General features: G+C 71.2%; 50 protein-coding genes and 1 pseudogene (1 of these 51 only partly in view). 19 read left to right on the top strand and 32 right to left on the bottom strand.

Annotated elements, in window-relative coordinates:
- Both ACBY01_RS08080 and ACBY01_RS08075 read left to right on the top strand, forming a co-directional pair.
- Nucleotides 1-713: the 3' portion of a peptidoglycan-binding protein gene (locus tag ACBY01_RS08080; RefSeq protein ID WP_416460293.1), read on the top strand. 58 nt of this gene lie to the left of the window's left edge; 713 of the gene's 771 nt are visible here — the last part of the coding sequence; its start codon lies off the left edge, out of view; the stop codon is at nucleotides 711-713.
- Nucleotides 714-961: 248 nt separating this feature from the next.
- Nucleotides 962-1,441, top strand: a complete 480-nt coding sequence (locus ACBY01_RS08075) for a hypothetical protein (protein WP_416460292.1) — start codon at nucleotides 962-964, stop codon at nucleotides 1,439-1,441.
- Nucleotides 1,442-1,444: 3 nt separating this feature from the next.
- Here the strand turns inward: ACBY01_RS08075 and ACBY01_RS08070 are convergent, their stop codons facing one another.
- A complete protein-coding gene (locus ACBY01_RS08070; RefSeq protein ID WP_416460291.1) occupies nucleotides 1,445-3,484 on the bottom strand; it encodes an MGH1-like glycoside hydrolase domain-containing protein in 2,040 nt (679 codons plus the stop codon).
- 73 nt (nucleotides 3,485-3,557) lie between these two features.
- Nucleotides 3,558-4,460 (bottom strand): 2-hydroxyacid dehydrogenase, encoded by a 903-nt coding sequence (locus tag ACBY01_RS08065; protein WP_416460290.1) that lies wholly within the window; start codon nucleotides 4,458-4,460, stop codon nucleotides 3,558-3,560.
- A gap of 98 nt (nucleotides 4,461-4,558) precedes the next feature.
- On the opposite strand from ACBY01_RS08065, the gene ruvB reads away from it, so the two are divergent.
- The 4 genes from ruvB to ACBY01_RS08045 all read left to right on the top strand — a co-directional run bounded on the left by ruvB (nucleotide 4,559) and on the right by ACBY01_RS08045 (nucleotide 10,542).
- Complete coding sequence (ruvB, locus tag ACBY01_RS08060; RefSeq protein ID WP_416460289.1) at nucleotides 4,559-5,581, top strand: Holliday junction branch migration DNA helicase RuvB; 1,023 nt, start codon at nucleotides 4,559-4,561, stop codon at nucleotides 5,579-5,581.
- Between the two features lie 51 nt (nucleotides 5,582-5,632).
- Nucleotides 5,633-6,394 carry a meso-2,3-butanediol dehydrogenase gene (gene budC, locus ACBY01_RS08055; RefSeq protein WP_416460288.1) on the top strand — a complete coding sequence of 254 codons (762 nt, stop codon included), beginning with the start codon at nucleotides 5,633-5,635 and terminating at the stop codon, nucleotides 6,392-6,394.
- Between the two features lie 51 nt (nucleotides 6,395-6,445).
- Nucleotides 6,446-7,033: a cysteine hydrolase family protein gene (locus tag ACBY01_RS08050; protein WP_416460287.1), complete on the top strand. Its 588-nt coding sequence runs from the start codon at nucleotides 6,446-6,448 to the stop codon at nucleotides 7,031-7,033.
- 377 nt (nucleotides 7,034-7,410) lie between these two features.
- Nucleotides 7,411-10,542: a TRCF domain-containing protein gene (locus tag ACBY01_RS08045; RefSeq protein WP_416460286.1), complete on the top strand. Its 3,132-nt coding sequence runs from the start codon at nucleotides 7,411-7,413 to the stop codon at nucleotides 10,540-10,542.
- Between the two features lie 183 nt (nucleotides 10,543-10,725).
- Here ACBY01_RS08045 and ACBY01_RS08040 read toward each other — a convergent pair whose 3' ends face one another.
- From ACBY01_RS08040 to ACBY01_RS08025, 4 genes are all read right to left on the bottom strand, one after another.
- Nucleotides 10,726-11,166: a DUF4126 domain-containing protein gene (locus tag ACBY01_RS08040; RefSeq protein WP_416460285.1), complete on the bottom strand. Its 441-nt coding sequence runs from the start codon at nucleotides 11,164-11,166 to the stop codon at nucleotides 10,726-10,728.
- A 58-nt stretch (nucleotides 11,167-11,224) separates the two neighbouring features.
- Complete coding sequence (gene uvsE / locus ACBY01_RS08035) at nucleotides 11,225-12,358, bottom strand: UV DNA damage repair endonuclease UvsE (RefSeq protein ID WP_416460284.1); 1,134 nt, start codon at nucleotides 12,356-12,358, stop codon at nucleotides 11,225-11,227.
- Between the two features lie 241 nt (nucleotides 12,359-12,599).
- Entirely contained in the window at nucleotides 12,600-12,884 is a 285-nt protein-coding gene (locus tag ACBY01_RS08030) for a hypothetical protein (protein WP_416460283.1), read from the bottom strand.
- Nucleotides 12,881-13,168: a 4a-hydroxytetrahydrobiopterin dehydratase gene (locus ACBY01_RS08025; RefSeq protein ID WP_416460282.1), complete on the bottom strand. Its 288-nt coding sequence runs from the start codon at nucleotides 13,166-13,168 to the stop codon at nucleotides 12,881-12,883. The genes ACBY01_RS08030 and ACBY01_RS08025 overlap by 4 nt, the downstream gene beginning before the upstream one ends.
- A gap of 49 nt (nucleotides 13,169-13,217) precedes the next feature.
- Here ACBY01_RS08025 and ACBY01_RS08020 point away from each other — a divergent pair, with 49 nt between their 5' ends.
- From ACBY01_RS08020 to ACBY01_RS08010, 3 genes are read left to right on the top strand one after another with little or no spacing between them, the layout of a single operon-like run.
- Nucleotides 13,218-13,628, top strand: coding sequence for a metallopeptidase family protein (locus ACBY01_RS08020; protein WP_416460281.1), 411 nt, complete (start codon nucleotides 13,218-13,220; stop codon nucleotides 13,626-13,628).
- Entirely contained in the window at nucleotides 13,625-14,209 is a 585-nt protein-coding gene (gene ccmA / locus ACBY01_RS08015) for a heme ABC exporter ATP-binding protein CcmA (protein ID WP_416460280.1), read from the top strand. The genes ACBY01_RS08020 and ccmA overlap by 4 nt, the downstream gene beginning before the upstream one ends.
- A complete protein-coding gene (locus ACBY01_RS08010; RefSeq protein WP_416460279.1) occupies nucleotides 14,206-14,841 on the top strand; it encodes a heme exporter protein CcmB in 636 nt (211 codons plus the stop codon). The genes ccmA and ACBY01_RS08010 overlap by 4 nt, the downstream gene beginning before the upstream one ends.
- Nucleotides 14,842-14,967: 126 nt before the next feature.
- Here the strand turns inward: ACBY01_RS08010 and ACBY01_RS08005 are convergent, their stop codons facing one another.
- The 3 genes from ACBY01_RS08005 to ACBY01_RS07995 all read right to left on the bottom strand — a co-directional run bounded on the left by ACBY01_RS08005 (nucleotide 14,968) and on the right by ACBY01_RS07995 (nucleotide 17,850).
- On the bottom strand, nucleotides 14,968-15,837 hold the full coding sequence (locus ACBY01_RS08005) for a class I SAM-dependent methyltransferase (RefSeq protein WP_416460278.1): 870 nt from the start codon (nucleotides 15,835-15,837) through the stop codon (nucleotides 14,968-14,970).
- A complete protein-coding gene (thrC, locus tag ACBY01_RS08000) occupies nucleotides 15,834-17,237 on the bottom strand; it encodes a threonine synthase (protein WP_416460277.1) in 1,404 nt (467 codons plus the stop codon). Before thrC ends, ACBY01_RS08005 begins: the two co-directional genes overlap by 4 nt.
- A gap of 130 nt (nucleotides 17,238-17,367) precedes the next feature.
- Nucleotides 17,368-17,850 (bottom strand): outer membrane protein assembly factor BamE, encoded by a 483-nt coding sequence (locus ACBY01_RS07995; RefSeq protein ID WP_416460276.1) that lies wholly within the window; start codon nucleotides 17,848-17,850, stop codon nucleotides 17,368-17,370.
- A 121-nt stretch (nucleotides 17,851-17,971) separates the two neighbouring features.
- Between ACBY01_RS07995 and ACBY01_RS07990 the strand changes: the two genes are divergently transcribed.
- The 5 genes from ACBY01_RS07990 (at nucleotide 17,972) to ACBY01_RS07970 (ending at nucleotide 22,540) form a co-directional block, all read left to right on the top strand.
- Nucleotides 17,972-18,481: a ubiquinol-cytochrome C chaperone family protein gene (locus ACBY01_RS07990; RefSeq protein WP_416460275.1), complete on the top strand. Its 510-nt coding sequence runs from the start codon at nucleotides 17,972-17,974 to the stop codon at nucleotides 18,479-18,481.
- Nucleotides 18,478-18,993, top strand: a complete 516-nt coding sequence (locus tag ACBY01_RS07985) for a YceD family protein (protein WP_416460274.1) — start codon at nucleotides 18,478-18,480, stop codon at nucleotides 18,991-18,993. Before ACBY01_RS07990 ends, ACBY01_RS07985 begins: the two co-directional genes overlap by 4 nt.
- 4 nt (nucleotides 18,994-18,997) lie before the next feature.
- Complete coding sequence (locus ACBY01_RS07980) at nucleotides 18,998-20,254, top strand: spinster family MFS transporter (protein WP_416460273.1); 1,257 nt, start codon at nucleotides 18,998-19,000, stop codon at nucleotides 20,252-20,254.
- A 70-nt stretch (nucleotides 20,255-20,324) separates the two neighbouring features.
- The gene (locus ACBY01_RS07975; RefSeq protein ID WP_416460272.1) at nucleotides 20,325-21,533 is read left to right on the top strand and encodes an acetyl-CoA C-acyltransferase; all 1,209 of its coding nucleotides are present in this window, start codon (nucleotides 20,325-20,327) and stop codon (nucleotides 21,531-21,533) included.
- Entirely contained in the window at nucleotides 21,530-22,540 is a 1,011-nt protein-coding gene (locus ACBY01_RS07970) for an SMP-30/gluconolactonase/LRE family protein (protein WP_416460271.1), read from the top strand. The genes ACBY01_RS07975 and ACBY01_RS07970 overlap by 4 nt, the downstream gene beginning before the upstream one ends.
- Nucleotides 22,541-22,673: 133 nt before the next feature.
- On the opposite strand, the gene ACBY01_RS07965 is transcribed toward ACBY01_RS07970, so the two are convergent.
- Nucleotides 22,674-23,453 (bottom strand): SDR family oxidoreductase, encoded by a 780-nt coding sequence (locus ACBY01_RS07965; protein WP_416460270.1) that lies wholly within the window; start codon nucleotides 23,451-23,453, stop codon nucleotides 22,674-22,676.
- A gap of 108 nt (nucleotides 23,454-23,561) precedes the next feature.
- On the opposite strand from ACBY01_RS07965, the gene ACBY01_RS07960 reads away from it, so the two are divergent.
- Complete coding sequence (locus ACBY01_RS07960) at nucleotides 23,562-25,718, top strand: histidine kinase dimerization/phosphoacceptor domain -containing protein (RefSeq protein WP_416460269.1); 2,157 nt, start codon at nucleotides 23,562-23,564, stop codon at nucleotides 25,716-25,718.
- A 202-nt stretch (nucleotides 25,719-25,920) separates the two neighbouring features.
- On the opposite strand, the gene ACBY01_RS07955 is transcribed toward ACBY01_RS07960, so the two are convergent.
- The 13 genes and pseudogenes from ACBY01_RS07955 to ACBY01_RS07895 all read right to left on the bottom strand — a co-directional run bounded on the left by ACBY01_RS07955 (nucleotide 25,921) and on the right by ACBY01_RS07895 (nucleotide 37,552).
- Nucleotides 25,921-27,315: a UdgX family uracil-DNA binding protein gene (locus tag ACBY01_RS07955; protein ID WP_416460268.1), complete on the bottom strand. Its 1,395-nt coding sequence runs from the start codon at nucleotides 27,313-27,315 to the stop codon at nucleotides 25,921-25,923.
- A 1-nt stretch (nucleotide 27,316) separates the two neighbouring features.
- Entirely contained in the window at nucleotides 27,317-27,802 is a 486-nt protein-coding gene (locus tag ACBY01_RS07950; RefSeq protein ID WP_416460267.1) for a hemerythrin domain-containing protein, read from the bottom strand.
- Nucleotides 27,803-27,872: 70 nt separating this feature from the next.
- Nucleotides 27,873-29,120: a putative DNA modification/repair radical SAM protein gene (locus ACBY01_RS07945; protein ID WP_416460266.1), complete on the bottom strand. Its 1,248-nt coding sequence runs from the start codon at nucleotides 29,118-29,120 to the stop codon at nucleotides 27,873-27,875.
- Nucleotides 29,121-29,166: 46 nt separating this feature from the next.
- Entirely contained in the window at nucleotides 29,167-30,642 is a 1,476-nt protein-coding gene (locus ACBY01_RS07940; RefSeq protein ID WP_416460265.1) for a hypothetical protein, read from the bottom strand.
- Between the two features lie 80 nt (nucleotides 30,643-30,722).
- Nucleotides 30,723-31,127, bottom strand: a complete 405-nt coding sequence (locus tag ACBY01_RS07935) for a hypothetical protein (protein WP_416460264.1) — start codon at nucleotides 31,125-31,127, stop codon at nucleotides 30,723-30,725.
- Between the two features lie 37 nt (nucleotides 31,128-31,164).
- A complete protein-coding gene (locus tag ACBY01_RS07930; protein WP_416460263.1) occupies nucleotides 31,165-31,701 on the bottom strand; it encodes a demethoxyubiquinone hydroxylase family protein in 537 nt (178 codons plus the stop codon).
- Nucleotides 31,698-32,180: a disulfide bond formation protein B gene (locus ACBY01_RS07925; protein ID WP_416460329.1), complete on the bottom strand. Its 483-nt coding sequence runs from the start codon at nucleotides 32,178-32,180 to the stop codon at nucleotides 31,698-31,700. Before ACBY01_RS07925 ends, ACBY01_RS07930 begins: the two co-directional genes overlap by 4 nt.
- Entirely contained in the window at nucleotides 32,177-33,514 is a 1,338-nt protein-coding gene (locus tag ACBY01_RS07920; RefSeq protein WP_416460262.1) for a S41 family peptidase, read from the bottom strand. The genes ACBY01_RS07925 and ACBY01_RS07920 overlap by 4 nt, the downstream gene beginning before the upstream one ends.
- 81 nt (nucleotides 33,515-33,595) lie before the next feature.
- Nucleotides 33,596-34,759 (bottom strand): murein hydrolase activator EnvC family protein, encoded by a 1,164-nt coding sequence (locus ACBY01_RS07915; RefSeq protein ID WP_416460261.1) that lies wholly within the window; start codon nucleotides 34,757-34,759, stop codon nucleotides 33,596-33,598.
- A complete protein-coding gene (locus tag ACBY01_RS07910) occupies nucleotides 34,759-35,181 on the bottom strand; it encodes a 23S rRNA (pseudouridine(1915)-N(3))-methyltransferase RlmH (protein WP_416460260.1) in 423 nt (140 codons plus the stop codon). Before ACBY01_RS07910 ends, ACBY01_RS07915 begins: the two co-directional genes overlap by 1 nt.
- Nucleotides 35,182-35,194: 13 nt before the next feature.
- The gene (gene rsfS, locus ACBY01_RS07905) at nucleotides 35,195-35,590 is read right to left on the bottom strand and encodes a ribosome silencing factor (RefSeq protein WP_416460259.1); all 396 of its coding nucleotides are present in this window, start codon (nucleotides 35,588-35,590) and stop codon (nucleotides 35,195-35,197) included.
- Between the two features lie 8 nt (nucleotides 35,591-35,598).
- Nucleotides 35,599-36,231: pseudogene (locus tag ACBY01_RS07900) on the bottom strand (nicotinate-nucleotide adenylyltransferase); the annotation flags it as partial.
- Nucleotides 36,232-36,283: 52 nt separating this feature from the next.
- A complete protein-coding gene (locus tag ACBY01_RS07895) occupies nucleotides 36,284-37,552 on the bottom strand; it encodes a glutamate-5-semialdehyde dehydrogenase (protein ID WP_416460258.1) in 1,269 nt (422 codons plus the stop codon).
- Between the two features lie 77 nt (nucleotides 37,553-37,629).
- Between ACBY01_RS07895 and ACBY01_RS07890 the strand changes: the two genes are divergently transcribed.
- Nucleotides 37,630-38,703 carry a DUF3667 domain-containing protein gene (locus tag ACBY01_RS07890; RefSeq protein ID WP_416460257.1) on the top strand — a complete coding sequence of 358 codons (1,074 nt, stop codon included), beginning with the start codon at nucleotides 37,630-37,632 and terminating at the stop codon, nucleotides 38,701-38,703.
- Between the two features lie 369 nt (nucleotides 38,704-39,072).
- Here ACBY01_RS07890 and ftsH read toward each other — a convergent pair whose 3' ends face one another.
- The 6 genes from ftsH to ACBY01_RS07860 form a co-directional block, all read right to left on the bottom strand.
- Nucleotides 39,073-41,037 carry an ATP-dependent zinc metalloprotease FtsH gene (ftsH, locus tag ACBY01_RS07885; protein ID WP_416460256.1) on the bottom strand — a complete coding sequence of 655 codons (1,965 nt, stop codon included), beginning with the start codon at nucleotides 41,035-41,037 and terminating at the stop codon, nucleotides 39,073-39,075.
- A gap of 68 nt (nucleotides 41,038-41,105) precedes the next feature.
- Nucleotides 41,106-42,161 carry a tRNA lysidine(34) synthetase TilS gene (gene tilS / locus ACBY01_RS07880; protein WP_416460255.1) on the bottom strand — a complete coding sequence of 352 codons (1,056 nt, stop codon included), beginning with the start codon at nucleotides 42,159-42,161 and terminating at the stop codon, nucleotides 41,106-41,108.
- Complete coding sequence (locus tag ACBY01_RS07875; protein ID WP_416460254.1) at nucleotides 42,124-43,065, bottom strand: hypothetical protein; 942 nt, start codon at nucleotides 43,063-43,065, stop codon at nucleotides 42,124-42,126. The genes tilS and ACBY01_RS07875 overlap by 38 nt, the downstream gene beginning before the upstream one ends.
- 149 nt (nucleotides 43,066-43,214) lie before the next feature.
- On the bottom strand, nucleotides 43,215-44,042 hold the full coding sequence (locus ACBY01_RS07870; protein ID WP_416460253.1) for a RodZ domain-containing protein: 828 nt from the start codon (nucleotides 44,040-44,042) through the stop codon (nucleotides 43,215-43,217).
- A gap of 113 nt (nucleotides 44,043-44,155) precedes the next feature.
- Nucleotides 44,156-46,432, bottom strand: a complete 2,277-nt coding sequence (gene ptsP, locus ACBY01_RS07865; RefSeq protein WP_416460328.1) for a phosphoenolpyruvate--protein phosphotransferase — start codon at nucleotides 46,430-46,432, stop codon at nucleotides 44,156-44,158.
- A gap of 67 nt (nucleotides 46,433-46,499) precedes the next feature.
- Nucleotides 46,500-47,063 carry a helix-turn-helix domain-containing protein gene (locus ACBY01_RS07860; protein WP_416460327.1) on the bottom strand — a complete coding sequence of 188 codons (564 nt, stop codon included), beginning with the start codon at nucleotides 47,061-47,063 and terminating at the stop codon, nucleotides 46,500-46,502.
- A 96-nt stretch (nucleotides 47,064-47,159) separates the two neighbouring features.
- Between ACBY01_RS07860 and ACBY01_RS07855 the strand changes: the two genes are divergently transcribed.
- Nucleotides 47,160-47,636 carry a DUF6456 domain-containing protein gene (locus ACBY01_RS07855; protein WP_416460252.1) on the top strand — a complete coding sequence of 159 codons (477 nt, stop codon included), beginning with the start codon at nucleotides 47,160-47,162 and terminating at the stop codon, nucleotides 47,634-47,636.
- Here ACBY01_RS07855 and ACBY01_RS07850 read toward each other — a convergent pair.
- Nucleotides 47,590-50,112, bottom strand: coding sequence for a DUF2339 domain-containing protein (locus tag ACBY01_RS07850; RefSeq protein WP_416460251.1), 2,523 nt, complete (start codon nucleotides 50,110-50,112; stop codon nucleotides 47,590-47,592). The two genes, ACBY01_RS07855 and ACBY01_RS07850, sit on opposite strands and share 47 nt — an antisense overlap.
- 107 nt (nucleotides 50,113-50,219) lie before the next feature.
- Between ACBY01_RS07850 and dapF the strand changes: the two genes are divergently transcribed.
- On the top strand, nucleotides 50,220-51,170 hold the full coding sequence (gene dapF / locus ACBY01_RS07845) for a diaminopimelate epimerase (protein WP_416460250.1): 951 nt from the start codon (nucleotides 50,220-50,222) through the stop codon (nucleotides 51,168-51,170).
- 278 nt (nucleotides 51,171-51,448) lie between these two features.
- Here the strand turns inward: dapF and ACBY01_RS07840 are convergent, their stop codons facing one another.
- Nucleotides 51,449-51,991, bottom strand: coding sequence for an MOSC domain-containing protein (locus ACBY01_RS07840; RefSeq protein WP_416460249.1), 543 nt, complete (start codon nucleotides 51,989-51,991; stop codon nucleotides 51,449-51,451).
- Between the two features lie 16 nt (nucleotides 51,992-52,007).
- Nucleotides 52,008-52,841 carry an acid phosphatase gene (locus ACBY01_RS07835; RefSeq protein WP_416460248.1) on the bottom strand — a complete coding sequence of 278 codons (834 nt, stop codon included), beginning with the start codon at nucleotides 52,839-52,841 and terminating at the stop codon, nucleotides 52,008-52,010.
- 243 nt (nucleotides 52,842-53,084) lie between these two features.
- Between ACBY01_RS07835 and ilvD the strand changes: the two genes are divergently transcribed.
- Nucleotides 53,085-54,935: a dihydroxy-acid dehydratase gene (gene ilvD, locus ACBY01_RS07830; RefSeq protein WP_416460247.1), complete on the top strand. Its 1,851-nt coding sequence runs from the start codon at nucleotides 53,085-53,087 to the stop codon at nucleotides 54,933-54,935.
- The last annotated feature ends 136 nt before the right edge of the window (nucleotides 54,936-55,071 follow it).

Raw genomic sequence — 55,071 nt, 5'->3', positions numbered from 1 at the left:
GCAACGTTCAGGAGCTCCTTCGGCGCGCGAACGCGAATCCTGGCCCGGTCGACGGGATCGCCGGACGGCGGACGGTCGCCGCGATCTTAGGTTACCAGCAGCGGTTCCTGACACGTCCCGACGGGCGCGTCGACGTCGGCGGCAAGACGCTGCACCGGTTGAATAGCGCAGCAATCCGGGCCACTATGCCGTCGAGGCCCTCTGCGCCGACACCGCGTGCCGCGACGCCGCCGCCTTCTCCGCCAGCGCGCGCGCCGGGCGTGCAGGAGACACGCACCGACTGGACCGGCGACAGTCAGCAATGGTCCCAGGAAAAGAAGCTCGCGAGCCTGGAACCGGGTTTCCGACAGAAGATTACCGCAGTCATACAGTCGCTGAAAGCGGAAGGCTATCGCCCGAAGATTGTGTTCGGCTGGCGATCGGTAGCAGTGCAGCAGCAACTGCTCCGCCGCGGCGTAACCACCGTCCGCTTCAGCTTCCACAACGCGCAGACGCCGCAGGGGATTCCGAATGCCTGGGCCGTGGACCTGATCGACGAGCGCTGGGCATGGAACGAACCCGATTGCCATGTCTTTTTTCGAGCACTGGGCAAGGCAGGCAAGGCACAGGGATTGGTATGGGGCGGGGATTGGAAAAGCTTCAAGGATTGGGCGCACCTCCAAGGTCGGCAAAATTCGGAACTCCGCGCCGTCAAGCGGGAGAGCGGTCTGTGACTGCGTTGCAGATCGTCGCGTCGCTTGCACTTGTGCTGAGCGCCAGCGCTGCAGTGGCGCAGCCGCCTGGCCGCGACTGGCTGATCCTGCAGAGCTCGGCCGATCCGTTAGCGCTGGTCGGCGAGCCAGCGGCCAAGCGTGCGCCCGGGACTCGGGTGATGGCGAGTAGCGACTGTCGCGAGATGCGGTCTGGCCTCTACGTTCTTGCGACGCGGCCCGGCAAAGGGGCACGGCCGGCAGGGGCATACGTGAAGCGCTGTACGCCAAAGCCGGACAGCCTAGCCGAGCGTGGCATCGCAGCGGTCGACCCCAGCTTCGCAACGATGCGCGGCACCCCGATCAACTTCGACGGGGAAGACGTTGTCAGTAAGATGCGCGAGGGATTGCTGCTGCGTCCCTATTTCATCTCCTCGCCCGAAGACCCGCGCGAGGGACTGCGCACGGCGGTCGACGACATCGCGGGCAAGCGCCGGCCGATCGAACGCGACTGCACCGGGCCGGAAGTGGCGCGCAGTCGGACCCATATCGCCGTCGCCTGCGCGATCGAGCAGGTCGCCGACCAGCACGTCTACCGCACGACGGTCTACCGGGCGAGCGACCTCGCACGCGTCAAGGCGATCCCGCGCTGCCGCCGGCCGCAGCTCGCCGCCGGTGCGGTCCGGTGCGCGATGCAGACGATCTCGGCCGACGGGCAGGTGACGACGGCGCCGCGCACCGTCGCGTTCTGACCGCTAGGACAGCTTCAGCTCGACCAGCCGCACCGGCTTGCCGGGCTGCGGGCGCATCCGCACGCGCATCGCCGTGGCGCGCAGGGGCGTCCAGCGCGCGTTGGTGATGCCGTTGGCGAGCGGCGCCTCCTGTTGCGCCGAGACCGTTCGCCAGCGGCCGTCGACCTGCGCCTCGATCGCAAAGCTTGCCGGCGCCGCGTGGCTGCCGTCCGCGAAGAAGGCGAGTTCGGCCGAGGACAGCGCGGTCGGCGTGCCGAAGTCGACCTGGAACCAGGGCGCGCGCTCGCCCGCCCGGCTGCTCCAGCCGTGGTCGTTCTCGGGAAAGAACACCACCCGGCCGTCGACGCCGTCGTGGATCCGCTCCGGCGCGCCGCTCGACGCGCTGGGCTTGGGGTAGTTGCCGCGCACCAGCTCGACCGCACGATCGACCTTTCGATCCCGCGGCGGCGCGGCGCGGCGGGCGATCGGCACCTCGATCTTTTCGGCCTTGTCGCTGCGCGCGACTTCCTGCCCGTCGACCAGCACTCGGAGGCCCTTACCCTGGCGATAATGGCTGCCGTCCGCATCGTAGCGGATCGTCACCAGCCGGCCGTGATAGGGCACGTCCTGCAGCTGGAACCACTGTAGCGTGTCCGCACCGGTGCCGGCGGGGACCAGCGGGTCGACCTCCAGCACGTCGTCCTCACGCGGGCGCAGCCCGACGAGGCCGGCGATCACCAGATCGTTGAAGCCGGAGTGGAAATAATGGTGGCTGCGCGCCAGCCCGACGATCGGCTTGCCGGTGTCGGGATCGTAATCCTCCTCCAGGTCGAGCCGGTCGCCCTGATAGTGGAGCTGCGCATATTGCCGCAGCAGCCGCAGATAATCGGCGCGGGTGACGACGTTCTGGCGCCGGTCGCGCAGCAGATTGGCCATGGCGGTGAGCGTCTGCGTCGTCTGGAAAGGCCAGACGGGCCCGTTCCACTGGCATTCGCGCGCGGTGCCCTCGTAGCGATACTGCTGCATATAATGCGGGTAGCTCGGCTCGACGGTGCGCATGCCGAACGGGCCGCCCAGCCCCTGTGGCGACAGCAGGTGCTTCCAGGCGGTGGCGAAGCGAGGATCGTCGCTCGGCAGGTCGAAGGTCCACGGCACATAGCCGGCGAGCTCTCGCCCGCGGATCGGCTCCCAGTATTTCACATGCTCGTTGGAGACCTTGTAGCGATCGGCGAAGTGGCCGAGCTTGGGTATCCACAGCGCTTCCTCGACGCGGGTGCGCAGCCGGTCGGCGCGCGCGTCGTAGTCGGCCGCCGTTTCGGCATCGCCCGCCAGCGCCGAAAGCCGCGCGATCGCACGGGCGTTGGCGTACATATAGGCGTTGATGGTCGGGCGGAACGCGTCGCCGCCGCGAAACCCGTCCTTGCCGCCCGATGCGTCGATCGACGAGATCGTGTATTCGGTCGCGTCGAGCAGCGGCTCGATGAAATACAGCCCCTTGGCGAAGTCGAAATGATCGTCCCACAGGCCATAGACGTGGCGCATCGTCGGCAGGTGGCGCAGCGCGTCGGCGCGATCGCCGTCGACCAGAAAGCGGGCATAGGTGGCGTCGGCGATCGCCTCGCTGAAATGCCGGTCGTTGCCGCCGTCCTGGTAGAGGAAGTCGACATAGTCGCCGGCGTAGCGGCGGTCGCGCAGCCAGCGGCCCTCGTAGAGGTGGAAGCCGGTGGCGTCGTTCAGGCTGGCATAGGGTTCGCGCTGCCAGCCCACGTCGTCCATGAACTCGGTGCTGATATAGCCCTTTTCGCCCAGGTCGCGCTGGTGCGCGCGGAACAGCTTCCAGCGATAGTAGTAGACCGCGTCTAGCTTGGGATCGGACGATTCGAACAGCGGCACGTTGTCGCGATACCAGGGCGCGTCGTTGCCGAACTGCTGGCGAAGCACCGTCTCGGCATCGATCCGCGGCGCGGCCGCCGCCTGCCGGGGCGGCTCCGCGGTGGCGCCGACGCTCAGCAAGGCGGTCGCCCCCAGCAGCGCCAGCATCCGCACCGTGCGCCCACGGCGCATTACTTCCGTCCGGTCGATCGCCAAGGCTTCCTCTCTCCTTTTGTCTGAGCAAAGCTTAGGCAAAAGGGCTGGTCTAGACCAGCGGCGTCGGCAGCGGCTGTCCCGCGAAATGCGCGTCGAGGTTGGCGAGCACCAGCGCGGCCATCGCCGCGCGACCGCTCTCGGTGGCGCTGCCCTGGTGCGGCGCGAGCACGACATGGTCCATGTGGCGCAGCGCGCGCGGCACGTCGGGCTCGGCCGCGAACACGTCCAGCCCGGCGCCGGCGATGGTGCCGCCGGCGAGCGCCGCGATCAGCGTGGCTTCGTCCACCAGGCTGCCGCGCGCGATGTTGACGAGCACCCCGTCGGCCCCGAGCGCCGCCAGCACGTCGGCATCGACGATGTGGTGCGTCGCCGCGCCGCCCGGCGCCGCCAGGATCAGCACGTCCGAGGCCGCCGCCAGCGCGGCGATGTCCGGAACGAACTGCCACGGCAGGTCCGGCTTCGCGCTGCGGGCGGTGTAGCGCAGCTCGGCGGCGAAGGGCTCGGCGCGGCGGGCGATCGCCTGGCCGATGCGGCCGAGCCCGAAGATGCCGATCCGCCGCCCGCTCGCTCGGCGGCCGAGCGGTACCCGCCAGCCGCCGTCGCGCACCATCCGGTCGTTGACCGCGATCCGCCGCTGCACCGCCAGCATCAGCGCGATCGCCTGGTCGGCGACGTCGTCGGTCAGCACGTCGGGCGTGGTGGTGACGCGGATGCCGCGGGCGCGGGCGGCGTCCAGGTCGATGCCGTCATGGCCGACGCCGTGCACGGCGATGATCTCCAGCCGGGGCAGCGCGTCCAGCATCTCGGCATCGATCAGACTCGCCCCGCCCGCCACCATCGCGCGGGTGTCGGCCGGGGGGGAGGCGCGATGGACGGTGAAGCGCCGTTCGAGTTCGGCGAGCAGCGGCGGCGCCACCGCGGTGACGAGCGACAGGGGCGGGCGATCGGTCATCGCGCAGTCCCGGCGCGGTGCGATGTGCCTCGACAGGGGGCGGTGTGCATCGGTACGGAACGAATCATGGACATCAACGATCCCCGCGCGGTCGGCCGGTGAGCGACGCCGACCGCATCCTGACGCCGGCGCGCCGCGGCGAGGACGTCGATGCCGCGCTGCGCCCGCGCTCGCTCGACGAGTTCGTCGGGCAGAAGGCGGCGCGCGAGAATCTGCGCGTGTTCATCGACGCGGCGAAGTCCCGCGGCGATGCCCTCGACCATGTGCTGTTCTTCGGGCCCCCTGGGCTCGGCAAGACCACGCTCGCGCAGATCGTCGCGCGCGAGATGGGGGTGGGGTTTCGCGCCACCTCCGGCCCGGTGATCGCCAAGTCGGGCGATCTCGCGGCGCTGCTCACCAACCTGGAGGACGGCGACGTCCTGTTCATCGACGAGATCCATCGCCTCAATCCCGCGGTCGAGGAAGTGCTCTACCCGGCGATGGAGGACCGCGCGCTCGACCTGATGATCGGTGAGGGGCCATCGGCGCGGTCGGTGCGGATCGACCTGCCGCGCTTCACGCTGGTCGGGGCGACCACGCGGCAGGGCCTGCTGACGACGCCGTTGCGCGACCGTTTCGGCATCCCGGTGCGGCTGCAGTTCTACACGGTCGACGAGCTGGAGCGGGTGGTGACGCGCGCCGCCGGGCTGCTCGACCTGCACGTCGCTTCCGACGGCGCGCGCGAGATCGCCCGGCGTGCGCGCGGCACCCCGCGGATCGCCGGCCGGCTGCTGCGGCGGGTGCGCGACTTCGCCAATGTCGCCGGGGCGGCGACGGTGGACGCGCGCACCGCGGACAGCGCGCTCAACCGGCTGGAAGTCGACAACCAGGGCCTTGACGCGATGGACCGGCGCTATCTGACGATGATCGCCGACGTGTACCGCGGCGGCCCGGTCGGTGTGGAGACGCTCGCCGCCGGCCTGTCCGAGCCGCGCGACACGATCGAGGAAGTGATCGAGCCCTATCTGATCCAGATCGGCATGGTCGCGCGCACCGCCCGCGGACGCTGCCTCAATTCCGCCGGGTGGAAGCATCTCGGGCTCGATCCGCCGACGAATACGCAAGAAGGGTTGTTCGACTGAACCAGGGCGCTGCCGGCCCGTTCTCCTGAAAACCGATCGGGAGATTTTGGCATGCAGCGTTTCGAAGGAAAGACCGTGCTCGTCACCGGCGCCGCCTCCGGCATGGGGGCGGCTGCGGCCCGGCGCTTCTCGGAGGAGGGCGCGAACGTCGCGCTGGCGGACCTGAGCGACCAGCTCGAGAAAACCGCCGCCGCGCTGCCCGAAGAGCGGACGCTGGCGCTCACCGTCGACGTGTCCGATTCCTCTGCGGTCGACCGGATGGTCGCCGACGTGGTGGCGCGGTTCGGCGGGCTGGACGTGCTGGTCAGCAACGCGGGGATCGCTTCGGAAGGCGCGCCCGAGGCGATCGACGACGACCAGTGGAACCGCGTGATCGCGACCGACCTGAGCAGCGTGTTCTTCTGCGCGCGCGCCGCGGTGCCGCATCTGGAAAAGCGCGGCGGGTCGATCGTCCACACCGCCTCGGTTTCCGGTATCGGCGGCGACTGGGGGCTGAGCCCGTATAATGCGGCCAAGGGCGGGGTGGTGAACCTCACCCGCGCGCTGGCGCTGGAGTTCGGCAAGCGCGGCGTGCGCGTCAACGCGGTCGCTCCCAGCCTCACCCGCACCGGCATGACCGAGGACATGCTGAAGGACGACCCGCTGGTCGCCAAGTTCGTCGAGCGAATCCCGCTCGGCCGGGTCTGCGAGCCCGAGGAAGTGGCGGCGGTGATGGCGTTCCTCGCCAGCCCGGATGCGAGCTTCATGACCGGCGCGATCGTCGCGGTCGACGGCGGCGTCTCCGCCTCCAACGGCCAGCCGCCGCAGGGTTGAGCGGAACCGGGGCGACGGCGGGCGCGCTGGAACGGCGACAGGAGAGAGGCGATGGCGGAGGCGGTGGAAGCACCCGGACGCACGGCGCTGCTGATCATCGATATGGTCAATGCGCTCGAGTTCGACGACGCGGCGCCGATGCGCGCAGCGGCGGAGGCGACCGTCGCGCCGATCCTGCGGCTGCGCGAGGCCGCCGATGTCGCGGGCGTGCCGGTCATCTACGTCAACGACAACGACGACCAGTGGCATTCGGAGCGCTCGCGGCTGATCGACCGGGTGGTGGACAGCGACGCGCCGGGGCGCGACCTCACCCGCCGTCTGCGCCCGCGCGAGAACGACTATTTCGTCATCAAGCCGCAGTTCTCGGGCTTCTACGCCACCAACCTGCCGGTGCTGCTGCCACGGCTGGGCGTGAGCCGGCTGGTGCTGACCGGGGTCGCCGCCGACATCTGCGTGCTGTTCACCGCCGCCGACGCGCACATGCGTCAATATGCGCTGTGGGTGCCCGAAGACGGCGTGGCGAGCAGCGATCCGCAGCGCACCGAATGGGCGCTGGAGATCATGCGCAACAGCATGGGCGCCGACACCCGGCCGACGGACGCGCGCAGTCTTCCCGACTGGATCGAAGACGCCGACTGAGCGCGTCCGTCGGCGGCGGCCGGAACCTGGTTGCGACGCGTCGGGCCACACCACCGCGCCCTTTGCACCTCGGCTTCGTCTTTCTCAGGCCTTCCGAAAGGCGCGGAACGCTCCCCTCCCGTCATCCTGACGAAAGTCAGGATCCATTGCCGCTCCGCTCGCGACTCGATCGTTGCGCAAATGGATGCTGACTTCCGTCAGGATGACGAGAATGGGGCGGGGGGCACGTCGTCAGCCGGGACTGCCTTGGTTGGAGGTTCGACGCGCGTATCTGGCGGAACGCGGGAGCGGTGCGGTCGTTTGGACCGGCACGCGCCGTCCGGCGCGCTGGAGTCCCCGATGCCCGACTTTTTCGCGCGCGCCGGTCGCGCCGCCTGATGCCGACTGTCGCACCCATGCCGCAGGGCGCGCTTGCCGCCGCCCTGGCCGAGGCGCTCGCTACCCAGGACCTGCTGTTCATCGCCGCCGACGAACAGCGCGCCGAGCGCATCGCGGCAGCACTCGCCGCGCTCGCGCCCGAGGCGGCGGTGGTGCATCTGCCGTCGAGCGATGCGATCCCCGGGGACGACGCACCGCCGTCCGCCGCCAACGTCGGCCGGCGCGTGGCGGCGCTGCGCCGGCTGCGTACCCTGGCAGAGGACGGCAAGCGCCCGCGGCTCGCCTGCATCACCACCGCCGAGGCGACGGTGCCGCTGCTGCCGCCGGTCGCGTCGTTCGATGCCGCCCCGCCGGCGCTGGCGGTGGGCGACGCGCTCGACCCGGAGGCGTTCCGCGCCGATGCCGAGGCGATCGGCTATTTCACCGACGACCGCGTCGACGAGCCCGGCGAGGTCGCGGTGCGCGGCGGCGTGGTCGACATCTTCCCCGCCGATGCGCCGCGGCCGATCCGGATCGAGGTCGCCGAGGGGCGGATCGCCGCGATCCGCTGCTACGATCCGGCGACGCAGCGCTCCGAGGAGACGCTGGACGCGATCGAGATCGGTCGCGCGATGGAGCCGCCGGTTGGGGAGGCGGGCGTGTCGCTGCTCGTCCATCTGCCGCCGGTCGCGGTCGCCACCGACCCCGGCGCCGACAAGCGCCGCACGCGCTTCGTCGCGCTCGCCGAAGACGGCGCCAAGCGGCGCCGCGCGCAGGCGGGCACCGTGCCCGACGCGGAGTGGAAGGCGCAGCTGGCGAAGGCTTCCAAGCTCGGCCTTCCCGAACCCGGCGACGCGCCGCCGCGCTTCGTCGAACAGCGCCAGCCCTCGCGCGGGTTCGGCCGCTTCGGCCGTGCCGCGCTGGAGGACGGTGCGCTGCTGGTCGTCGGCTCGCGCCGCGACCTGCGCTTCCTGGGCGCGCGCGTGAAGAAGCTGCTCAAGACCGAGCCCGCGGACGTCGCCAGCTGGCAGGCCGCGCGCAGGCTGAAACCGGGCCAGTTCGGCACGCTCGCCGCGCCGATCGAGCGCGGCTTCTCGGTCGAGGGGCTGGCGGTGGTCGCCGCCGGCGACCTGCTCGGCGGGCGCGCGGTCGCCGACGACAGTGCGGTCGCGGCCATCGACCCGCTGTTCGCGGGCGCGGGCGAGCTGCGCGTCGGTGACGTGGTGGTGCACGAGGATTTCGGCATCGGCACGGTGCTGGGGCTGGAGCCGCTGCCGGGCGACCAGGGTGGCGACGCGATCATGCTCGGCTATGCGCGCGAGGGCCGCCGGCTGGTACCGGTCGCCGAAGCCGACCGCATCTGGCGCTATGGCGCCGACGCCGATTCGGTGACGCTCGACTCGCTCGACGGGTCGAGCTGGGAAAAGCGCCGCGGCGCGATCGACGCGGCGGTGGCGGAAAGCGCCAAGGGCTTGGCCGCGCTCGCCGCCGAGCGCGACGCGCGCACCACCGACCCGATCGAGCCCGATCCGTCCGCCTACGAACGCTTCGCCGCCGGCTTCGCTTTCACCGAGACGCCCGACCAGGCGCGGGCGATCGCGGCGGTGCGCGACGATCTCGCCTCGGGCAAGCCGATGGACCGGCTGGTGATCGGCGACGTCGGCTACGGCAAGACCGAGGTGGCGCTGCGCGCGGCGGCGATGGTCGCGCTCGCCGGGCGGCAGGTGGCGATCGCCGCACCGACGACGGTGCTGGTGCGTCAGCACCTCGAAACCTTCCAGCAGCGGTTCGAAGGCAGCGGCATCACCGTCGCCGGGCTCTCCCGCCTGTCGAGCGATGCGGAAAAGAAGCAGGTCAAGGCTGGTCTCGCCGACGGATCGATCCAGGTGGTGATCGGCACCGGCGCGGTGGCGGGCGCGGGCGTCGAATACCGCGACCTGGCGCTGGTCGCGATCGACGAGGAGCAGCGCTTCGGCGCCGCCGACAAGGCGAAGCTGCGCGATCTGTGCGCGGGCCATGTGATGGCGCTGTCCGCCACGCCGATCCCGCGCACGCTGCAGACCGCGCTCGTCGGGCTGCAGCAGTTGTCGATCCTCGCCACCCCGCCCGCGCGCCGCCAGCCGATCCGCACCGCGATCGGCAGCTTCGATCCCGTCACCGTCCGCACCGCGCTGCTGCGCGAAAAGGGCCGCGGCGGGCAGAGCTTCGTGGTGGTGCCCCGCATCGAGGACATGGCGCCGCTGGAGGCGCAACTGAAGACACTCGTGCCCGAACTGCGGATCGTCGCCGCGCACGGCAAGATGCCGGCGGCCGAGATCGACGAGGCGATGGTCGCCTTTGCCAATGGTGCGGGCGACGTGCTGCTCGCGACCAACATCATCGAGGCTGGGCTCGACGTGCCGCGCGCCAACACGATGATCGTCCACCATGCCGACCGCTTCGGCCTCAGCCAGCTCCACCAGCTGCGCGGCCGCGTCGGGCGCGGCGGGCGGCGGGGGCAGGTGCTGCTGCTGACCGAGCCCGAGGCCGAGATCGCCGAGGCGACGCTCAAGCGCCTGCGGACGTTGCAGGCGTTCGACCGGCTGGGCGCGGGCTTCGCGATCTCCGCGCGCGACCTCGACATGCGCGGCGCCGGCGACCTGATGGGCGAGGCGCAGGCCGGGCACATGAAGCTGATCGGCGTCGACCTCTACCAGCATCTGCTCGGCCTCGCGCTGCGCTCGGCGCGTGGCGAGGAAGTCGCGGTGTGGACGCCCGAGCTCAACCTGGGGATCGAAGGACGGCTGCCGGAGGCGTGGATTCCGGAAGCGGAGGTGCGGCTGACGCTCTACGCCCGGCTCGCGCGGCTGGCGGACGAGGCGGCGCTCGACGGCTTCGAGGAGGAGCTGGAGGATCGTTTCGGCGAACTGCCGGAGGAAGCGCAGCGGCTGATGACGGTCGCGCGCATCCGCCAGCTGGCGCGGACCGCCGGCGTCGCCCGCGTCGACGCCGGGCCGGGGGGCATCGCGCTCACCCCCTACGGCAAGGCTAAGCTGAAGGCCGAAGCGCTGGAGGCGAAGGGCGACCGCTTTGTGCTGGCCGAGCGCATCGACGACCCCGCCGAACGCGCCGCGCGGGTGCAGGCGCTGCTTGCGGAGGTTGGGGACTGTTGAGGGAGATCCGTCGCGGCAATCTTGTACCCCGGCGCAGGCCGGGGTCCAGTTGGGAAACGGTCGAGGTGCGTTCGAGCCGAGGGGCCACCGAAGCTGGGCCCCGGCCTGCGCCGGGGTACGGCTACCCTTGGAACGGTCGCGCATAACCCAACGTGCTCCCACCTGCGCAGGAGCACGGCCATGTCAGCGCGTGATCGCCAGCCCGCTGCCGAGCACCAGTGCGTCCTCGACGAAGCCGCTCTTGTCCTGACCGAACCGGCGCAGCGCCCGCATGCGGAGCGTCCAGCCCACATAGGACGCGGCGATCGCCGTCGCTGCCGCCAGCACCGCCGCCGTCTTGCGCTCGTTGGTCGGTGCGAGGGCCGCGCCTGCAAAGGCTGCCGTCGCGGTGCGGGCGATCAGCCCCGGCACGACGATGCGATCGGGCGCGGTGCGCATCTTGTCGCCCGCCATTTCCGCCGCCGCCAGCGCGACCGCGCCCGAGGCGACCAGCGGGTTCGCGAGCAGCGCCCGGCCCGGCGCATCGGCGGGCAGGCGATCGCGGCGTGCGGCACCGGCGACGAGCGCCAGCGGGGTCATCGCGCGCTGGCCGGCGACGAGGCCGACGAGAAGGGAGCGAAGCATGGGAATCTCCTGAAGCTGTCGTGTCCCAACGGGCGAGGCGGCGCCGGTATCCGGCGTGTCAGCGGGCACCCTCGTCCACATCGGGCGTCTCCTCGGCATCGACGCCGTCGTCCATCGCCGCATCGTCCGCCGCGAGCTCGGCCGCGTCCTCGGCATGGATGCCGAAGCGCGCCGCCACGTCGGGGGCGTAGCGCAGCAGGTCGCCGCGCAGCTTCATCAGGGCGAGGTCCTTCGACTTGCCCTCCAGCATCACGTCGAACACCAGCCCCTCGGCCGTGCGCAGGAAGGTCGCGAACTCGAACGGGTTGGTGAAATCGGCATGGCCGGTCCACACCGGCGGGCGCAGCACCGTCTTCACGCGCGCGTTCGCCTTCACCGGCGCCTTGGTGACCTCGCCCTTCTTCGCCTTGCCGCGTTGGGAAGGCGCGATCTTCTGCTTCACCTCGCGCATCTCGGTACGCGGCGAGGAGAAGTGAATCTTCGGCCGCACGCCGTCGGGCCAAGTCGCCAGGAAGCGCTCCAGCGTCTCGCGCAGGTTCAGCCCTTCGGGGTTGAGGCACCAGAAATGCTGATAGTCGAAGATCAGCCGCACGCCGGTTCTCTCGTGGATCCACAGCACGTCCGCGGCCGAGAAGCGCAGGTCGTCGTTCTCCAGCACCAGCCGGCGGCGGACATGGTCCGGGGACTGTTCCCAGCCTTCAATCCAGCGGGCGCGCGCCGCCTCGCGATCGTCGTAAACGCCGCCGACATGGGTGATTACCACCGCCTCGTCGTCCAGCCCCATGCGGTCGAGCATTTCCGACTGGCTGGCGAGATCGTGGATGCTGCGGCGGGTGAGGTCGGCGTCGGGGCTGTTGAGCAGGATGTACTGCGACGGATGGAACGAGAGCCGCATGTCGAGCGACCGCGCCTTGGCACCGAAGGCGGCGAGCTCCGCATCGCTTTCGGCGACCATAGCGTGGAACTGCGGCATGTCGGGATGGGTGGCATAGGGCGCCAGCTCCGATGACAGCCGGTACATCGAAATGCCCTTGGCCGCGCAATAGTCGAGAATGCGGTCGACATGCTCCAGCGAGCATTTGAGATGCGGGTTCGACTGCCAGCGGCGAGTGTCGTTGCTCTTGAGCTCGGGCTGGCCCATCACCTTGACGGGGAAGCCCAGCCGCATCGGGCGGTCGGAAGGGTTCGGCATGCCCCCTCAACGGGCGGCAGCGCCGGAGGGTCCTGCATGCCGATGAAGAGGACGGGGATAGGGTCGAGACCGCAAACGGCAGAGTCCGCTACGCCCAGTAGCGGACGTTCGGCGGAACCTCGAGTAGGTGAGCAAGCTGCGGTCTGCCGTCTCCGCTCGAAGAGCGTTTGGCCAACCTACCCTGCCATCGCGGTCGGCCTTTCCGGCTGCTGCGATACGCGCGAGACGTGCCAAAGACGGCTTATGCGTTCTCCGAGCTTTGCCGGCGTCTCCTGATCCGCCACCATCCAAGAAGCAGCAAGGCATAAACCAAGATAGCAACGGCGATAGTGCCATAGGTTTGCGCCATCAGTGTGCTCTCGGGCACTGGGGGTAGATTGGGATTGCGGTCGCCGCCGAACAAACCAAAGGACACGGTCGCGACCAACCACCAATACACGGCGGTGAGGACGCTCTGCGTCAATGCGATCAGGAACGATTTCATGCGTTCCGCCCAGGCAAAACCGCGGCCAACGTCCAGCCTCATTCCACCAGCGCGTCGATCGCCTGGGCCATGTCGATGTCGCGGTACGACAGCCCGCCCGCATCGTGCGTGGTGAGGAGGATGTCGACCCGGTTCCACACGTTTGACCACTCCGGATGGTGGTCGGCCTTTTCCGCCAGCATCGCCACCTGGGTCATGAACGCGAACGCCTGGCTGAAATTATCGAAGGTGAAGCTGCGGGTGATCGCGTCGCGCCCGTCGTCGTGATCCCAGTCGGCCAGCCCGTCGAGCGCGTCGGCGCGCTCCGCCTCGTTCAACAGCTCCATCGCGACGCTCCTTGTGCCGTCTTGCCGCCACGGCCTATGGGACGAAGCCATGTCCGAGCAAGCGCCTTCGCAGTTCGCGCCCGACGCCGCCCGTATCGAGGCGCTGGCACGCGCGGCGCTCGCGCGCATTCCCGAGCCCTTCGCAGAGCATCTGAAGGACATCGTCCTGCTGGTCGAGGAATTCGCCGACGACGCGACGCTCGACGCGATGGGGATCGAGGATCCGTTCGCGCTGACGGGTCTCTACCACGGGCTGCCGGTCGGCGAGAAATCGGCCTGGGCCGGCGGCGCGATGCCCGACCGCATTCACCTCTATCGCCGCGCGCTGCTCGACGAATGGGTCGAGACCGGCGTCGGCCTCGACGCGCTGATCACCCATGTCGTGGTGCACGAGGTGGGGCACCACTTCGGCCTGTCCGACGCCGACATGCACGCGCTGGAGGACGCGGCGGGCGCGTGAGCACGGCGCGGCTCGTGCTGGACGGAATCGCCTGCCGCCGCGGCGGGCGGCTGCTGTTCGAGGGTTTCGACCTCGCGCTCGACGCCGGTGAGGCGGCGCTGGTGACCGGCCCCAACGGCGTCGGCAAGTCGAGCCTGATCCGCATCGCCGCCGGGCTGCTCGCCCCCGCCGCCGGCCGCGTCGAGGCGAACGGTGTGCGCGCACTGCTGGCCGAGGCGGCGGCGCTCGATCCCGAGCGGACGCTGGCGGCGGCGGTCGGCTTCTGGGCGATGCTCGACGACGCGCGGGCGCGGGTGCCGGTGGCGCTGGCCGCGGTCGGGCTCGACGCGCTGGCCGAGGTGCCGGTGCGGATGCTGTCGACCGGCCAGCGGCGGCGCGCGGCGCTGGCGCGAGTGGTGGCGGGCGGCGCCGGCATCTGGCTGCTCGACGAACCGGTCAACGGCCTCGACGCCGCCTCGACGGCGCTGCTCGAGACGCTGGTCGCCCGACACCGCGCGGACGGCGGCATCGTTCTCGTCGCAAGCCACGTGCCGGTCGCGCTCCCGGACGCGCGCGTGCTGCCGCTGGAGCCGGCGGCATGATCGCGATCGTGCTGCGCGAGCTGCGCCGCGCGTGGAGCGGCGGCGGTCTGATGCTGACGCTCGCCTTCTTCCTGCTCGTCGCGACGCTGTTTCCCTTTGCGATCGGCCCCGATGCCAAACTGCTCGCGCGGATCGGCGGCGGGGTGGTGTGGGCCTCCGCGCTGCTCGCCGCGCTGCTTCCCGTCGAGCGGCTGGTGCTGCCCGATCTCGAATCGGGGGTGATCGACCAGTTCGCGGTGCGCGGGCTGCCCGACGCCGGCATCGCCGCCGCCAAGATCGCCGGCCACTGGATCGGTTTCGGCCCCGCGGTAATGCTCGCCGCCGCGCTCAGCGCCGCGCTGCTGGAGATGCCGGCCGAGGTGCTGCTGCGGCTGGAACTGGGCCTGCTGCTCGGCACGCCCGGCCTGGCGGCGCTGGCGGTGTCGACCGCGGCGCTGGTGGCTGGGCTGCGCGGCGCCGGCGCGGTCGCCGGGCTGGTGATGCTCCCCTTCGCGTTGCCGCTGCTGGTGTTCGGCGCCGGCGCGCTGGAGGGCGGCGTCGGCGGCCTCAAGCTGGTCGCGGCGACCAGCCTGCTGCTGCTGGCGGGCGCGCCGTTCGTCGCCGGCGCGGCGCTGCGCTTCGCGCGGGAGTAGCGCTCCTCTCACTCCAACCCGTCACCCCAGCGAAGGCTGGGGTCTCCCGGTTGGGGCGGATCGGTGCCCCACTCCCTCCGTCCTTGCCGCACGAGATGCCAGCCTGCGCTGGCATGACGGTGGGTGCTATCGGCGCCACCGCGCGAAGATGGCGGTCGGGAGCGTCAGGCCGCGGGCTTCCTCGCGCACGCCGAGTTCGCCGCATTCGACGGTGCCGCCCAGGTCGGCCATCGTCTGGCGGAGCAACTCGCCGATCGCCAGCGCGGACATGCGCACGGCGTAGACGGTCAGGAACAGGAAGCGGGAGTTCTCGTCGAGCAGCTGGCGGCAGTCGGCAATCAGGGCGGGGAGGTGGTCCTCCAGCTTCCACACCTCGCCATTAGGGCCGCGGCCCCATTTGGGCGGATCGAGCAGGATGCCGTCGTATCGGCGGTTGCGGCGCACTTCGCGGGCGACGAACTTGGTCGCATCCTCGACCAGCCAGCGCACCGGCAGGTCGGTCATGCCAGACAGCGCCGCGTTGCCGCGCGCGGCCTCAACCGATTTCTTGGACGCGTCGACGTGCACCATGCGCGCGCCAGCCGAGGCCAGCGCGAGCGTGCCGACACCGGTGTAGCCGAACAGATTCAGGCACTCGGGATCGGGCGCGTCGGTCAGCTGCTCGCGCATCCAGCTCCACACCGGGGCCATGTCGGGGAAGAAGCCCAGGTGACGGAACGGCGTGTTCTGCGCGGTGAAGCGGACCTGGTCCCAGGCGAGCGGCCAGCCGTCGCGTGGCACCGGCCTGTCGAACTGCCAGCGGCCGCCGCCTTCCTCGTCGGAGCCGGGGACGAATTCGCCGTGGGCATCCCAGTCGGGCGACGCGGGCGCCCACATCGCCTGCGGTTCGGGGCGGACGAAGCGATAGGGACCGTAGCGTTCCAGCTTGCGACCGTGCCCCGAGTCCACCAGGCCATAATCGGCCCAGGGTTCGCCGATCAGGCTGACGAGCTTCACGCGCGCGCCACCGCACGCTCGGCGATATAGCCGGTGATGGCCTCGAAGGTGGCGGGGAGGCGGTCGCAGCGCTCCTCGCGCTCGAACAGGTCGCCGACGCGCGGCGGCAGCGGCGGGCGCTGGCCGGTGGCGCGCTCGACCGCATCGGGGAACTTGGCCGGATGGGCGGTGGCGAGCGTGACGACCGGCACGTCGGCGGGCAGGTCCGCCTCGCGCGCCGCCGCCAGGCCGATCGCGGTGTGCGGGTCGATCAGCTCGCCCGCGCGCTCGCAGGCCCAGCGCATCGCGCCCATCATGCCGTCGGCATCGATGCGCGCGCTGGCGAACAGCGCGGCGGCACCGTCGCGGTGCGCGTTGCTGAGCTGCATCGCGCGGCTGGTCTCGAACCCCTGCATCTGCAGCGCGAGCGCGGCGCCGTCGCGGCCGCCGAGATCGTGGAGCAGCCGCTCGAAGTTGGAGCTGACCTGGATGTCCATCGACGGCGTATCCGTCGCGGTGACGGTGCCGGTCGAATAGTCGCCCGTCGACAGCGCGCGGTGGAGGATGTCGTTGACGTTGGTCGCGACCACCAGCTTCGCGACCGGCAGCCCCATGCGCTGCGCGACATAGCCCGCGAACACGTCGCCGAAGTTGCCGGTGGGCACCGAGAAGGCGACCGGCCGCTCGGGCGCGCCCAGCCGCACCGCGGTGTAGAAATAATAGACCACCTGCGCCATCAGCCGGGCCCAGTTGATCGAGTTCACCGCCGACAGATGGAAGCGGCCGGCGAACTCGGGCGCGTTGAACATCGCCTTCACCAGTGCCTGCGCGTCGTCGAAGCTGCCGTCGATGGCGAGGTTGTGGACGTTGGGGGCGAGCACCGTCGTCATCTGCCGCCGCTGCACGTCGGAGACGCGGCCGTGCGGGTGGAGCATGAAGATGTCGACGCCGGCGCGGCCCGCCAGCGCGTCGATCGCCGCCGAACCGGTGTCGCCCGAGGTCGCGCCGATCACGGTCACATGCTCCGACCGGCCGCTCAGGAAGCGTTCGAACAGCAGCCCGAGCAGCTGGAGTGCTACGTCCTTGAACGCCAGCGTCGGGCCGTGGAACAGCTCCAGCAGCCAGTGGCGCTGGTCGAGCTGGACCAGCGGCGTCACCGCGGCATGGGCGAAGCGCGTGCCATAAGCCTGTTCGCAAAGGCTGCGCAGTTCGTCTTCGCTCAGGCTGTCGCCGACGAAGGGCAGCATCACCCGCACCGCCGTCTCGGCATAGGAGAGGCCGGCGAGGCCCGCGATCGCCTCGCGCGACAGCGTCGGCCACGCCTCCGGCACATAGAGGCCGCCGTCCGCGGCCAGCCCCGCCAGCGTCGCGCCCTCGAAATCGAGAGCCGGCGCGTTCCCCCTGGTGCTCACATAGCGCATGGGGCGGCGTTAGCCGCGCGACCGGGAGGGCACAAGCGCACGGCAGGCTTTTGCATCGCCGCCGTTTTCGCGGCCGCGTCCTCCGTCGTCTGGCAGCGTGCCGGACGACGGGAGAGAGCAGGTGCGTGCGTTACTGGTTCGGGTTGCCGCCGCCGCCCATGCCGGCAGCGCCCACCGTGCCGATGTTGCCGAACAGATCCTGGAAGAAGCTGCGCTCGCGGCCCAGCGTCGGCGTCTTCTTGCCCGACGGGCTGATCGAGGCGACCTGCTCGATGCCGGTGCGGTCGATCGACTGGACGGTGCCGTTCTGGTCGAACCGAACGCGCAGCGTGGTCTGCTCGACCGGGTTGGGGCGGTTGAACGCCAGGTTCCGGCTGTCGCGCGACACATAATACCATTCGGTATTGCCGGCGCCGAACTGGCCGGTGAAGGTCGGGTGGCCGAGCGTGCTCGCGACCGAATCGCGGGTGTCGACGCCCGGCTGCACGGCGTTCACCAGATCGGCATCGATCACATAGCCTTGGTGGGTGCGCACGCGGGCACAGCCTCCCAGGCTCAGCGCGGCCAGCGCCACGGCCGCAACGGCAACGCCGTGGTGCGCAAACAGCTTCATCGACTTCCTCCAGCAAACGCGCGCTCGGCGGCGATTGCATCGCGCGCCGATCGCCTCAATATGCGGGCCGGCGGTGCGCGACAAGGCCGCCCTCGGTTTGCCCCCCTTTTCGAAAGCCGTCATGCGTCTCCTCGACCTGTTCCGCACGCCCCCGCCCGATCCGCTCGCGCCGCTCTACGACGCCGTGGTGGCCCGCGCGCGCCGGCCGCACTGGTATGTCGAGGGGCAGGTGCCCGACACCACCGACGGCCGCTTCGACGTGCTGGCGTCGGTGCTGTCGATGGTGCTGCTGCGGCTGGAGGCGGCGCCGGAGGGCAGCGACCCCGCGGTGCGGCTGACCGAGCGCTTCGTCGAGGATATGGACGGCCAGCTGCGCCAGCAGGGAATCGGCGACATCGTCGTGGGCAAGCACATCGGCCGGATGATGGCGCTGCTCGGCGGCCGGCTCGGCGCCTATCGCGAGGGACTGGCGGAGGGGGCGCTGGAGCCCGCAGTGCTGCGCAACGTGTTCCGCGGCGAGGATCCCGGCGCCGCGCCGCTCGCCCATGTCGCCGGCGCGCTGGCGACGTTCCGCCGGGCGCTCGACGGCGTGCCGGTCGCCACCCTGCTTTCCGGAGACCTTCCCGAATGACCCCCGAATTCAGCCGCCTGCATCGCCTCGATCGCATCGGCACCGGCGAGTCGCAGGCAAGCGTCGAGGCGACGCCCGAGGAGCGCGCCGCGCTCGCCAGGCGCTTCCGCCTGCTCGGCGTCGATCGTCTGTCCGCCGAGTTCACGCTGCGCCGCGACGCCGTGGGCGTGGTCGCGCACGGTACCCTGGAGGGCGCGGTGGTGCAGGCCTGCGTCGCCACCGGCGAGCCGGTCCCCGCGACGATCGCCGAAGACTTCGCGCTGCGCTTCCTGCCCGAAGGAACGCCGGAAGGCGACGAGATCGAGCTGTCCGCCGAGGAATGCGACACGATGTTCTTCGACGGCGGCGCGATCGACCTGGGCGAGGCGGCCGCCGAGACGCTGGCGCTCGCGCTCGACCCGTTCCCGCGTGCGGCCGATGCCGACCGCATCCTGCGCGAGGCGGGGGTGGTGCAGGAGGACGAGGTGCAGCCCTTCTCGGCGTTCGCGGCGCTCAAGGACAAGCTGAAGTAGCGCGATGACCGCTCCCGCCGGCGCGGCCGCACCGCATCGCCGCCCCGGCGTGGTGCTGGCGATGCTGCTGCTCGTCTACAGCTTCAACTTCCTCGACCGGCAGATCCTGAGCATCCTGGCGATGCCGGTGAAGGCCGACCTGGACCTGTCCGACACCCAGCTCGGGCTGCTCGGCGGGCTCGCCTTCGCCGCGCTCTATTCGACGCTGGCGATCCCGCTCGCGATGGTTGCCGACCGCACCAGCCGCAGCTGGGTGATCGCGCTCAGCCTGGCGGTGTGGAGCGGCTTCACCGCGCTGTGCGGCACCGCCCAGGGGTTCGCGCAGCTGTTCCTCTATCGATTGGGGGTCGGCGTGGGGGAGGCGGGCGGCGTCGCGCCGTCCTACGCGCTGATCGCCGACCATTTCGCGCCCGACAAGCGCGCGCGGGCGCTGGCGATCTATTCGCTCGGCATCCCGCTCGGCTCGGCGGCGGGGGTGCTGCTCGGCGGCGCGGTCGCCGCGGCGGTCGAGTGGCGCACCGCCTTCGTCGTGATGGGGGTCGCCGGGCTGCTCACCGCGCCGCTGTTCCGCCTACTGGTGCGCGATCGTCCGCGCGACCGCGCCGCGCCGCGCACGCCGCTGCTGCCGGTGTTCGGGCTGCTCGCGCGCAAGCCGAGCTTTTGGCTGCTGTCGCTCGGCGGCGCCGCCGGGTCGACCGCGGGCTATGGCATCGCCTTCTGGCTGCCGAGCCTGATGATGCGCAGCTTCGGGCTCGGCCTGGCGGAGACGGGGCGCTTCGTCGGCGTGCTGCTGCTGACCGGCGGGATCGCGGGCATCCTGCTGGGCGGGGCGATCGCGGATCGCTGGGGGCGGCGGACGCGGCGCGCCTATGCGCTGGTGCCGGCCATCGCCTATGTCGCCGGCGTGCCGCTGCTCGCCGCCGGGATGCTGTCGGGAAGCTGGGCCGCGGCGCTCGCGTGGTTCCTGCTGCCCCAGGCGCTGGTCTATGCCTGGCCGGGGCCGCTGCTGACGGCGGTGCAGCAGCTGGTGCCCGGCGCCCAGCGCGCCACCGCCAGCGCCTGTTTCCTGCTGGTCAACAACCTGTTCGGGCTGGGGCTCGGCTCGTGGCTGGTCGGCGCGCTGTCGGAGGGGCTGGCGCCGCGGTTCGGCAGCGAATCGCTGCGCTATGCGCTGCTGCTCGGGCTCGGCTTCTACCTCGTCGCCGGCGCGCTGATGGCGGCGGCGGCGCGGGTGCTGCCGCGCGACTGGGTGGACGGCTGAAGACAGCGCGCGACGGGCGTCCTATAGCGAGGGTGAGCAGGCGTAGCAGCGCCGCCCCCGTCAGGAGAGTATGATGTCCGCCGCCGATCCCGCGTCCGATCCCACCGTGATCCTGTCCTACGCCCGCACGCCGATGGGCGGGTTCCAGGGCGCGCTCGCCGCCGTGCCCGCGACCCGGCTGGGCGCCGCCGCGATCCGCGCTGCGGTCGAGCGCGCCGGCATCGCGCCCGCGGACGTCGAGCGCGCCTATATGGGTTGCGTGCTGTCGGCCGGGCTCGGCCAAGCGCCGGCGCGGCAGGCGGCGCTCCACGCCGGGCTGCCCCAGTCGGTCGAGGCGACCACCGTCAACAAGATGTGCGGATCGGGGATGAAGGCGGCGATGATGGCCGCCGACACGCTCGCCGCCGGATCGTGCGACGTGATCGTCGCGGGCGGGATGGAGAGCATGTCCAACGCGCCGTACCTGATGACCAAGCACCGCGCCGGCGCGCGGATCGGCCACGACACCGTCTACGACCACATGATGCTCGACGGGCTGGAGGACGCCTACGAGCCCGGCCGCGCGATGGGCACCTTCGCCGAGGACAGCGCCCGCGAATACCAGTTCACCCGGCAGGCGCAGGACGACTTCGCGATCGAATCGCTCACCCGCGCGCAGGCGGCGCAGGCGTCGGGCGCGTTCGACCGCGAGATCGTTGCGGTCGAGGTGGTCGGCCGTAAGGGCAGCGTCACCGTCGACCGCGACGAGCAGCCGGCCAAGGGCGACGTCGCCCGCATCCCGACGCTCAAGGCCGCCTTCGCCAAGGAAGGCACGATCACCGCGGCCAATGCCTCCTCCATCTCGGACGGCGCGGCGGCGCTGGTGCTGACGCGCGCGTCGGTGGCGGAGGCGCGCGGGCTGACGCCGATTGCCCGCATCGTCGCCCACGCCGCCCACGCCCGCGCGCCGGCGCAGTTCACCACCGCCCCGGTGGCGGCGGTGCGCAGCGTGCTCGACCAGGCCGGCTGGTCGGTCGACGACGTCGACCTGTTCGAGATCAACGAGGCGTTCGCCTGCGTCGCGATGATCGCGATGCACGACCTGAAGATCGGCCACGACCGGGTGAACGTCCACGGCGGCGCGACGGCGCTGGGCCACCCGATCGGCGCTTCGGGCGCGCGCGTGCTCGCGACGCTGCTGTCCGCGCTCGAGCAGCGCGATGCCCGCCGCGGCGTCGCGACGCTGTGCATCGGCGGTGGCGAGGCGACGGCGATGGCGGTCGAGCGGATCGGCGCATGATCGCGCGGCGTGGCCTGTTGGGGGCGGGGCTCGCGCTGCCGCTCGGCGCGCGGGCGCTCGCCGCGGCGCCGACACCGGCCGCGGGGATCCGCCGCCTGTCGCCCAAGCTCGACGCGATTCTCGACGCCGACGCCGCGGTCGAGATGCTCGGCGGCGGCTACACCTGGACCGAGGGGCCACTGTGGGTGCCGCGCGGCGGCGGCATGCTGCTGTTCTCCGACGTGCCCAAGAACCGCATCTGGCGCTGGCGCCGCGACCGCGGCTTCGACCGGTTCCTCGAACCCTCGGGGCTCGCCGGGCCGATCCCGAAGTCGATCCGCGAAGCGGGCGCCAACGGGCTGACGCTCGACCGGCGCGGTCGGCTGCTGATGGCGGACAGCGGCAGCCGCACGGTCGCGCGGGTCGATTTCGCGACGCGCCGCAAGACGGTGGTGATCGACCGGTTCGCGGGCAAGCGGTTCAACAGCCCCAACGATCTGATCGTCGCGAGCGACGGCGCGCTCTACTTCACCGATCCGCCCTATGGTCTGGCGGGCGAGGGCGAGTCGCCGCTGCGCGAGCTCGACTTCTGCGGCGTCTACCGCCTGAGCGCCGGCGGTCGGCTCGACGTGCTCGACCGCAGCGTCACCCGCCCCAACGGCATCGCGCTCTCGCCCGACGAAGCGACGCTCTACGTTTCGGTCTCCGACACCGCCGGGCCGGTGTTGTTCGCCTATGCGCTCGACGCGCGTGGTTTTCCCACCGGGCGGCGGGTGCTGGTAGACTTCGCCGCCGATCACCGCGCCCGCGCCCCCGGTATGCCCGACGGCATGAAGGTCGCGCCCGAAGGGCATCTGTTCGCGAGCGGCCCCGGCGGCATCCACGTGCTGAGCCCGGAGGGTGAGCGGCTGGGCCTGATCCAGACCGGCGACATCGTCGCCAACTGCGCGATCGGCGAGGGCGGCGCGGCGCTGTACCTGACCTCCAACCACGCGATCGCGCGGGTGCCGCTCAAGCCGCGGAGATAGGTGCGGGCGTTCGGATACCGTGACGCGTACCCCGGCGGAGGCCGGGGCCCAGTTGCGGCGTCCAAGGATAGGGAGCGCGTATCCCAGCCACCTTCCCAACTGGGCCCCGGCCTTCGCCGGGGCACGACAAGTGTCAGAGAATCCCCGGGAAGCTCCCGCCGTCGATCAGCAGGCTCTGCCCGGTGATGTAGCCCGCCTGCGCCGAGCACAGGAAGGCGCAAGCCGCGCCGAACTCGGCCGGGGTGCCCAGTCGCTTCGCCGGAATCGACGCTTCGCGCTTGGCGCGCTCCTCGGCCTCGCTCGCGCCGGACTTCTCCGCCGCCTGCGCGACGATGCTGGCGATGCGATCGGTGTCAAACGATCCGGGCAGCAGGTTGTTGATCGTCACGTTGGCGTGCGCCACCGAGCGGGCGACCCCCGCCACCAGACCCGTGAGCCCGGCACGCGCGCCGCTCGACAGGTCGAGGCCGGGGAGCGGCATCTTCACCGACCCCGAGGTGATGTTGACGATCCGGCCGAAGCCGCGCTCGACCATGCCGGGCAGCAGCGCGTGGATCAGCAGCGTCGGGGTGACGAGGTTGCTCTCCAGCCCCGCGCGGATCTTGTCGGCGTCGAGCGCCTCGAACGGGCGCAGCGGCGGGCCGGCGTTGTTGTTGACCAGGATGTCCGCGTCCGGCGCCGCGGCGATCAGCGCGGCGCGGCCCTCGTCGGTGCCGACGTCGGCGACCACCGCGATCACCTCGACGTCGCTTCTCCGGCGGATCGCGTCGGCGGTCGCCTCCAGCTTCGCGGCGTCGCGGCCGTTGAGGACGATCCGCACGCCGGCGTGCGCCAGCGCCTCGGCGCAGCCGCGGCCGAGCCCGGCGCTCGACGCGCAAACGATCGCGGTCCGTCCGGCGATGCCAAGGTCCATGCCCGTTGCTCCTATAATGCTCCCGGGCCGTGGAGCGCGGGAGGCGGTATTTGCGTTCGGGCAGGGCATGCGTCATCCTGGGCGCCGAGGCAAAGGATTGCGTAACGCGTGACGACAGTTGAGAAAATCGAGGATGGCGCCCCGCTCGGACAGGACCTGACGGCCTGCGATCGTGAGCCCATTCACCTGTCCGGCGCGATCCAGCCGCACGGGTTGCTGCTGATCGTCGACTCGGCGACGCTGCGCACCGTCGCGGGTGCTGGCGACCTCGAAACGCGGCTCGCGCCCGACTGGCTCGACCGGCCGGTCGCGGAGCTGCTCGGCCAGGACATCGGCGCGCTGTTGCGCTCGGCGGACGTCGGCCCCGGCGGCACGCTGCGGCTAGCGCCGGTCGTGCTGGCCGAAGGCATGGTCGACGCGAGCCTGCACCGTTCCGGAGACATGCTGATCGTCGAGCTGGAGCCGGCGCCGGCGAACCCGCGCCCGGCGGGCGAAGTGCTCGTCGGTCTGGAGGCGGCGGCCGCCACCTTCGAGCGCGCGGCCGATCTGGTGCAGCTGTGCGAGCGTGCCGCGCTCGCCTTCCGCCGCCTCACCGGGTTCGACCGGGTGATGATCTACCGCTTCCTCGACGACGGCGCCGGAGTGGTGCTGGCCGAGGATCGCGCGCCGGGGCTGGAGACGTTCCTCAACCATCATTTCCCCGCGTCCGACATTCCGCGACAGGCGCGTGCGCTCTACGTGCGCAACCGCGTGCGGGTGATCCCCGACGCGGGCTATGTGCCGGCGCCGATCCGTCCCGATTCGGCGGGGCAGGCGGGGATCGACCTGTCCGACGTCGCGGTGCGCAGCGTGTCGCCGATCCACGTCCAGTATCTGCGCAACATGGGGGTGGAGGCCTCGGCCTCGATCTCGATCGTGCGGGACGGGGTGCTGTGGGGGCTGGTCGCCTGCCACCACAACAGCCCGCGCCGGATGGATTCGGAACTGCGCGCCGCCGCCCGGGCGCTCGCCGGCGGGCTCGCGCGCCAGATCCGCGCGCAGGAGGAGGCCGAGACCTATCGCGAGCGGCTGCGGCTGCACGCGGGGGAAGACCGCGTCGCGGGGCGGCTGGGCGGCGACCAGCCGGTCCGCGTCCAGCTGGCGACGTGCGGCCAGGAACTCGCGGAACTGCTCGACGCCGACGGCTTCGCGCTGGTGTGCGGCGATCACGTCACGCGCGAGGGGCGGTGCCCGGAGACGCGCGACCTGATGCGCCTCGCCGACTGGGTTCGCGGCCAGGGCGGCGGTCTGGTGGTCAGCCGCGAACTGGCCTCGGTGTTTCCGCCCGCCGAGCCCTATGCTGCGATCGGCAGCGGGTTGCTCGGCATGCCGATCGACGGGCTCGACTGCGTCGCGATGTGGTTTCGCGTCGAGGAGGTCGAGCGGGTCAACTGGGCGGGCAATCCGCACAAGGCGGTCGAGGCGGTGCCGGGTGCGGTGCTGTCGCCGCGCGCCTCGTTCGAATCCTGGTCTCAGATCGTGCGCGGCCGCTCGCGCCGCTGGACGCTGGAAGAGGTCAACGCCGCGCATCGCCTGCGCCAGGTCTTCCAGGAACTGCGCCAGAGCGCGCGGCTGCGCGAGCTCAACCGCCAGCTGTCGATCGCCAACCAGGATCAGGAAGCGCTGCTGCGGCAGAAGGACGTGCTGATGCACGAGGTCAACCACCGCGTGCAGAACAGCCTGCAGCTGGTGTCGGCCTTCCTCGGCATGCAGGCGCGCACCGTCGGCGACGCGGCGCTGACCGGCTATCTGACGGAGGCGCAGGCGCGGCTGTCCGCGGTGGCGCTGGTCCACCGGCGGCTTTATCGGGACGACCAGGTCGAGGCGGTCGAACTCAGCCGCTACCTCGACGAGCTGATGGCGGACATGCGCGCCTCGCTGGGGCCGGAATGGGGCGCGGTGCTGCGCGTCTATCTCGCGCCGGTGCTGGTGCCGACCAGCCGCGCGGTCGACATCGGCCTGATCGCGACCGAGCTCGTCATCAATGCCACCAAATACGCCTATCCGGGCGCGACCGGCCCGATCACCGTGACGCTGGAGCAGCATCGGGCCGAGCTGCGGCTGATCGTCGAGGACGACGGGCGCGGCAAGACCGGCGACGGTGCCGGCTTCGGCAGCCGGATGATGAACGCGCTGGTGGACCGGCTGGGCGGCGAACTGACCTCCGAGGACAATCACCCGGGGCTGCGCGTAATCCTCACCGCACCGATCGAGGAGCGGCGCTGACGCGTACCGACATTCATCGTGGGAGTCCCGCACTCCTCCTTCCTCCGTTCGCCTCGAGTAGCCGTCGAGCACGTCGAGACGGCGTATCGAGAGGTCGGCGTTCGCGGCTCTCTCGATACGGGCTCTCGACAAGCTCGATCCCTACTCGAGACGAACGGAGACTGTGCGAAGGTCGAGCCGATCTAGCGCGTCCGCCCCGCCGTCAGCCCAGCCGGGCGGCGGCGGTGCGCAGGTCCTCGACGAAGCGGCCGTATTCGTCCTCGGCCTTGGCCTTGTCGGGGATGCGCAGCAGGTAGCTGGGGTGGACGGTGATCCAGCCCTCGCCGCCGTCGGGCAAGGCGATGGCACGGCCGCGCTCGCGACCGATCGTGACGGTGCGGCCGAGCAGCGAGCGGGCGGCGGTGGCGCCGAGTGCGACCGTGACCTCCGGCTTCACCAGCGCGGTTTCCTGCTCGATCCACCAGCGGCAGGCGTCGATCTCCCCGGCATCGGGCTTGCTGTGGATGCGCCGCTTGCCGCGCGGCTCGAACTTGAAATGCTTGACCGCATTGGTGACGTAGACGGTCGAGCGATCGACGCCCGCCTGCGCCAGCGCGCGATCGAACACCTGGCCGGCCGGGCCGACGAACGGTTTGCCGGCCAGATCCTCCTGATCGCCGGGCTGCTCGCCGACGAACATCAGCCGCGCGTCGACCGGGCCTTCGCCGAAGACGGTCTGGGTCGCGGGCTTCCACAGGGGGCAGCGCTTGCAGCCCAGCGCCTCCTCGCGCAGCGCCTCCCATGCGGCCTGGATGTTGCCGCCGATCTGGGTGCGCGCCTTGTCGATCATGCCGGCCTCTCGTGCCTGCGCGCCCGCGATCAGCTGTCCGACCAGCGCCGTCTCGGGCATGTTCTTCCAATATTTGCGCGGCATTTCCTTCAACATCGCGCCCTTCTTGAGCCGCGCAGGGTTGAAGATGGAGGCGTAATAGGTCTTCCACACCTCCTCGATCGGATCGCCGTCGGGCGCATCGGCACGGGTGGCGCCGGGGCCTTCGGTCAGCGTCTCGCCGTCCCAGTGCAGCGACACTTCGGGCGTCAGGATCGACCAGCGCATGCTCGCGAAGCGGTTGACGAAGAACGCCGCGTTGGCGCGCACGATATGGTGCTCGGGCTCGAACCAGGCGACGTAGCGGCTGGTGCCGTCGTCCTCCGCCACCTCGCGGAAGCGCAGGAAGGCACGCATCTTGTGGATGTCGCGGCGGACTTCCTTGGCGAGCCCCTCCAGCTTGCGCACCAGCGGGTCGGCGCGATCCTCGATCAGCCGCGGCTGGGCGCGAAGCCGACACAGCAAGGTGTAGAGCAGCGCGAAGCGATCGGGCGCCGAGGCCATGATGACGTCGCGCGCGAGATCGAGGAACGCGCGCGGGACCGAGAAGCCCGGATTGGCGGCGGGCGCCGGCGGCGTCTCCGCCGCGCCCTGCGCGAACAGGTCGCCGACGCCGTCGCCTGCGCGCCACACCACCTGGTCGGGCGCCACCCCCTCGGCCGCGAGCCCGCGCGCGGCGTCGCGCCACGCGTCGAAATCGTCGGGAGCCGAAAGGGTGACGCCGCGCACGTTACTCGCGCTCGTCGCTGCCGGGCGGGTTGTTCTTGGCTTCCTTCAGCTCCTTGGGCTTGCGATCCTCATAGACGTCGGCGAGCTTTTCCTCGGTTACGTCGTCGAGCTCCTCGGCCGCGGCGGGGAACATCTCTTCCTCCTCCTCGTCGATGTGGTGCTCGTAGCGGCGACGCATGTGGAAGAACTTCTCCTTCCACTCATCCGAATCGAACTCCAGGTCCATCAGCTCGCCCAAGAGGTCGTCGACCTCCTTGTGCTCGGACACCGAATGGCGTGCGTCGTCGCGCAGCTCGGGCTCGCCGAGCATCGTCGCATAGAGCGACTCCTCCTCGGCCGCGGCGTGGCTCTGCAGCTCCAGCCGGAACTTCTCGAACAGCTTCTTGCGCTCGCCCTTGGCGGTGGCGAAGTCGCCGAGCTCGGCGAGCATCTTGCGCTGCTTGTCGTGGTCGCGTTTCAGGTCTTCGTAGATGCGGGCGTCCGCCATGCTGTTCCTCCCTAGGGTTCTGGAGGGGACAACCGGCGGCGGGCTGCGGCGTTTCACCCGCGAATCACTCTCACGCGGCGAACAGCTCCAGCTGCTGTTTCTTCGGTGCGACGAGCGGCTTCAATTCGGCGCGGTCGGTGAGCGCCACCGGCCGCCAGTCCTCGGCAATGAGGAACGGGCGCAGCTTCTTGATCGAGACGGTAAGCCGCGCGACGTCGTCGAGCCGCAGTCGTCGCCAGCGGCGCGCCGACAGGATCGCGTTGACCGCCTTCACGCCCAGGCCGGGCACGCGCAGCAGCGCCTCACGCGGGGCGCGGTTGACGTCGACGGGGAAGTGGTCGCGAAACTTGAGCGCCCAAGCGAGCTTGGGGTCGATGTCGAGCGGCAGCATGCCGGTCGCATCGTCGGCCGCGGCGCGCACTTCCTCGGGCTTGTAGTCGTAGAAGCGCATCAGCCAGTCGGACTGGTAGAGCCGGTGCTCGCGCATCAGCGGCGGGCGCTGGAGCGGCAGCACCGCCGACGCCTCGGGAATCGGGCTGAACGCGGAGTAGTAGACGCGGCGCAGCTCGAAGCGGTCGTAGAGGGTGGCGGCGCGGCCGACGATGTCGCGATCGGTGGCGGCGTCGGCGCCGACGATCATCTGGGTCGACTGGCCGGCGGGGGCGAAGCGCGGCGCGCTGCGGTAGCGCTTGCGGGCGTCGGTGCCGTCGACGATCGCGGAGCGCATCCCGTCCATCGCGCCTTCGATCTGCGTTTCCGACTTCTCCGGCGCCAGCCGCTTGAGCCCGCTCGCGGTGGGCAGCTCGACGTTGATCGAGACGCGATCGGCGTGGAGCCCGGCCTGGTGGATCAGCTCCGGATCGGCGTCGGGAATGGTTTTCAGGTGGATGTAGCCGCGGAAATCATGGTCTTCGCGCAAGGACCGCGCGACCTCGACCAGCTGCTCCATCGTGTAGTTGGACGAACGGATGATGCCCGAGGAGAGGAACAGCCCCTCGATATAATTGCGGCGGTAGAAGCTGAGCGTCAGCCGCACGACCTCCTCGGCGGTAAAGCGCGCGCGGCGCACGTTCGAGCTCTTGCGGTTGATGCAATAGTGGCAGTCGAAGATGCAGCTGTTGGTCAAGAGGATCTTGAGCAGCGAGATGCAGCGGCCGTCGGGCGCATAGGCGTGGCAGATGCCCATACCCTCGGTCGAGCCCAGCCCCTTGCCGTCGGCCGAGTTGCGCTTGGCGGTGCCCGACGAGGCGCAGGACGCGTCGTACTTCGCCGCATCGGCGAGAATCGCCAGCTTCTCCCGGGTATCCAGCTGCGCCATCTGTTCCATCTATGTTCGAATGCGAACCGATGCAACGCTTGGAAGTTCAGGCGGTTGCGGGGATCTCCGCGCGGGCATCGGCGCGCCACGCCAGCCAGCCGACCAGCCCCAGCAGCGGCAGCGCCACCAACGCCCAGATGCCCAACCCCTCCCACGGGGTAAAGCCCAGCCACTCGTCGGCGACGGTGCGCAGATAGCCGGGCGCAAACCGTTCGAGCAGCACCGCACGCCACAGCGCGAACTCGAAGGAGCTCGGCGCGGCGATCTCGGCCGAGGCGATCATCAGGTTGATCGCCATCGATAGCGCCAGCAGCTGCACCGAAAGCAAGCGCGCGACCGGCGTGCGCAGCGCCGACCAGAAGCCGGCGAGCCCCAGCCCCAGGAAGGCGAGCGCCGGCACCGCGTGGCGCGGCCCCGTCGAATTGCCGCCGTCCCAGTAGTAATAGGCGGCGTTGTAGAGGAAGGGCAGCACGCTCAGCACCGCGGCCAGCACCACCAGGCTGCGATGGCGCCGGTCGACGAACAGCCGGAGCAGGCCGAGCGGGGCGAGCAGGAGCACGGGGGAGACCCAGAGGATACCGCGATACGGCCCGAACACGATCTCCCGCAGCACCGCCGGCTTGGGATAGGTCAGGCCGAAGAAGCCCTGCTGCATGCCGTCGAAGCCGCTCACCCCCGAATAGCCCGACTGGAACGGCGAGCCGAAGACAAGGGCGTTGTAGGCGAACAGCGGCGCGACGGCGACGAGGGCGACGCCGACCGCGGCGAGCATCGCTGGCAGCCGCCGGGCCAGCGGCCAGCCGTGCATCCGCCACAGCGCCCACACGCCGATCGGCAGCGCCTCGAGCACCAGCGGCGGCTCGATGACCAGTCCCCAGCCGAGCGCCAGCCCGGCGAGCGCGGCATAGCGGGTCGCGCCGAGGCCGCCGGGGTCGCGCGTGCCGCGCCACACCGCCCAGACGGCGATCACCAGCATCGCCCCCGCCGCGGCATGGCCGAACAGCGTCGTCGCCCATCCCCAGGCGATCGACCCCAGCGCATAGCCGACCGCGCCGAACAGCCCGGCGCTATTGCTGCGGGTGACGCCACGGCCGAGATCGAACAGCAGCGCCGCCGCGATCGCCACCAGCAGCGCGGAGGTGAACACCGCCGCCAGCCGCTCGCGGATCTTGAGGAAGCGGTTGAAGCCGGGATCCTGAAAATCGAGCCGGTGGAACTCGGCGCGGTCGCCGCTGACCGCATCGGCGAGCAGGACGAACGGCACCGCCATCAGCGTCATGCCCGGTGCCTTGTCGGTGTAGTAATGCTCGCCGAACTGCGCGCGGTCGATCGTCAGCCCGGCATATTCGTCGATCGTCGCGTCGCCCTGCTCGGCGATCGACAGCGCCGCGTACATGCGGGTGGCGTTGTTGGGGTTGAACTCCCACGATCCGAACCAGCCGCAGGAGAACCACACCAGCGCGAACAGCAGCCAGGCGATCGGATCGCGAAGCAGTCCCGTCCGTCCGCTCTGCCCCGTCATGCCCTCGTCCATCCCGCTTCAAGCCGCGTCCGGCTACGACGCCCGCGGGCGCAAGGCAATGGCAGGCACGGCCGCGGCCCTCAGGGGACGGATGCCTCCGCTTCGGCCTGGCGGGCGCGGCGCTCGGCGCGCCAGCGGTTCGCCTCCTGCACGAAACAGCCCGATTGGCTGGCGGCACCGACGACGCCGCAGCTGCCGACGCCGGTCTGGCCCGCTTCCAGGGCCGACTGCTGGCGCACGGCCCAGCTCTGCTGGTCGGGCGACACCTCGGTGGTGCGCAGTTCCTTGGGGATGCGGAAGCGCTCTTCCTCGCCGCGGCGCACGCACACGACGATCTCCTCGCCGCTGCTGTTGGTCGGGCATTTGTCGTTGCCGTAGATCACCAGCACGCCGTTCTGCGCCGCGTTCTGGGCGACTGCGGGTGCGGACAGTCCCAGCACCGGCGCACCCAGGCCGATCACCGCCATCAGCATCCATTTCGCCATCGATCGTCTCCTGTTGCCACCGGTCAACGCGGCAACCTCATATGCGTTTCGAAATGCCGATCGCCAGCCGGCAGCCGAGCCGGATCGCGGCGGACAGCACCGGATAGCCGACCGCCTGTTCGGCCCCGTGCGCGAGGGCGGCTTCCTTGTGCTCCAGTTCCTCGGCCTGGAACTCGCGCACCGCGGCCGACAGCTCGGGCTCGTCGTCGCGCAGCTCGGCGAGCTGCTGGTCGTAATGCTTGTCGATCTCGGTCTCGACCGCGGCGGTGCAGGCCATCGCCGCCTCCGGGCCGATCGCGGCGGTGACGGCACCCAGCGCGAAGCCGGCGACGTTCCAGATCGGCTGGAGCAGGGTGGGGCGCACGCCGCGCTCGACGATCCGCGCGTCGAACCAGGCGCGGTGGCGCTCCTCCTGCTTGGCCATGCCGACGATCTCGCGTGCCAGCCGGGTGCGATCGCCCATCACCGCCAGCTGCCCGGCATAGATGCGCGTCGCGCCATATTCGCCCGCCTGATCCACCCGGATCATCTGGGGCACCGGCTCGCGCCGGTCGCCGGGCCGCCAGCGGCTCATGTTCGTTTTCCCACCATCACGAAGATCGCCAACGCGGCAGCGAGCGAAAAGATCGCATTGTATCCGGCGAGCGAGATCCCGGCGAGCGTCCATTGCGGCACGTCGCAGCGGATCACCGGCGCCTTCATGATCGTGTCGAGCATGTTGGCGCTGCCGCCAGAGAACGGCGTCGAGCAGCCGGTGATGCCCTGCCACCAGCCATATTCGACGCCGGCGTGGAAGACGCCGATCGCACCGCTGATCGCGATGGCGACCCCCGCCAGCACCACCAGCGCGACCCGCGCCGAGGTGCGGGGCACCAGGAAGCTCAGCACCGCCAGCGCGATCGCGGCATAGTGCGGCCAGCGCTGCCAGTGGCACATCTCGCACGGATAGAGCCCGCCGAAGAACTGCGAGCCGAGCGCGCCCGCCATCAGCGCCAGCGGCGCGAGCAGCGCGAGCCAGCGCGCCGCCTGGATGTTGCGGCTGCGCACGCTCAGCGCTTCCGCGCCGGCGAGGCGGTCGCCACCGCGCGCGGCGCCGGGCCGAGCCGGCCGAGCGTCTGCAGCGCGTAGTGGAGCTGGAAGTCCTCGATCCCGCGCTTCTTGAGCGCCTCGGCGCTTTCGGTGAAGCGGGGGTCGTCCTTGCCGTCGTCCTCCAGCACCGAATTGTCGACCTTGGCCTCGTTGATCAGGTGGCGGCGCAGGTCGGCCTCGCGGAACACCGGCCGGTCCTTGTAGTCGGGGTCGGAAATCTGCGGCACCTTCAGGTCCGGCTCGATCCCGCCTTCCTGCACCGATCGGCCCGACGGCGTGTAGTAGCGCGCGGTGGTGAGGCGCAGCGCCGTCTGCGGCCCGAGCGGCAGCAGCGTCTGCACCGATCCCTTGCCGAAGGTCCGCTCGCCCATCACGATCGCGCGGTGGTGGTCCTGGAGCGCGCCGGCGACGATCTCGGACGCGGAGGCGGTGCCCGAATCGACCAGCACGATCACCGGCAGCCCCTGCGCCAGATCGCCCTTCTCCGCATAATAGCGTTCGATGTCGGTCTTTTCGCGGCCGCGCTGCGAGACGATCTCGCCGTGGTCGAGGAACACGTCCGACACCTCGATCGCCTCGTTCAGCAGGCCGCCGCCGTTCTCGCGCAGGTCGACGACGTAGCCGAGCGGCTTGCGGCCCAGCGACTTGTCGATCGCGGCGATCGCGGCGCGCGTGTCGGCGCCGGTCTGGGCGGAGAAGGTGTTGATGTTGATGATGCCGATGCCGTCCTTCACCTCCCACTTCACGGGCTTTTGGACGATGATCTCGCGCGTCATCGTGGCGGTAATCGGCTTTTCCTGGCCCGGACGGACCAGCGTCAGCGTGACTTTGGTGTTGGCGGGGCCGCGCATCTGCGCGATCGCCTCGTCGAGCGAACCGCCGTAGATCAGCTTGCCGTCGATGTGGGTGATGAAGTCGCCCGCCTTGATGCCCGCGCGTGCCGCCGGCGTGTCCTCGGTCGGGGCGATCACCTTGATCGCGCCGTCGACCATCGTCACCGTCAGGCCCAGCCCGCCGTAGTTGCCCTCGGTCGCGATGCGCATGTTGTCGAAGTCGAGCGCGTCGACATAGGAGCTGTGCGGATCGAGGGCCGAGAGCATCCCCTGGATCGCACCCTTCACCAGCACCTTGTCGTCGACCTGGTCGACATAAGACGCTCGGACGCGGTTGTAGACGTCCATGAAGCTGTCGAGCTCGCGATAGCTGTCGCTGTCGGCCTGCGCCAAGGCGCCGTTGGCGATCGGCACGAGCGCCAGCGCGCCCACGATCGCGGTGGCCTGAAGAAGCGGGCGGACCATGCGGGGAACCTTATGAACGGACATGCTGCACCGGAATAGCGGCAAAGCGAGGCCGCGTAAAAGGAACTCTGAAGGCGTGCCTCAGCCGAGCATCGCCGCCAGGTCGATCGGCTCGCCGCGCCGGCGCAGCTCGACGGTGACGTGCGGCGCGTCGCCGCCCGGCGCCGTCCCGAGCGGGGCGCCGGTGGCGACGGTGACGCCGCGCCGTACGGCTGCGCGGTCGAGTCCGGTGATCAGCGTCGTCCAGCCGTCGCCGTGGTCGAGCAGCACGATCGTGCCGTAGCTGCGGAACCGCCGGGCGAGGAGCACGCGGCCGGCGAGCGGCGCCACCACCGCGGCGCCCGGCTTCACGGTCAGCGTCAGCCCGCGTGCGCGCACGCCCGCGTCGGAAATCTCGCCGAAGCCGGTCGCGACGCGGCCCGCCACCGGCAGCCGATAGGGCGAGCGGCGACGCCCCGGCGGGTCGGGCTCCGGGCGAAGCAGCGGCCCCGACAGCGAGGCGAGCTGGTCCTCGGTCGCGGCGGCGATCTGCGTCTGCTGCATCTGCTCGACGATGTCGCGCGCGCGTTCGCCGAGCGCGATGGCGCGGTCCGATTCGACCAGTGCGGTGCGGCCCAGCGTGCGCGAGCGCAGCCGCTCCGCCGCCTCCAGCCGCACCAGTTCGAGCCGCTCGCTCTCCAGCGCCTGGCGGCTCGCGGCGCGTGCCTGCACGGCAGCCCCGGCGTCGCGGCGGGTGCGATGCACCTCGGCCAGTTCGGTGCGCACCGCGGCGGTGCGGCGGTGGACCGCGGGAAGCACCGTCGCGAGCACCGCGCGGACGTGGACCGCGTCGGCGGTCGTGCCCGGCTGCGCCACCGCGGCCACGGCCGGGCGCCGGGCGAGCGACTGGAGCGCCGCCATCAGCCGCACGATCGGCCGGCGCCGCTCGGCCAGCTCCTGCTGGCGCTCGGCGAGCAGCCGTCCGACGACCGCGACCCGCGCCTCGGCGGCGCGATAGTCCGCTTCGGCCGCGGCGATGCGCGCGGCCATGCTGCGCCGGCGGACGGCCGCTCGGTCGGCAGCGGTGCTGGCGGCGGCGGCCTGCCGTTCGAGCGCGCGGGCGCGCTCGGCGGCGCGCGCGGCATCGGCTTTCGCAGTGCGCAGCCGGTCGCGCTGGACGTCGAGCGGGGAGGGGGCGGCGCCCACCGAGGCGGTGCCCGCGAGCAGGACGAGCAGCGCGGCCAAAGCTCGCGGGAACGCGCGCATCAGCCTTCGCGGTGGTAGGGGTGGTTGGCGAGGATGCTGGCGGCCCGCCACAATTGCTCGGCGAGCATCGCCCGCGCCATCATGTGCGGCCACGTCAGCCGGCCGAACGAGACCAGCAGGTCGGCCTCGGCACGGTCGGCGTCGTCGAAGCCGTCGGCAGCACCGATCAGGAAGCGCGCCTCGCGCACGCCGTCGTCGCGCCACCGCCCCAGGATCTGCGCGAAGTCGCGCGAGGGCAGGTCGCGGCCGGTCTCGTCGAGCATCACGATGCGGCTGCCGGGCTCCCGCGGCGGCACGCGGCCGCCCTTGTCGGGAAGCTCGGTGACTCGCGTCGGCCAGGTCACGCGCTTGAGATAGCGGTCGACCAGCTCGGCTTCGGGGCTGCGACCGATGCGCCCGCGTGCGACGATATGCAGCAGCACGGGCGCGAAAGGGTCAGGCGGTGGCGGCGGTGGCGGGTGCCGGGGGGGCGTCGCCGAACGCCCACATGCGCTCCAGATTGTAGAAGCTGCGCACCTCGGGACGGAACAGGTGGACGATCACGTCGCCCGCGTCGATCAGCACCCAGTCGGCGGTCGGCAGCCCCTCGACGCGCGGGCTCCGGCCGAACTCGGCCTTCACCTTCTCGGCGAGCTTGGTCGCCATCGACGCGACCTGACGGCTCGAGCGGCCGGAGGCGACGACCATATAGTCGGCGATGCTGGACTTGCCGGCGAGCGGGATCGACACGGTTTCGACCGCCTGGTCGTCGTCGAGCGAGCTGAGCACGAGGCGATGCAGGGCCTCGATCTCGTCGGTACCGCCTTCGCGTGCGGAAGAGGGGTTGGGCAACTTGTCTCCTAGCCTTTCGTGGCCGTGCGCGCAGGATCATGGTGCGGCTTGCTGTGCCGGTGCCAGGCGGGATCGGCGGCACGAATGCCGGTCGCCGACGTCGGATCGGGGCGGAAGCGCAGCAACACGAGTGCCGGCAGACTCCACTTCGTCCATCGTTTCGCCTGGCCTGCGGGCCGCGCATGGCGCCGCAGCCAGCCCATCGCGACACTTGCGCGGGCGCGCCGATCATACCCCGGACGCGCGATCACCGCAATCGGCATGGTGCGCGCGATTTCGCGCCACCCGCGCCAGCGGTGGAACTGCGCCAGATTGTCCGCTCCCATCACCCAGACGAAGCGATGGTCGGGGAAGCGCGCCTTGAGCTTGCGCAGCGTGTCGAGCGTGTAGCGCGTGCCCAGCCGGCGCTCGATGTCGGTCGCGCGGATCCGCGAGTGCCGCGCCATCCGCTCCGCCGAGGCGAGCCGCGCGGCGAAGGGCGCCATATCGGACGCATCGTCCTTCAGCGGGTTGCCGGGCGACACCAGCCACCACAGTTCGTCGAGCTCCAGCGCGCGGATCGCCTGGAGCGAGATGCCGCGATGGCCGCGATGCGCCGGGTTGAACGAGCCGCCGAGAAGACCGATGCGGGACATGGGCGGCCGATGCCAGCAACCGCCGCCGGCCGCAACGGGTGCGCGTCCGGCGCGCGCCTCAGGGCCGGGTCTGGCCGGTTCCCGTCACCGTCCACTTGTAGGTGGTGAGCCCCTCCAGCGCGACCGGCCCGCGTGCGTGCAGCCGCCCGGTCGAAATGCCGATCTCCGCACCCAGCCCGAACTCGCCGCCGTCGGCGAACTGGGTCGAGGCGTTCCACATCACGATCGCCGAATCGACCCCGGCGAGGAACCGCCGGGCGGTGGCGGCATCCTCGGTGACGATCGCGTCGGTGTGGCCCGAACTGTGCCGGGCGATGTGCGCCATCGCCCCGTCGACGCCGTCGACCAGCCGCACCGACAGGATCGCGTCGAGATATTCGGTGTCCCAGTCGGCGTCGTCAGCGGGCCGGACTCGCGCGTCGATCGCCTGCACCTCGCCGTCGCCGCGGAGCTCGCAGCCGGCGTCGGCGAGCGCGGCGAGCAGCGGCGCGGGGTCGGCGAAGCCGCGGTCGACCAGCAGCGTCTCGGTCGCCCCACAGATGCCGGTGCGGCGCAGCTTGGCGTTGACCACCAGGCTGCGCGCCATCGCCGGATCGGCGGCGGCATCGACATAGCTGTGGTTGATGCCGTCCAGATGCGCGAGCACCGGCACCCGCGCCTCCGCCTGGACACGCGCGACCAGGCTCTTGCCGCCACGCGGCACGACCATGTCGATCAGCCCTTCGGCGGTCAGCATCGCGCCCACCGCCGCGCGATCGGTGGTGGGGACCAGCTGCACCGCGTCGGCCGGCGCGCCGCCCTCCGCCAGTCCGCGCAGCATCGCCGCGTGGAGCGCGCGGTTGCTCTCGATCGCCTCGGACCCGCCGCGCAGGATCGCCGCATTCCCTGCCATCACGCACAGCGCGCCCGCATCGGCGGTGACGTTGGGGCGGCTTTCGTAGACGATGCCGATCACGCCGATCGGCACGCGCACGCGGCGCAGTTCCAGCCCGTTGGGGCGGCGATCCTGCGACAGCGTCTCGCCGACCGGATCGGGCAGCGCGGCGATCGCCTCCACCCCCGCCGCGGTCGCCGCGATCCGCGCCTCGTCGAGCCGCAACCGGTCGAGCAGCGCCGCGCTCAGCCCGCGCTCCTGCTCCCGCGCCATGTCCTGCGCGTTCGCCGCCAGGATCGCGGGGGCGTCGGCACGGATCGCGGCGGCGGCGGCGCGCAGCGCGGCGGCCTTGGTCGCGGTCGGCAGCGCGGCGAGCTGTCGCGCGGCGGCGCGGGCGCGCGTCCCCATCGCGCGGATGGTGGCGACGGCGTCCTCGGGCGGCTGGGCGTTCATGTCGCCTGCCTAGCATGGCCGATCGCGCCTCCCAAAGCCTCTCGACAGCCGGAACGAAGCTGATAGCGTCTCGGGTCATGGGGGACGTGGAGGCAGGGGGCGGCATCGCCACGGGGGCAGTGTTCGCGCGCGCGGTGGCGCCGGGGTCTGGCGGAGGACACGGACCGCACGGTTCTCCGTCGGGCGAGGCGGCGCTGTGCCTCAACTGCGGGACGGCGCTGGTCGGGCCGCACTGCCACCGCTGCGGCCAGGCCGGGCACATCCACCGGACGCTCCACTCGGTGGGCCACGACCTGCTGCACGGCGTGTTCCATTTCGAAGGCCGGATCTGGCACACGCTGCCGATGCTGGTCGCACGGCCGGGCGAGCTCACCCGCCGCTATATCGAGGGCGAGCGGGCGCGGTTCGTGTCGCCGCTGGCGCTGTTCCTCTTCACCATGTTCCTGATGTTCGCGGTGTTCGGCTGGGCCGGGGTCGGCAACTGGATGCACGAGGAGCAGGTCCCGGACCGCATCCTCAAGCTCGATCCGCAGGACGCCGCACGCGGCCGCGCGCGCCTTGCCGAGATCGACCGTGCGATCGCCGACGGCGGCGCGACCGGCCCGGGATTGCGCGCGCTGCAGATCGAACGTTTCGCGGTCGAGCAGGAGCTGGCGGCGGCGCAGGGCAGCGAGCGCGCGCGTGGCGTGCCCGCCAACCTGCGGCAGATCGGAACCAAACTGGAGGCGCAGGGCTATCCCAAGCTCGGCCACAAGCTGCAGAACCCGGAGCTGCTGCTCTACAAGATCAAGTCGAGCAGCTACAAATTCAGCTGGGCGCTGATCCCGCTGTCGCTGCCGTTCCTGTGGCTGCTGTTCCCGTTCAGTCGCGGCATCCGGATGTACGACCACGCGATCTTCGTGACCTACTCGATCGGCTTCATGAACCTGCTGTTCGTGGTGATGACGCTCCTCAGCCTGTCGCCGGCGCTGTCGCGGATCGACGAGTGGCTGCTGTTCGCGCCGCCGCTGCACATGTTCCTGCAGCTGCGCGGGGCCTACCGGCTGGGGTTCTGGAGTGCGGCATGGCGTACGATCGCGCTGATGGGGATCGTGGTGGTGGTGCTGTCGCTGTTCCTGTCGCTGCTCGTCGTGCTGGGGGTGATGGGCTGAGGCGTAGCGCCAGCTGCCGCGCCCGCGGACCGGCGGGACCTTTGCAGGCGGCGCGCGACGCGTCCTCCCGTCAACCTGACGAAGGTCAGGATCCATTGCCGCTCCGCTCGCGGCTCTCTCGATACGGGCTCTCGACAAGCTCGATCCCTACTCGAGACTAACGGGAGCGTGGGAATATCGATCCGACTTAGTGCGACCGCGGTTGTGCCCCTGCGGAGGCAGGGGCCCAGGGTCCGGCGGGGCGACGGCAGCGTTCCGAACCCTAGGCTCCTGCCTGCGCAGGAGCACGGTCGCGGTTTGGGAGCGCGCCAAAGAAAAACCCCTCCGCGAGGGAGTCGCGAAGGGGTTTTTCCTTTCCGGTCGGATCGTTCAGGCGCCGGCGGGGCTGGGGTTGCCGAACGGTCCCTGCGTGCGTCGCGTCTTGGGGATCGAGGTGCCCGCGGCGGCGACCGGGCGGGCAGGGCCGTCGGTCGGGCGGCCCAGGTCCTCGCCGGCGATCAGGCGCTTGATCTCATCGCCGCTCAGCGTCTCGTACTCGAGCAGCGCGCCGGCCAGCGTGTGGAGCTGGTCGACATGCTCGGTGAGCACGTCGCGCGCGCGGGTCAGGCCGCCCTCGACGATGCGCTTGATCTCGTTATCGATCAGTTCGGCGGTCTTGTTCGACATGCGCGCCGGCGCCGACTGCGAATAGCCGAGGAAGCTCTCGCCCTGCGGCTCGGCGTACTCGACCGGGCCGACCGCGTCGGACATGCCCCAGCGGGTGACCATGTCGCGGGCGAGGCTGGTCGCCTGCTGGATGTCGCCAGAGGCGCCCGACGAGACCTTGTCGTAGCCGAAGATGATCTCCTCGGCGATGCGACCGCCCATCGCCACCGACAGGTTCGCGTACATCTTGTCGCGGTGATAGCTGTACGAATCGCGCTCCGGAAGGCGCATCACCATGCCCAGCGCACGGCCGCGCGGGATGATCGTCGCCTTGTGGATCGGGTCCGACGCCGGCTCGTGGAGCGAGACAATGGCGTGGCCGGCCTCGTGATAGGCGGTCATCCGCTTCTCGTCGTCGGTCATCACCATCGAACGCCGCTCGGCGCCCATCATCACCTTGTCCTTGGCTTCTTCGAACTCGAGGTTCGCGACCAGCCGCTTGCCCTTGCGCGCCGCCATCAGCGCCGCTTCGTTGACGAGGTTGGCGAGGTCCGCGCCCGAGAAGCCCGGCGTGCCGCGCGCGATGGTGCGGGCGTCGACGTCGGGCGCCAGCGGCACCTTCTTCATGTGGACCTGCAGGATCTTGATGCGGCCCTCGATGTCGGGGCGCGGCACCACGACCTGGCGGTCGAAGCGGCCCGGTCGCAGCAGCGCCGGATCGAGCACGTCGGGGCGGTTGGTCGCCGCGATGATGATGATGCCCTCGTTCGCCTCGAAGCCGTCCATCTCGACCAGCAGCTGGTTGAGCGTCTGCTCGCGCTCGTCGTTGCCGTTGCCCAGACCCGCGCCGCGATGGCGGCCGACCGCGTCGATCTCGTCGATGAAGACGATGCACGGCGCCGACTTCTTGGCCTGTTCGAACATGTCGCGCACGCGGCTCGCACCGACGCCGACGAACATCTCGACGAAGTCCGAGCCGGAGATGGTGAAGAACGGCACGCCCGCCTCGCCCGCGATCGCGCGGGCGAGCAGCGTCTTGCCGGTGCCGGGCGAGCCGACCAGCAGCGCGCCCTTGGGGATCTTGCCGCCCAGCCGCGCGAACTTCGTCGGGTCCTTCAGGAACTCGACGATCTCCTGGAGCTCCTCGCGCGCCTCGTCGATGCCGGCGACGTCGTCGAAGGTGACCTTGCCTTCCTTCTGCGTGAGCATGCGGGCGCGCGACTTGCCGAAGCCCATCGCACCGTTGGCGCCGCCGCCCTTCTGCATCTGGCGCACGACAAAGAAGGCGATGCCGAGGAAGAGGAGGAAGGGCAGCGCCTGCACCAGCATATACTGCCAGATCGAGGGGCCGTCCTCCGGACGCGCGGTGATCGTCACGCCCGCCTTGCGCAGCCGCTCTGTGAGCTGCGGGTCGTCCATCGCATAGGTGCGAAACTTCTCGCCGTTCGCCTGGGTACCCGAGATCACGTTGGCGGAGACGTTGACGTCCTTGACCGACCCCTCCTCGACCCGGTCGAGGAACGTCGAATAGGGGATCGCCGTGCCGCCCGCCTGGGTGCCCGGGCGGTCGAACATCGCCACGAACAGCGCCAGCGCCATCAGGATGCCCACCCAGATCAGCAGGCTCCGCATCCAGGGATTGCCGTTGCCGCCGTTGTCGGGGCCGGGCTGCTTGTCGTTGTCGTTCATGAAAGCGCGTACCTCTTCGTCTCCGCAAGATAGGCCGCGCCGGATGAATGGCAATGGAACAACGTCGATCAGCGTGATCGACGCGGCGGGGCGGGGCGGAATCGCCAATCGTCGCCGCGTGCGGAGGCGAGCACCCCCGCCTGGGTCGCGCTGCCGCCCGCCTCCAGCGCGTCGAGCAGCGGCTCGATATTGGTGGCGTCCGACCAGCTGCCCTCGCTACGGCCGGCGTCGCGGACGTGCGCGATCGCGCGGCGAGCGAGTCGACGGCGAAGCTCGCGGGGGAGGCCGCGGACGTCGACGCGGCGTTCGTCGTCCTCGGCGGCGTGCAACCGCTCACGCTCCAGCCAGACGACGACCTCGGCGAGCGCGGCATCGCTCTCCGCACAATGCCGCGCCGCATCGGCGAGCCCCGGAACGTCGAGCAGCGGCGCCTCGGCAAGCAGCGTGCGGACGCCGGTGCGGTCGTGGCGCGGATCGGCGTTCGAGGGATCGTCGACGAACGGCACCCCGGCGGCAAGCGCGCGTAGCGTCGCGCGGCGCCAGCCGAGCAGCGGCCGCGCGACGATCAGCGCCGGACCCTCGGCGTCCGCTCGGCCGCGCCAGCGCGCGGGCTGCCACGTCCAGCGTGCGCGGATGCCGGCCAGCCCGGCCGGACCCGAGCCGCGCACCGCGCGCATCAGGAAGGTCTCGGCCTGGTCGTCGGCGTGGTGGGCGGTGAGCAGCGCCGCGGCGTCGTGCGACAGCGCCCACTCGCCGAGCAGGTCGTAGCGCAACTGCCGCGCCTGCGCCTGGAGGCTCGCGCCGTGCGGCGGCCGGGCAGGGGAGAGGGTGGCGTGGGGGATATCGGCATCGGCGCACCAGCGCGCGACCATGGCGGCTTCGTCGGCGGCGTCGGCGCGCAGCCGGTGGTCGACGGTGGCGGCGAGGATGCGGCCGGGCAGCGCGGCCTGCGCCAGCGCCAGCATCGCCATCGAATCGGGCCCGCCCGACACGGCGAGCGCGATCCGGCCCGCGCGCGGGGCGCCGATCGCGGCGGCCAGGTCGTGCGCGAACCGCGCGACCGCCGCCGGATCGAGCGTCACCGGGTCAGCTGCACTTGGCGGCGGCGCGCCCGCGCTGGACATCGGCCTTCATGCTCGCCGAAATCCGGTCGGCATAGACGTCGGTCAGTTCGGAATAGACCTCGCACGCGTCCTTGGGCTTCTTGAGCTGCACCAGCGCGTCGGCGAGGTAGAAGAGACTGTCGGGGGCACGCTCGCCGTCCGGCATCTTCTTGTAGTTGTCGTAGAAGGCGATCGAGGCGAGGCTCGGCTTGCCGTCGTCCAGATAGGCGCGGCCGATCAGGTTCTGTGCCCAGCTCGCACGGCGGTGCTTGGGATATTTGTCGACCACGGTCTTCAGCTGCTTTTCCGCGGCGCCATATTGTTTGGCGGCCCACAGGCGGTAGCCGTAGACATAGGCGTCCTCGGCCGGATCGCCGCTCGGCGCCGGCTTTTCCACGCCGGTTGCCGAGACGTCCGCAGCGGCCGTTGCCGGCGGCGTGGCCGCGCCGCCGCTGCCGGGAAGCTGGAGCGTGCCGCCGCCGTTGCCGGGGCCGCGGGAGGGCGCGGGCGGGGGTATCTCGCCCTCGACCGCCGACGCGGGGGCCGTGCCGGCACCGCCGCCTTCGAGCGCGGTCAGCCGCGCGTCGGTCGCGCGCTTGTAGGCGTTGAACGCTTCCTCGGCCTGGCGGAGCTTGTACTGCGCCTGCTCCACTTGGCCGGTGAGCGTCATCTGCTGCGATTCGAGCGCGGCGACCCGCGCTTCGAGGTTGGCGATCGGGCTGCCGGCGGGCGAGCCGGGCGCTTCGAGCGGCGTCTGCGGCGCGGTGATCTGCGGCTCGACCTGCGCGAGCGCGCCGCCCGGGAACACCTTGCGCTGCACCGCGCGCATCTCGCGCTCCAGCTTGTTGACCCGTCCATCGAGTCCGCTCTGCGCGGTGGCGGGAACCGAAACGGCGAGGCCGGCCGCGAGAAGCGGAAGCGTCATGAGGATACGCATGTCGTCACACCCCCCGGTGGGAATTGGAAACAAGGCGACCCTAATCGCCCGCCGATGCTGTCGCCAGCCTTAAGCGACCTTTAGGAAGTTGCGCCGGCGTCCTTTTTCGGACGGACCGGCGCATTCGCGGGTGCTGTTCAGCCCTGCGGCGCGGCGGCCGCGCCGTCGGCCGGCGCGGCGTCGCGCGCGCGCAATGCCTGGGCGCTGACGCCGATGTCCTTGATCGGGCGCGCCCCGCTGCCGAGCGGCGCCACCGACGATCCGTTGATCGTCACCGCCAGCTTGTCCGGACGGCCGATGTTGATCATCGGGCCGTTGGCGTCGGTCGGCACGTCGTAGCGTTCGCCCGCCGTCATCGTCTTTTCGAACAGCGCCTTGCCGCTGGCGTCGTAGACGCGCACCCACACCTCGTCGGTGGCGGTCAGCGTCACCTGGCCGCCGCTGGTCGGGGCGGCCGGAGCAGTCTCGGGCGAGGCGCTGGGGATCGGCAGCACGCCCAGTTCGCTCTCCGCCGTCGCAGCCGGTGCCGGCGGCGTGTCGTCGCCGCGCAGCAGCGTCGTGCCGAACCACAGCGCGAGCAGGATCAGGATCACCACCACCGCGATCAGCCCGCCGTTGGCGAGGCCGCGCGACGGCAGGCGCGGCGGCGCGTGCGGCTGGAGGTCGGGCTTGGGCTCGCGCCGCTGATAGCCGGTGTCGAGCTCGCGGCGCAGATCGCGGGCCAGCGCGACCTCGTCGACGCCGACGGCGCGCGCGTAGGAGCGGCCGAACCCCATCGCATAGGTGGTCGAAGGCAGTTGCGAGAAGTTGGAGGTCTCGATCGCTTCCAGATGCCGCTGCGGAATCCGGGTGCGCGCCGCCACCTCGGCAAGGTCGAGGCCCTGCGCCTCGCGCGCCTGCCGCAACCGCTCGCCCGCCTTCATCGCTGTCGAGGCCCGGTCCACGGTGCCCTCGCCCTCACCCATTCCATTCTCCAAGCGGGGGATAGTGCTTCTTCGTCCGGTCCCCGCCGCCGCGCGGAGGTTTCCGACAGGCGTACACCTGTGTCAACGCCGCGTGCGCCGCGTCCGCCGCCGTTTCACGCCAGTTCAACCCCATTTTCCACCGCCCAGTCGGTCAGCGCCGCGCGCATGTCCGCAGGGGGCGCCGCGAGCAGCCGCTCGACCTCGGCGGCGATCGCCGCGCGATCGAGCGAACGGACCATTGCCTTGACGGGTCCTACGGCCGCCGGGGTGATCGAAAGCCGGTCGATGCCGAGCCCGAGCAGCGCCATCGCCTCCAGCGGCCGCCCGCCCATCTCGCCGCAGACGGTGACGGGGATGCCGGCGTCCCGCGTCGCGCGGACGATGCGGCGCAGGAAGCGCAGGATCGCCGGGCTCAGCCAGTCGTAGCGCAGCGCCAGCTGCGGGTGCGCGCGGTCGGCGGCGAACAGGAACTGGGTGAGGTCGTTGGTACCGATCGACAGGAAGTCGAGCTTCGGAAACAGCAGGTCGAGGACCTCGGCGAGCGCGGGCACCTCCAGCATCGCGCCGTAGCGGATCTCCAGCGGCAGCTTGCGTCCGCGCGAGGCGACCCATTCGCGCTGCCGCTCGAACAGCGCGCGCGCCTGCTCGAACTCCCAGGGCTCGGACACCATCGGGAACATGACGTTGAGCGTGCGGCCGGCGGCCGCCTCGATCAGCGCGCGCGCTTGCGCCTTCATCAGTCCTTCGCGGGTCAGCGCCAGCCGCAGCGCGCGCCAGCCCATCGCCGGATTCTCTTCCTCGTGGTCGCCGCTGTCGAGATAGGGCAGCGCCTTGTCGCCGCCGATGTCGACGGTGCGGAACACGACCGGCCGGTCGCCCGCCACCTCCAGCACCTCGCGATACAGCCGCTGCTGTCGTTCCCGGGAGGGCAGGGTGGCGGAGACGAGGAACTGGAACTCGGTGCGGAACAGCCCGATGCCGTCGGCGCCGGTCAGGTCGAGCGCGGCGGCGTCGTCGCGCAGCCCGGCGTTGACCATCAGCGTCACGCGGTGGCCGTCGCGCGTCACCGGCGGTTCGCTGCGCAGCGCCGCGAACGCCGCACGCCGCCGCTGCGTATAAAGCAGCTTGGCGTCGAACGCCTCCTCCAGATCCGCGGTCGGGCGGATCACCAGATAGTCCTCGACCGAATTGAGCAGCAGCCGGTCGCCCTCGGAGATCAGCCGGCGCACGTCGCGCACCCGGCCGAGCACCGGCACCCCCATCGCGCGGGCGACGATGGTGACGTGGGCGGTGAGCGAGCCCTCCTCCAGCACCACGCCCTTCAGCCGGCGGCGGTCGTATTCGAGAAGCTCGGCCGGTCCCAGATTGCGCGCGATCAGGATCGTGTCCTGCCTGAGGCCCAGCTGCGCCGCGGTGCCGAGCTGGCCCGACACGATCCGCAGCAGCCGGTTGGACAGGTCCTCCAGGTCGTGCATGCGGTCGGCGAGCAGCGGGTCGGAAATCTCGCGCATCCGCATCCGCGTGCGCTGCTGCACGCGCTCGATCGCCGCCTCGGCAGTGAGGCCGGAATCGATCGCCTCGTTGATCCGCCGCGACCAGCCCTCGTCATAGGCGAACATCTTGTAGGTCGCGATGACCTCCTCGTGCTCGCCGCCGACGCCGAACTCGGCCTGGCTGGTGATGCGATCGATCTGCTCGCGCATCTTGTCGAACGCGGCATAGACGCGGTGGCGCTCGGCCTCGGTATCCTCGGCGACGGTATGCTCGACGGTGATGCGCGGCTGGTGGAACACCGCCACGCCCGCCCCCATCCCCTCGACCAGCTTGAAGCCGTTGACCCGCACCGTGCCGGTCGCCTGCGGACGGGCGCTCGCCCCCGGCGCGGTCGAATCGATCAGGTCGGCGTTGGCGATCAGCTCCGACAGCACCATCGCCACCGTCTGCAGCGCCTCGATCTCCACATCGGCATAGCGGCGCGGATCGGTGTGCTGCACCGCGAGCACGCCGACCGCGCGCTCGCGGCGGATGATCGGCACGCCGGCGAAGCTGTGGAAGCGCTCCTCGCCGGTTTCGGGGCGGTAGGCAAAGTCCGGGTGCGCCGCCGCTTCGGCCAGGTTGAGCGTCTCGACATTGGCGGCGATCGTGCCGACCAGCCCCTCTCCGGGCGCGAGCTTGGTGACGTGCACCGCCTCTTCGGCGAGGCCGACCGTGGCGAACAGCTCGAACAGCCCCTCGCGCAGCAGGTAGATCGAGCAGACCTCGCTATCGAGCGTCTCGCCGATGATGTTGACCACGCTGTTGAGCTTGGCCTGGGCCGGGCTGCGCGACGCCATCACGTCGTGGAGGCGGGTGAGGATTTCGCGGGCGGAGGCGGCGGCCGAGGCGGGCATGGCGCTGGCTACCATGTCGATCCCGCCGACACCATCGGCTGGCGAACGCAATCGATGCTGCACCTGCTCACAGGGTGCGTACCAGCTGCGTCGCGACCGCGATCCACGCCGGTTCGGCCACCACCTGCTGGCGCCCGCCCGCGCCCGGCGGCAGCAGGTGGAGCTTGGTCCCGTCGCGCGCCAGCAGCCGGCCGAACACGAAGCGGCCCGCCGGACGCGGCACCAGCACGTCGCGGTTCATCGCGCCGGCAAAGCCATCGGGGGCGATCCGCGCGCACCAGATCTCGTCGCCCGCGCGATAGTCGCCGATGCTGCCCGAGACGGTGACCGCAACCAGTTCCGGCTCCAGCCGCGGCGGCGCGATCGTCGCGGCGCGGCGCGGCGCGGTGGCGCCGTCGGCGTCGAGGACGGCGGCCACCGGTACGTCGGGCCGGTCGGGCAGGGTGACCAGATCGGCGGCGTCGACGCCCAGCGCCTCGGCGATGCGGTTGAGCCAGCCGATCGAGACGGTGCGCGTGCCCGTCTCCAGCCGGCCGATCGTCTGCGCGGTGGTGGACGGACGGCAGCGCTGCGCCACCTCCTCCAGCGTCAGCCCCTTGGCGCGGCGCACCTCGCGAATGGCGGTGATCATCATCGGCTCCCGCAGCAAACCATATCGGTTTGTACCTGTCCTACAAACCCGCCGCTGTGGCAAGGGCCGTCGCGTATGGAGTCGGAGGAGCCGAGCATGCGCGAACTGGCGGAACGAGCGATCGAGGGAGAGCGGGTGGGCAAGGGCGCGCCGCTTCGCGGACGGCGCGGCGTCACCGTCAACCTCGCCGAATCGCCGCTGTCGTGGCTGCGCGCCCGAGGGCTCGTCACGCCGCGCCAGTTCGACGCGGGCGAGCAGCTGCGCGACGACTATGAGGCGGCGTCGCTGGGGCCGCGGGTGACGATGCGCTGGGATGCGGCACCGGCGACCGGCGGCAGCCGCGGCGCGCCGATGGAGGGAACGCCGGGCGGGGCGCAGCTTTCGGCCAAGCGGCGTTTCGACGCGGCGATCGCCGCCGCCGGCCCCGGCCTCGCCGACGTGCTGTGGCGTGTGGTCTGCGCGGGCGAGGGGCTGCCGGCGGCGGAGAAGGCGCTCGGCTGGCCGGCGCGCGCGGGGCGGCTGGTGCTTACGCTCGCGCTGGATCGGCTGGCGGAGCACTATCGGCTTCGGTGAGGAAGCGGCGATAGCCCCAGCCGATCCCGATCAGCGCGAAGCCCAGCCCCAGGAACGACAGGATGCGCAGCACGCCTTCGAGCGCGGAGGCATCGATCAGGAACACCTTGAAGGTGGTGGCGGTGAGCAGCAGCAGGCCCAGCACGCGCAGGTCGGACGCCTTGGCGGCGATGCCGCGCCACAGCCAGAACAGCGACAGGCCGAGCATCGCGGCCGAATAGCCCCAGTTCTCGCCGGTGCCGACCGAGCCGGTCATCACGCTGCCGTGCGTCGCCTGGCGAACCGTCGCCAACAGCGCGAGCAGGGCAAGCGCGGCGGCGATCTGGCGGGTGCCGCGCCGCGGCGGCAGCAGCCAGAACAGCCCTGCGGCGAGCGCGAAGTGGAGCGTCGCGGCGTTGAGCAGCGGGATCGGCCCGACCGCCTGCGTCACCCAGGCGGGGTTCAGCCACAGCAGGTCGAACCACAGGATGCGTGCGCCGCCGAGCGCTAGCAGCAGCACCGCGCCGCGCGCAAACCAGCCAGCGCGCAGCAGCGCCCAGCCGGCGAGCAGCAGCGCCTGGGTGAGGACGGCGCGCTCGACGAAGCCGACCGCCACGAAGGTTTCGGCCGACGCGATCGCCAGCGGCTGCTTGAGCAGCAGATAGGCGAGCAGCGGCACCGCGCCGCCCGCCACGCCGATCGCGATCCGCCGTGCCGAGCCGAAGCTCTGCCGGTCGGCGAACAGGATCGCCACCAGCGCGGCGGTCGGCAGCGCGAGGAAGCGGAGCGCGTCGCCGATCGGCGGCAGATGCGGCAAGGGCAGCGGGTCGCCGCCGAGCGAGCGGCCGAGCGCGCCGGCGAACGGGATCAGCGCCGGCAGCGCCAGCGCGACGAGCCCGGCGAGCGGCAGCAGCGTCAGCCGGCGCAGCGTCGCATCGCCGGTCTCGCGTCCCCAGCCGGCGAGCGCCGCCATCGCCGCGGCGAGCGGCAGCGCCACCAGCGCGGCCGGCACGACCTGCTGCAGGCCGACCCACAACAGCACTGCCGCTGCCAGCGTACCGCCGACCAGCCCGATGTCGGTGGTGCCGGCGCGATCGCGATGCCGCCAGCTCAGCCAGCCGCAGGCGGCCGCCAGCAGCAGGTCGAGCAGGCACCATGCCGCCGGGGCGAGCAGGCCAGGTGCGGCGAGCTGCGCCGCCAGGATCGGCCCCGCGGCGCCGACGACGCCGAGCAGCGCCCAGCCGCGGCCCTGTCGCGACAGCAGCAGCCCCGGCACGGCAAACAGCAGCGTCGCGATTCCCGCGGCGAGCGGCGTCATCCCCGGATCGGGGCGCATCAGCCCGACGCCGATCAGCAGCAGCACCAGCCCCAGCGCGGCGAGCGGCGCCGGCATCAGCTTGGCGTCGCGCCAGGCGAGGAACAGCGCCGCCGCCGACAGCACGAGGTAGAAGCTCCAGGCGAGCGGGCCAAAGTCGAGCAGCGGGGCGGCGAGCAGCAGCTGCGCGAACCCCGCGACCATCGGCGCCGCGCGCAGCCACGGGCGCCGGATGCCGGCCGTGGGCAGCGCCAGCGTTACGCCGACCGCCAGCGCGACGATGAACGCGGCGACACCCGCGACCGCATCGCCTTGGATTGCGGCGAGCAGGAACCCGGCCCAGCCGAACGCCGAAGCGCCGGCGGCCAGCGCCAGCCAGGTCCAGCCGCGCGCCACCGCCAGCCACAGCAGCGCCGCGACGAACAGCCCCAGATAGACCAGCAGCGGCGCGATCCCGGCGGCGTCGAAGCCGGCGACCAGCGGCGCGGCGAAGCCGCCGATCAGCGCCATCACCGCGGTCGGCGGCCCGTGGCGCAGCGCCAGCCCGAGCGCGCCGGCGGTGATCGCCAGCATCAGCACGAAGCCGGCGAGCGGCGTCACCAGATGGTAGAGCGCGGCGGCCAGATAGAGCGTCGCATAGAGGCTCGCGACCCCCGCGCCGGCGAGCACCTGGCCGATGCGCGCGTCGTCGCGCGTCGCGGGCAGCCGCCGCGCCGCCTCGCTGCCGGCGAGCAGCAGCAGCGCGAACAGCCCGGCAAGCGCGGTGCGGATGCCCGGCGTCAGAAGTCCGCTTTCGATCGACAGCCGGACGAGGAACACGCCCGCCAGCACCAGCGCGGCGCCGCCGACCCAGACAGGCAGCCGGCCGCCGACCAGCGCCTCGAAGCTCGGCATCTCGAACCGCGGCTTCGGCGGGACGCTCGTCTCGGGCGGAGCAGGCCGACGCGCGATCGGCGGTTGCTCGACGGGGCGTTCCACGAACGCAGGTTCGGCGCGGCGCTCGACGGCCGGTTCGGTGCGGACCGCGACGGTCGGCGGCGGAGAGAGCGGCGCTTCCGAGCGCAGCGAGGTGGGGGCTCTGCGCAGCTGCTCGAGTTCGCGTTCCACCGCCGTCAGCCGGCGCGCCATATGGACGAGCGCCGCGACGATGCCGGCGAACAGGAGCGTCAGAAACAGATCCACCCCTGCTTCTTGGCACAGCCGCCCGGGCAAGTCCGCCCCAAATGCGCGCGGTGGACGCCGCGCCGGCGGCCTCTATATGCGCGAACGTCCTCCAGGAGCGCCCAGCCATGCAGATCGAATTCGTCAAATGCCACGGGTCGGGGAACGACTTTCCGCTGGTCGACGCGCGCGGCCTGGAGCTGCACGAAGACGCCTGGGTGCGGCTGGCGCGCGCGCTCGCCGATCGCGCCGGTCCGGTCGGCGGCGACGGGCTGCTGCTGCTCACCGCCGGCGATGCGACCCACGCCTTCGGCATGCGGATGTTCAATCCCGACGGCAGCGAGGCGGAGACCTGCCTCAACGGCGTGCGCTGCACCGCGCGGCTGGGGTTCGAGCGGCTGGGCGTCGACGCCGCGCGCGTGCTGCTCAAGACCAGCGATGCCGAGGCGCAGCGCCAGGCCGAGCTCGCCCCCGGCGTCGCGACGATCCGCACCCGCGTCGGCCCGGTCTCGACGCGCGCGGTCGACGTCGGCCTGCGCATCGCCGAGCCTGAGGTGATCGACGCGCCCATCGCCGGGCTGCCGAGCGACCGCGCCTTCACCGCGGTGGCGATGCCCAACCCGCATCTGGTGGCCTTCGTCGATGCCGTCGACGAGGGCGAGCTGGTCGCGCTCGGCGACTGGTGCGAGGGCGCGCCCGCGCTGCTCCCCGCCCGCGGCAACGTCAGCTTCGTCGAGGTGCGCGGCAGCGAGGCGGCGCCAGCGCTGTTCGTGCGGACTTATGAGCGCGGCGTCGGCCTCACCAACAGCTGCGGCAGCGCGATGGCCGCCTCCACCTACGCCGCGGCGCGCACCGGCCGCATCCCGTTCGACCGCGAGGCGCGCGTGTTCAACCGCGGCGGCATGGTCCGCGCGAGCGCCACGCCGGCGGCCGAGGTGACGATCGCCGGCAACGCCACCTTCGAATGGGACGGCCGGATCGGCTTCGATCCCGCGACCGGCGCGCTCGACGGGCTGACGGTGATCGCGCAGCGGCCGGCCGAGGTCGCCTCCTGGGACGCGATGCTCGCCAGCCTCTGAGCCCGCGTCCGTTCCGGCTTAGAATTCCCTGCATCGAGCCACGCGGTGTCGCCGGACAGGCGGGTGGAAGAGGTTTCGGACCCCGTCGGCCGGCTCGGACGGATTGACGTTCCCCCATTCCCGTTCGTCTCGAGTAGGGATCGAGCTTGTCGAGAGTCCGTATCGAGAGAGCCGCGAGCGTCGACCTCTCGATACGCCGTCTCGACAAGATCGACGGCACCTCGAGGCGAACGGAGGAAGGGGAAGTTCGGGCCTCCGACGCTGAATGGCGATACCCGCTAGACGGGCTGGAGCGGCAGGTGGGGTGGCGGCGGCAGCGTGACCGCGATCGGGTCGCCGGGCCGGATCGAACCTCCGGCGCGCACGATGGTCATGATGCCGGCTTTCCGGATCAGCGCGCCATCCGGTGCGCGATCCAGGACGGCGGCGAGCAGCCCAGGGCGAAACCGCTCGATCTGCGCGCACGGGTTCCGCAACCCCGTCACCTCCAGCGCGACCTCGCTTCCGATCGCCAGCACCGTGTTACGCGGCAGCCCGAGCAGATCGATGCCGACCGTCGTCACGTTCTCGCCCAGCTCGCCGGGCCCCACGTCGAACCCCTTGGCCCGGAGGTCGTCGAACAGCTCGGCATGGAGGAGATGGACCTGGCGCAGATTGGGCTGGCTGGGATCGGCGGCGACGCGCGAGCGGTGCTGCACGGTCGCGCCATGGTGCGCATCCCCCGCGACGCCGAGCCCCGTCAGCACGGCGAGGTCCGCGACCGTCTGCTTGGAGAAGCGATGCGCCGCGTCCCGCGCCACGGCCAGCACGCGAGCGTTCATCGAAGGCTCCTCTTGTCTAGCGGGCGTCGCGCTTCTCACGTGCCGCGTGCAGCTGCGGCATGACGCGTTGCTGTACCAGCGCGCGTTCGGCATCGCACCCGGCGATCGGCGTCGAGGCGGTCGCGCGCAGCTGGGCGAGTTCGGCGCGAACGTCGCGCAAGGCCGCCTGATACGCGGGCTTGGTGGACACCACCGCCATCGTCGCCGAGGCCGACTGCATGCCGGCTTCCACCGCGCTTTCGTTATGCGCGCCGCAGACGAAGCGGCTGTCGCCATAGGCGCGGCCGCGTTCGAGGATCTGCTGCGCCCGATCGGGCACCGCCGCGGTCAGGACCAGCGCCCAGGTCCAGCCCCAGGTCGTGTGACCGGACGGGTAGTCGTAGCTCATCCGCCCGGCGCGGCGGTCGAAGAGTTCGTCGGTGGGCTGGCACACCGGCCCCTTGTCGTAGGTGAACGGGCGCTGTCGCTGGAACCGCTCCTTCGCGTGGCCCGTCTGGCTGCCGGTGTCGATGCTCGCCCGTTCAACGAGCGCGACGAGCTTCGGCGCGTTCTCCGGCGTCAGCCGGACGCCGACCGAGCAGCTGAAGTCGGCGAGCAGCGCCGGCACGGCGTAGTTCGCATCGTTCGTCGCAAGCGCCCAGCGCGGCGTCCCGGCAAGCTTCCGCGTCGCCTTGAAGATCTTCCGGTCCGTCTCGAAGCGGGGATCGCCCTTGCGCGGCGCCGGCTCGAGCACCGCGCTGACGTCGAACTCGCCGGGGGCGAGGAAGCCGAGCCTCTGCTCTGCCGCAGCCGCGCCGAAACCGGCGGCTCCCGTGATGGCCAGCAAGGCGATCAGGCTCTTTCGGATCATCGGCGCTCCCCTTTTCCGCAACGTACGAGGCTTAGCAGCCTGTGCCGCGACGGCAACTCGACGCGCTGCAGAGGAGAAGCGGACGGGCCGCCGTAAACCTAGATCGTCCAACGGGTGTGCCGTCTCGGCACCGCCCTTCCGGGCTAATATTTAAATGTCGCTGTAGCGTTCAAATACGCAATAAAATGTTGCGGGGCATCAGCGGGTCGCGTAGGGGCGGCGCGATTTCGAAGAGAGAGCCCCATGCCTGCATATCGTTCCCGCACCACCACTCACGGCCGCAACATGGCGGGCGCGCGCGGGCTATGGCGTGCGACGGGGATGAAGGACTCCGACTTCGGCAAGCCGATCATCGCCGTCGTCAACAGCTTCACCCAATTCGTGCCCGGCCACGTCCACCTCAAGGACCTGGGCCAGCTCGTCGCGCGCGAGATCGAGGCGGCGGGCGGCGTCGCCAAGGAGTTCAACACCATCGCCGTCGACGACGGCATCGCGATGGGCCACGGCGGCATGCTCTATTCGCTGCCCAGCCGCGAACTGATCGCCGACAGCGTCGAGTACATGGTCAACGCCCATTGCGCCGATGCGATGGTGTGCATCTCCAACTGCGACAAGATCACCCCCGGCATGCTGATGGCGGCGCTGCGGCTGGACGTGCCGGCGGTGTTCGTCTCCGGCGGGCCGATGGAAGCCGGCAAGGTCGTGGTGAAGGGCAAGAAGCGCGCGCTCGACCTGGTCGACGCGATGGTGGTCGCCGCCGACGAAAGCTACAGCGACGAGGAAGTGGCGAGCATCGAGCGCTCCGCCTGCCCGACCTGCGGCAGCTGCTCGGGCATGTTCACCGCCAATTCGATGAACTGCCTGACGGAGGCGCTGGGGCTGTCGCTGCCGGGCAACGGATCGACGCTGGCGACCCACGCCGACCGCGAGAAGCTGTTCCGCGAGGCCGGACATCTGATCGTCGACCTCGCCAAGCGCTGGTACGAACAGGACGACGTCACCGCCACGCCGCGCGGCATCGCGACGCTGGGCGCGTTCGAGAATGCGATGAGCCTCGACATCGCGATGGGGGGCTCGACCAACACCGTGCTCCATCTGCTGGCGGCGGCGCAGGAGGGCGGGGTCGACTTCACGATGGCCGACATCGACCGGCTGTCGCGCCGCGTGCCATGCCTGTGCAAGGTCGCGCCGGCCAAGAGCGACGTCCACATGGAGGACGTCCACCGCGCCGGCGGGATCATGGCGATCCTGGGCGAGCTCGAGCGCGCCGGCCTGATCGACGCGAGCCTGCCGACGGTGCACGCGCCGAGCCTCAGCGATGCGCTCGCGCGCTGGGACATCGGCCGCACCAACAGCGAGGAGGTGCGCGACTTCTTCCGCGCCGCCCCCGGCGGCGTGCCGACCCAGACCGCGTTCAGCCAGGCCGAGCGCTGGGAAGACCTCGACACCGATCGCGAAAAGGGCGTGATCCGCTCGGCCGAACACCCCTTCTCCAAGGACGGCGGCCTCGCGGTGCTGTTCGGCAACCTCGCGCCCGAGGGCTGCATCGTGAAGACGGCGGGCGTGGACGATTCGATCCTCACCTTCCGCGGCCGCGCGCGCGTTTACGAGAGCCAGGACGCGGCGGTCGTCGGCATCCTGGGCAATCAGGTCGAGGCGGGCGACGTGGTGGTGATCCGCTACGAAGGGCCCAAGGGCGGGCCGGGGATGCAGGAAATGCTCTATCCGACCAGCTATCTGAAGTCGAAGGGGCTGGGCGCCGCCTGCGCGCTGATCACCGACGGGCGATTCTCGGGCGGCACTTCAGGGCTGTCGATCGGCCATGTCTCGCCCGAAGCGGCCGAGGGCGGGCTGATCGCGCTGGTCGAGACCGGCGACCCGATCCTGATCGACATCCCCAACCGCGGCATCCGCCTCGACCTCGACGACGCAGTGTTGGCCGAGCGCCGCGCGGCGATGGAGGCGCGCGGCGCCAAGGCGTGGAAGCCGTTCGGCCGCAAGCGGGCGGTGTCGCCGGCGCTGCGCGCGTACGCGGCGATGACCACCAATGCGGCGCGCGGCGCGGTGCGCGACGTGAGCCAGGTGGAGGGGTAGGGGGGCTAATCTTCCGTCTTCATGCTGACGAAGGTCAGCATGTGGATTCACATTCGAAGTGCAACAGTTGGAATGCCTCGGCGGGGGTACGGAAGCCGAGGCACTTTCTGGGGGTGTTGTTGTAGGCGCGCGCGAC

The organism is Sphingomonas mangrovi, assembly GCF_047975845.1.
In the GTDB taxonomy this organism is placed as follows: domain Bacteria; phylum Pseudomonadota; class Alphaproteobacteria; order Sphingomonadales; family Sphingomonadaceae; genus Sphingomonas.
This window is presented reverse-complemented; position numbering and strand designations above follow the sequence as displayed.

What these genes read in the sequence shown, in the direction of transcription:
- ACBY01_RS07980 (WP_416460273.1), top strand. Translation starts at nt 18,998, where the DNA reads ATGACCGCTCCCGCCGGCGCGGCCGCACCGCATCGCCGCCCCGGCGTG.
- ACBY01_RS07840 (WP_416460249.1), bottom strand. Translation starts at nt 51,991, where the DNA reads ATGAACGCTCGCGTGCTGGCCGTGGCGCGGGACGCGGCGCATCGCTTC.
- ACBY01_RS07950 (WP_416460267.1), bottom strand. Translation starts at nt 27,802, where the DNA reads ATGGCGGACGCCCGCATCTACGAAGACCTGAAACGCGACCACGACAAG.
- ACBY01_RS07930 (WP_416460263.1), bottom strand. Translation starts at nt 31,701, where the DNA reads ATGAGCCGCTGGCGGCCCGGCGACCGGCGCGAGCCGGTGCCCCAGATG.
- ACBY01_RS08070 (WP_416460291.1), bottom strand. Translation starts at nt 3,484, where the DNA reads ATGCGCCGTGGGCGCACGGTGCGGATGCTGGCGCTGCTGGGGGCGACC.
- ACBY01_RS07915 (WP_416460261.1), bottom strand. Translation starts at nt 34,759, where the DNA reads ATGCGCGCGTTCCCGCGAGCTTTGGCCGCGCTGCTCGTCCTGCTCGCG.
- dapF (WP_416460250.1), top strand. Translation starts at nt 50,220, where the DNA reads ATGCAGATCGAATTCGTCAAATGCCACGGGTCGGGGAACGACTTTCCG.
- ACBY01_RS07935 (WP_416460264.1), bottom strand. Translation starts at nt 31,127, where the DNA reads ATGGCGAAATGGATGCTGATGGCGGTGATCGGCCTGGGTGCGCCGGTG.
- ACBY01_RS08025 (WP_416460282.1), bottom strand. Translation starts at nt 13,168, where the DNA reads ATGGAGCTGTTGAACGAGGCGGAGCGCGCCGACGCGCTCGACGGGCTG.
- ACBY01_RS07860 (WP_416460327.1), bottom strand. Translation starts at nt 47,063, where the DNA reads ATGATCACCGCCATTCGCGAGGTGCGCCGCGCCAAGGGGCTGACGCTG.
- ilvD (WP_416460247.1), top strand. Translation starts at nt 53,085, where the DNA reads ATGCCTGCATATCGTTCCCGCACCACCACTCACGGCCGCAACATGGCG.
- ACBY01_RS07835 (WP_416460248.1), bottom strand. Translation starts at nt 52,841, where the DNA reads ATGATCCGAAAGAGCCTGATCGCCTTGCTGGCCATCACGGGAGCCGCC.
- budC (WP_416460288.1), top strand. Translation starts at nt 5,633, where the DNA reads ATGCAGCGTTTCGAAGGAAAGACCGTGCTCGTCACCGGCGCCGCCTCC.
- ACBY01_RS07945 (WP_416460266.1), bottom strand. Translation starts at nt 29,120, where the DNA reads ATGGCGCAGCTGGATACCCGGGAGAAGCTGGCGATTCTCGCCGATGCG.
- ACBY01_RS08030 (WP_416460283.1), bottom strand. Translation starts at nt 12,884, where the DNA reads ATGAGGCTGGACGTTGGCCGCGGTTTTGCCTGGGCGGAACGCATGAAA.
- ACBY01_RS08065 (WP_416460290.1), bottom strand. Translation starts at nt 4,460, where the DNA reads ATGACCGATCGCCCGCCCCTGTCGCTCGTCACCGCGGTGGCGCCGCCG.
- ACBY01_RS07920 (WP_416460262.1), bottom strand. Translation starts at nt 33,514, where the DNA reads ATGGTCCGCCCGCTTCTTCAGGCCACCGCGATCGTGGGCGCGCTGGCG.
- ACBY01_RS08050 (WP_416460287.1), top strand. Translation starts at nt 6,446, where the DNA reads ATGGCGGAGGCGGTGGAAGCACCCGGACGCACGGCGCTGCTGATCATC.
- ACBY01_RS07895 (WP_416460258.1), bottom strand. Translation starts at nt 37,552, where the DNA reads ATGAACGCCCAGCCGCCCGAGGACGCCGTCGCCACCATCCGCGCGATG.
- ACBY01_RS07970 (WP_416460271.1), top strand. Translation starts at nt 21,530, where the DNA reads ATGATCGCGCGGCGTGGCCTGTTGGGGGCGGGGCTCGCGCTGCCGCTC.
- ACBY01_RS08040 (WP_416460285.1), bottom strand. Translation starts at nt 11,166, where the DNA reads ATGCTTCGCTCCCTTCTCGTCGGCCTCGTCGCCGGCCAGCGCGCGATG.
- ACBY01_RS08010 (WP_416460279.1), top strand. Translation starts at nt 14,206, where the DNA reads ATGATCGCGATCGTGCTGCGCGAGCTGCGCCGCGCGTGGAGCGGCGGC.
- ACBY01_RS08045 (WP_416460286.1), top strand. Translation starts at nt 7,411, where the DNA reads ATGCCGACTGTCGCACCCATGCCGCAGGGCGCGCTTGCCGCCGCCCTG.
- ACBY01_RS07975 (WP_416460272.1), top strand. Translation starts at nt 20,325, where the DNA reads ATGATGTCCGCCGCCGATCCCGCGTCCGATCCCACCGTGATCCTGTCC.
- tilS (WP_416460255.1), bottom strand. Translation starts at nt 42,161, where the DNA reads ATGTCCAGCGCGGGCGCGCCGCCGCCAAGTGCAGCTGACCCGGTGACG.
- ACBY01_RS07995 (WP_416460276.1), bottom strand. Translation starts at nt 17,850, where the DNA reads ATGAAGCTGTTTGCGCACCACGGCGTTGCCGTTGCGGCCGTGGCGCTG.
- ACBY01_RS07890 (WP_416460257.1), top strand. Translation starts at nt 37,630, where the DNA reads ATGGGGGACGTGGAGGCAGGGGGCGGCATCGCCACGGGGGCAGTGTTC.
- ACBY01_RS07990 (WP_416460275.1), top strand. Translation starts at nt 17,972, where the DNA reads ATGCGTCTCCTCGACCTGTTCCGCACGCCCCCGCCCGATCCGCTCGCG.
- ACBY01_RS07855 (WP_416460252.1), top strand. Translation starts at nt 47,160, where the DNA reads ATGCGCGAACTGGCGGAACGAGCGATCGAGGGAGAGCGGGTGGGCAAG.
- ACBY01_RS08020 (WP_416460281.1), top strand. Translation starts at nt 13,218, where the DNA reads ATGTCCGAGCAAGCGCCTTCGCAGTTCGCGCCCGACGCCGCCCGTATC.
- ACBY01_RS07875 (WP_416460254.1), bottom strand. Translation starts at nt 43,065, where the DNA reads ATGACGCTTCCGCTTCTCGCGGCCGGCCTCGCCGTTTCGGTTCCCGCC.
- ftsH (WP_416460256.1), bottom strand. Translation starts at nt 41,037, where the DNA reads ATGAACGACAACGACAAGCAGCCCGGCCCCGACAACGGCGGCAACGGC.
- ptsP (WP_416460328.1), bottom strand. Translation starts at nt 46,432, where the DNA reads ATGCCCGCCTCGGCCGCCGCCTCCGCCCGCGAAATCCTCACCCGCCTC.
- ACBY01_RS07870 (WP_416460253.1), bottom strand. Translation starts at nt 44,042, where the DNA reads ATGGGTGAGGGCGAGGGCACCGTGGACCGGGCCTCGACAGCGATGAAG.
- thrC (WP_416460277.1), bottom strand. Translation starts at nt 17,237, where the DNA reads ATGCGCTATGTGAGCACCAGGGGGAACGCGCCGGCTCTCGATTTCGAG.
- ACBY01_RS07940 (WP_416460265.1), bottom strand. Translation starts at nt 30,642, where the DNA reads ATGACGGGGCAGAGCGGACGGACGGGACTGCTTCGCGATCCGATCGCC.
- uvsE (WP_416460284.1), bottom strand. Translation starts at nt 12,358, where the DNA reads ATGCCGAACCCTTCCGACCGCCCGATGCGGCTGGGCTTCCCCGTCAAG.
- ACBY01_RS07965 (WP_416460270.1), bottom strand. Translation starts at nt 23,453, where the DNA reads ATGGACCTTGGCATCGCCGGACGGACCGCGATCGTTTGCGCGTCGAGC.
- ACBY01_RS07985 (WP_416460274.1), top strand. Translation starts at nt 18,478, where the DNA reads ATGACCCCCGAATTCAGCCGCCTGCATCGCCTCGATCGCATCGGCACC.